This is a genomic window from Halorubrum salsamenti, from assembly GCF_007671685.1.
Lineage (GTDB): Archaea > Halobacteriota > Halobacteria > Halobacteriales > Haloferacaceae > Halorubrum > Halorubrum salsamenti.
Map to the genome: position 1 here is coordinate 217,225 of NZ_VCNL01000002.1, position 55,847 is coordinate 273,071.

The window sequence follows — 55,847 nt, forward strand, 5'->3', positions numbered from 1 at the left end:
GATCCCGACGAGGTCCGGTACGAGGACCGCCGAAACGTGTACAGCACGCTCCAGCGCACACACCTGCCGAAGCTGGAGGAGAAGAACGTGGTGACGGTCGACGGGGAGGCGAACCTCGTCGAGCCGACGCCTGAGCTGGAGAGCCTGGATATCTACGTCGAGGTCCTCCGCAGCAGGGAGATCCCGTGGAGCCTCTACTACCTCGGGCTCGTGGGCGTCACCGTGTCCCTCCTGCTCGCCGTTGCCACGGGAACACCGGGGTTCGCGGGACTCGAAGCGCTCGACGTGGGAATGTTCACCACGACCGCCTTTGGCATCTCGGCCGCCGCTCACCACGTCATCGGGCGCCGGGCACGCCTCGGAAACACCGAGAAGCCGCCCGAACTCCGCAAGCAAGAATGAGCGCCACAACCCGGACGCCGCCGGCCCGTGTGAGCGCCCTCCGCACGCTGAGCCTCGTGCTCGCGTTCGCGGCGGGAATTGGACTGATATTCGGCACCGCCGGGTTCACGGCGATGGAGGCCGACCGCGGGGTGGCCGTCAACGTCACCGACGACCGGAGCGCGTACCTCGGCTACGAGCCGCTCACCGACGAAGTCCACGACGGCGAGTCCACGGCGGTCGTCGAGTATCGCAACCGGTTCGACGGCGACCTCGACGAGTTCGACGTCTCCGTCACGGCCCCGGAGGCGACCGGCGTGACCGTCACCGACGTGGACGCCCCCGACAGCCTCTCGATGGGGAACGCGAGCCGGGTCGCTGTCACGCTGGACTGCGCGCGCGAACGGGAGGTCGACCTCCTGTTCGAGGCCGACGGGAGCGGCGACGGCGTCAGCGTCTCGCTGGACCGTACCCACACCGTGACCTGCGTGCCGGAGGGACCGACGGTGACGGGCGTCGAATTCGACGGCGCGGCGAACGGCAACGTCACCGTTCGGGGGACAGACGGAGGGGTCGAAGCGAACGTGTGGATCGCCGAGAACCCCCCGGCCGAGTCGGTCGACGGCCTCACCGAAGTGAAATTCGACGGAGCGGAGACGTTCGACACCGCCGAGAGGATTCGCCCGCAGGTCGACGCCACGCCGCGGAACTGGAAGATCGTCGCCGTCGAGTTCCCCGGACAGAGCGTCACATACCTCCATCCCGGCTGGAACGCCGGCGTCTACGAGACGCCCTCGGCGGGCGACGGGGTCGCCTACAACGGGGCGGTCGACGAGGAGTTCCTGTTGGACGCCTCGGTCGAGAACGGGGAGGTCGTCACCGGCGAGAGCGAGGACGGCGACTGACCCCTCCCGCAGTCGACCCGTTTTATAATCCGATCCGCTCGCCGAGTTTCGGCGCGCTCGCCGCAACCCCGTCCTCGCGCAAGTCCGACGCGAACGCCTCGCAGCGGTCGCCGTGGTTCACGAGCACCCGCGCCCCCCGGTAGTCGTCGAGGAACGACTCCAGCCCCCCGCGGTCGGCGTGCGCGGAGAAGTCGAACGACTCGACACGGGCGCTCACCGGACGCACCGTCCCGTTTATCGCCAGCCGGCCGTGGTCCTGTAGCTCGCGGCCGGGCGTCCCCTCGACCTGGTACCCCGTCAGCGTCACCATATTGGTCGGGCTGCCGCGGATCTCCGGGAGGTACGAGTGAACCGGCCCTCCGGCGAGCATCCCCGAGGTAGTGATGATCAGTTCGTTGTCGCCGGCGATCCGCTCGCGCTGGCCGTCGCGGCCGGTGACGAAGCGCGAGGCCCCCGCCGCCCGACGGAGCGCCTCCGGATCGCGCAGGAACTCGGGATGCCGGCGCACCAGCCGCGTCACCTCGACGCCCATGCCGTCGACGTAGGGGGTCAGGTCGTTGGCGTGGGCGACGAGCATGAGCTCCTGGGTCCGCCCGATCGCGAACGCGGGCGCGACGACGGTGCCGCCCTCCCAGATCGCCGTCTTCGCGCGCTCCGCCCAGCGGTCCTCGACGATCCGGCGGTCCTCGTGGGTCACGTCCGCGTACGTCGACTCGCAGATGACGGCGTCGGCGTCGGGCCGCGCGGTCGTGCCGGAGACCAGCCGCTGGTCGTCGGTGTGGAAGTCGCCGGTGTAGAGGAGGCGGGTTTCTCCGTCATCAACCACCACGTGCGCCGACCCCGGGATGTGGCCGGCGTTGTAAAGCGTCACCTCGTAGGCGGTCCCGCCCGCCTCGACGACGAACGGCTCCCGGTAGGCGTGGCGCTCCTCGACCTCGCCGAGCCGCGCGACGTGCTCCTCCGAGAAGGGACAGAGCGGGCTGTTGCCGTGGAGTTTCAGGGTGTCTCGCGCCAGCGTCCGCGCGAGTTCCGCGGTCGGCGGCGTCCAGTGGATCGCCGGCCGACGGGTCCCTTTTAAGAGAGCCGGCACCGCGCCGACGTGGTCGAGGTGGCCGTGCGAGACCACGACCGCGTCGGGCTCGGGGTCTCGGAGGGGGTACTGCGGCGGGTCTGCGGTCAACAGGCCGTAGTCTAAGAGCAGCGCGTCGTCGACGAGGACCGCGCTCCGTCCCACCTCGCGGGCGCCGCCGAGGAACTCGACCTCCATGCCGGGACCCACTCGCCCGCCGCGTTAGTGCTCGTCGGTCCGGGTATCTCCGGATCGCGGCCCGATCGAGTCGAAAGTCGGCCCGAGGACCGGCAGCGGACCGAAGACCCACACCCACGCCGCGAGCATGAGCGCCCCCGGCAGCTCCGGGAGCGCGAGCCCGGACACCGGCCACCAGCCCGCGGCGAACGTCGCCCAGACGGCGACGTGAACCGGGACGAACGCGAGGGCGACGCGCCCGGTCGCCGTCCCGCGTCGAGCGAGGCCGTCGACGGCGAACGCGACCGTGACGAGGGCGTAAAACCCGATCGCGGCCGGGCCGTGAAGCGGCTCCGTGAGGTCGAAGCCCCCGACGCCGGCCATCGCGACCATCGCGAGCACGAGGACCGCCGTCCGGACCGCGGCGACCGCCCCGCGACCCGCCGACGACCTCCAGAGGCCGAGGGCGTAACCGACGCCCGCGACGCCCCCGAGAACGAGCCCCCCGTTGAATACGGGGGCGCTCCGGCCGCGAACCCCCAGATCGGAGAGCGCGTCGCTCGTCCACGAGAACGTCGGGTCGAGGAGGACCGCGACGGCGATTCCGCCGAGCGCGAGCAGGGTGGCCGCGGCGCCGAGGAATCGCGTGGCGGCGACGCGGTCGGCGTCGACAGTGTCGGCGGCGGCCATCGAGAAGCGGTCTCAGTCGAGTCGCTCCGCGGCGTCTCGCTGGACCAACGGGTCCGCGTTCTCGGCGGGGAGGGTGACGACGTCTTCGCTCGCGAGGTCGTACTCCCGCTCGTCGACCCCGAATATCGACCCCACGTCGCGGGTGATCCTGACGGTGGCGCGGTCGGCGGGGGCGTCGTCGGTTTGCGTGTCATCCGCTAACGCGTCATCTGCGGCGTCAGCGGTGGAGCGTTCGTTCCCGGAAGCGCCGTCGCTCGCGGCCGAATCGTCGCTCGCGGACGGATCGGGATCCCCGTCCACGCCCGGCGCCCCGGGCGGGGCGGGCTCCGGCGGGACCGAGGTCGGAGCGTCGGCCGCGGTCGGGTCGCCGTCCGCGGTCGGCCCGTCGGCCGCCCGCGACCCGCCGTCGGTCGTGACATCGGTCGTCGCGTTGATGGCGTCGGCCACTTCCTCGTCCGAACCGCCCATGGCGCCCGCGAGCGCGTCGGCGCTCCCCTCCGTCTCCGCGGGCTCCGCGGTCTCGTCCGTTCCGTCATCCCCCCGTGGCGGCGTTTCGGCCGGGGGATCGGGCTCCGGCGCGGGCGACGTCGGATCCGAGTCCGCGGCGGGGCTCTCGTCCGTTGACGGGGGGGCCTCCGGCGACGGTGTCGCCACCTCCGGTGGCTCCGCGTCGGCCGATGCCACGTCGGTCGGCGCTTCGCCGGTCGACGCCGGGGGCGCCTCGCCGGCGAGCACGTCGAGCACGCGCGACTTGTTATCGGTGATCCGGTCGACGAGGTCGTCGAACAGCTGTCGCTCCTCCGTGGTCATGCCGTCGGCGTCGACCGGCATGTCCGCCGCCGCGAACGACGCGAGCTTGACGACCTTGCCGACGCGGCGCTCGTACAGCGCCTCGGCGACCTCCTCGGCTGTCTCGACCTCGTCCGACATCCGCCGCACGTCGTCGTCGGAGAACGGCTTGTCGACCTGCTCGGCGCGGCGGTCGCGGGCCGCGCGCAGGTCGGCGACGTAGGCGGCGACGTCGTCGTAAAAGGAGTCCCGCAGGTGCTGGAGGCTGTCCTTGCGGCGTTCCTTCGCTTGGGCCGATCTGAGCTCGTCGAGGTTCATCGTTCGGGGGCTTTCCGCGCCTCGCCGCGGGCCATCAGGAAGACCCCCGCGAACTCGGGCACGGCGTTTCTACCGGGTTCAACTCTAACGCGCTCGCCGTTTAATTCTACCGTCCGATCGGCGTCGGTCTCGATCCGGATCTCGCGCCCGGCGAACCGGTCCGGGACCGCGTCCCGGAGCGGGTCGAAGTCGGCGAGTGCGTCGCGCTCGATCGGCGTGACGACGAGCCCCGACCCACCGTGGAGCGTGCCCGGCAGGCGGATGAGTCGCCGCGTGTCGGTGGTGACCGGCTCGTCGATCGGCGCGGTGTCGGTCGCGGTCACGCGCGCGGCAAGCGCGGAGACGAGCCGGCGGACGCCCGGCCCCCCGGCCTCCACGTTGCCCTCGCGGACCGCGGTGGGGTTGCGCTCGAAGGCGCCGCGGATCGTCTCCGCGCGGCCCTCGCCGATCCCGTCGAGCTCCATCAGGCGCTCGCGAGCCTCCTCGTCGTCCATGTCGCGGAGGTCGTCGGCGTACTCGACCAGGGCCTCGTGGACGCGCGCGCCCCAACCGCCCTCGGTCCGGAGGACGCGCTTGGTCGTGCCGCGCTCGGAGACCGTCCGGATCAGTCCCTCCGCGTCGAGGTCGATCGCGCGGACGTAGTCGACGATCTCTCGGCGCGCGTCGCTGTTCAGCTCTCGGACGCTCTCGTCGCGGACGTGGACGTGGTAGCCGCGCCCGCCGGAGAAGACGACGGTGAGGTCGTCGAACGCGAAGTCGTCGTCGAGGAAGTCGAGGAGCCGCAGGAGCGCCGCCTTACACTCGGCGAGCATCTCGGGGTACGAGGTGGTCTCCGGGTCCACCCCGGGGAGGTGGTCGGCGTCGAGGTCGAAGACGAGGTCGGCGGAGCGCCACCCCTTCCCCGACATCGTCGACGCGCCGGGGTCGTCGTAGCGGGCCGCCGAGAAGTACGCGTGCCGGGGCGCGTTGTCCGCGAAGAAGGTGTCCACGTCGCCCAGGTCGTACAGGGACTGGTGCCGGAGCATCGTCGTGCCAGACCCCGGGGTCCACGGAATGTGGCCCCACTCGCGGAGGTTCGCGTCCGGCGGGAGCGCCGGCGAGGCCCGGCGGTAGTAGTCGCCGAACCGGCCCTTGAGGTACTCGCGCGTCCGGTCGTCCATCGTCTCATCGGGTACCGGGGGTCGACGTATCAACGTATCGTTCGCGGGGCGACCAACGACGACCATTTATAAACGGAACCGCAGCAGTGCTGAAGGCGCGTGCCTCCGAGCGGCCGCCACCGGCGGCCGCGAAGGAGCGCGTGCGAGGTCGTCGGGCGAAGCCCGACTGCCAGAGGCGCGGAGCGCCTCGCTGTCGCCGGCGCGTAGCGCCGGCTGCCAGAGGGACCTTCGGTCCCTCGCTGGAGTCGCTGGCTCCCGAAGCGAAGCGGAGGGTGCCAGCGACGAGGCTGGGGAGGCGTGAGGTGCTGTGCGGTTGCGTTGCGGGTGGGACTCAAAGGGGCAGCCGGCGAGGGCGAAGCCCGACGACGCAAGCACCGCAAGGAAGGAGCGTCAGCGACTGACTGAGGCGCGCAGCGAGTCGCGCGAGTCCTCGCCGGCTGGGGCTTTGGCGGTGTCCGCCGTCGCTCCGCGAGCAACCACTTCGTCGCCCGCGGCCACAACACTATCCCGGCACGAGCCGTATTCGTGCCCATGCGCTCCGAAGACGAGGTTCGCGAGCAGTACGAGTTCCTCCGCGAGCAGCTGGACGACGAGGAGATGAACCACCGCGGCGTCGAGGAGCTGTTCACCCACTACAAGCGCGCGCTCGGGTGGGTGTTAGAAGAAGAACACATGTAGCGCGCGCTCGTTAGGTTTATCAGTCGGTACGCTGTACGGTCAGGTGACGCTTCGTCTGGAGGGCCGAAGCGTCAGCGGGGACCAATGGCAGGCCTGACGCGGCTTTTTTCCGCGTCGGGCGTGCCTCTTTCCGACGACCACTACACCGAAGAGCGCTAGTGCCGCGCAGAGACAGTCGATCGACGCTATCCGTCGATCTCCAGGTACACCGAAACATCAAGTGTCGGAAACGAACTCGACGCGGCTCAACGACGAGCGAATCGGGATGTCAGTTGATCCGCTGACAGAACGGATCCCGTGAAATACGCGTATTACGCGGGGTGACGGAGAGATGGGCGTTTCTTATAACGGTATATTTATTTATTCACGATGGGTATGTACGGACTGTTGCATGTACGACCTCACAGGTTTCCAGCGTGACCTGCTCTACGTGATCGCCGGCTTGGACGAGCCCCACGGACTCGCAATCAAGGAGGAGCTCGAGGACTACTACGAGAAGGAGATCCACCACGGCCGGCTCTATCCCAACCTCGACACGCTCGTGGAGAAGGGGCTCGTGGAGAAGGGCCAACGCGACCGGCGCACGAACTACTACACGCTGACCCGTCGCGGGCGGCGCGAGATCGACGCGCGGACCGAGTGGGAGGCGCAGTACGTCGACCACTGATCGACCGATTCCCACGACGAGAGGGTGGCCCGTAGCGGTTAGTCTCCCGTCCCCGTCGTCCTTCCTCTCCCCGTTCTCTCCGCCGCCCCGTTCTCTCCCTCTCCGCCCCCGTCCCGTTTCTCCCGAAGCCTCGGCTCAGTCCCGCGTCGGCCTCGTACTCCGCCCACACGTTCCCGTTTCGGCCGCCTTCCGTCCGCATGCGAACGATCTTCCGCCGAGAGTTGGACGTTTCTCCAACTTCGGACGGATCGCCTTGATTTTATTCTCTCCGGGAGTCACTCGCCGGCATGGATCGCGACACCGCCGCGCCCGACGTGACCGACCTCCCGGGCGACCGCGCGCGGGAGTGGGTGGAGTACCACCACGAGTCGGCCGCGCCGAGCACGTACGTCTACGAGTTCGTCTGGGACCGGACCGCGCCCGCAGAGGGGCCCTTCTGTACCGACGTCGACGGCAACGTCCTCATGGACTTCACCAGCCACGTCGCCGCCGCGCCGCTCGGGTACAACAACCCGCTCATTATGGAGCCGCTCTCCGAGTTCGATCTCGCCGACCCGCTGAAGATCGCGGGGCAGGACTTCTACGTCGCGGGGGGCGAGTCGCCCGGCGACGGGCTCCCCGGCTCCTCCGGGCTGATGGAGCGGCTCACGGAGGTCACCGCCCACTACGACATGGACACCGTCTTCCTCTCGAACTCCGGGGCGGAGGCGGTCGAGAACGCGATCAAGATCGCGTACGACGACTCCGGCGGCGCGAAACACGCGATCACCTTCGACGGCGCGTTCCACGGGCGGACGCTCGGCTCGCTCTCGCTCAACCGCTCGAAGTCCGTCTACCGCCGCGATTTCCCGGAGATCAGCGGGGTCCACGACGTCCCCTTCTGCGACGACCGGAGCTGCACCGCCGAGACCTGCTCGTGCGGCTTCTTCGCCGACGGCGTCTCGCGGCTCCGCCGGAAGCTCGACCCCGACCGGGGCCACGTCGACCCCGACGACGTGGCGTACCTCATCATGGAGCCGATACAGGGCGAGGGCGGCTACCGGTTCCCCTCGGAGGCGTTCGCCGACGAGATCGCCGCCCTCGTCGACGAACACGACATCACCCTGATCGCCGACGAGATCCAGTCGGGCGTCGGCCGGACCGGCGAGCTGTGGGGCTCGGACCACTACGCGCTCGAACCCGACGTGATCTCCAGCGCGAAGGGGCTCCGCGTCGGCGCGACGGTCTCGCGGGCGGACGTGTTCCCCGAGGAGAAGAGCCGGCTCTCCTCGACGTGGGGCGCTGGCGACATCGTCGCCTCCGCGCAGGGCGCGCTCACGCTCGACGCGATCCGCGAACACGACCTGATGGACAACGCCACGGTCAGGGGGCGACAGTTCACGGAGACGATGCGCGACGCCGACCTCCCCGGCGTCGACGACGTGCGCGGGAAGGGGCTGATGCTCGCGGTGGAGTTCGACTCGAAGGAGCGCCGCGACGCGGCCATGAAAGCGGCGTTCTCTCGGGGGCTACTCACCCTCTCGTGCGGTCACGACGTGCTCCGCGTCCTCCCGCCGCTCGACGTCACCGAACGCGAGATCGAACTCGGCTGCGACCTCCTCACTTCGGCGATCGAGGACGCGGCGTAGGCGGCGGGTCGGCCGTGCGAGACGGTCTATCGATCCGCGTACCACTCCGCGAACTTCTCCAACGCGCGGCCGCGATGCGACACCGCGTTCTTCCGGTCGGTGTCCATCTCGGCGAACGTCTCGCCGTCGTGTTCGAAGATCGGGTCGTAGCCGAATCCGCCCTCGCCGCGCGGCGCGACGATCCGGCCGGGAACGTACCCCTCGAACAGCTTGACCGGGAGGTCCGCGGCGCCTTCGTCGCCGCTGTCGTCGCCCTCGCCCCCGCCATCTCCGTCCGGTCCCGCCGCCGCGGCCGCGTCCCGGTCGCCGCGGTCGACCGGGTCCGGGCTCGCGGCGAATCCGTCTCCGTCGCAGTAGCCGAGCACGCACCGGAACGCGGCCCGGCGGTCGTCGAGGTCGGCGGCGATGTCGTGGACCCGCTCGATCCCCAGCGTCTCCTCGACGTACGAGGAGTACGGCCCGGGAAAGCCGTCGAGCCCCTCGACGAACAGCCCCGCGTCGTCGACGAGCACCGGCGCGCCGGCGTGGCGGTACGCCTCCCGGGCGCCCTGCGCCGCGATCGGGCCGAGCTCCGTCGCCTGAATCTCTGGGTAGTCGAAGTCGAGTCGCTCCACCGAGCCGTCCCGGAGGTAGCGCTCCGCCTCGCGCACCTTCCCGGGGTTCGTCGTCACGTATCTGAGCACGGATCCGGGTGGGGACGGCCGGAACGAATAGCCGTCGGTCGCGGTCGCTGCAGCCGCCGACTCGCTCGGCAGAGCGCCGGCAGTACGTTTTTGTCGGTTCGTCGAACTTATGCGACATGGCCCTCCCGACGTTCGAGAAGAAGCGGCTGATCGGGCTCGTCGCGATCCTGTCGTTCGGGTTCACCTCCCTGTTCGCCGTCCTCCTCCCGGAGGTGCTGGGGGCGCTGATCCCCGCTACGTTCATCCTCGGGTTCTTCGTGCTCATCCCGCTGGTGGCACTGCTCGGCGAGGACTTCCCGCTCGTCGAATCCGAAACGGCGGACGGGGAATCCGCGTCGGCCACCGAGGACGACCCGCTGGCGACGCTCCGCGAGCGGTACGCGACCGGCGAGATCGGCGAGGAGGAGTTCGAGCGGAAACTCGACCGGCTCTTGGAGACCGAACAGTTGGAAGACCGCGTCGACGGCCGCTCCGACCGTGAGCGCGAACGCGAGCGCGACGCGGAGTTCGAGTAGTCGGTGAGGGCTACACGGGACGCACGGCCTCCGGAACCCCGCCCCGAACGGACACCCTCTTAAGAGACGACCGTCAGGAACGGACGGACATGCTGATCGCCGGAACCGTCATCGCCGACCCCGAGACCGTGATCCCCGACGGCGCCGTCGTCGTCGAGGGGGAGACGATCGCCGCGGTCGGCGACGCCGAGACCCTCCGCGACGAGTACCCCGACCACGAGCGGCGCGACCTCGATCTCGTCGCGCCCGGACTGGTCGGCGGCCACGTGCACTCGGTGCAGTCGCTCGGCCGCGGTATCGCCGACGACGCGGCCCTCCTCGACTGGCTGTTCGACGCCGTGCTCCCGATGGAGGCGGCGATGGACGCCGACGCGACCCGCGCCGCCGCCGAGCTCGGCTACCTCGAGTGCCTCGAGTCGGGGACGACCACCGTCGTCGACCACCTCTCGGTCAACCACGCCGGTGAGGCGTTCGAGGCGGCAGTCGAGACGGGGATCCGCGCGCGGCTCGGGAAGGTGCTGATGGACCGCGACTCCCCCGAGGGGCTGCTGGAGGACGCCGACGCCGCGCTCGCGGAGAGCGAGGATCTGATCCGCGAGTACCACGGCGCCGCCGACGGCCGGGTCCGCTACGCGGTGACGCCGCGGTTCGCCGTCACCTGCTCGGAGGCGTGTCTGCGGGGCTGTCGCGACCTCGCGGACCGCCACGACGGCGTGACGATCCACACCCACGCCAGCGAGAACGAGGACGAGATCGAGGCGGTGGAGGCCGACACCGGGAAGCGGAACGTCCTCTGGCTCGACGAGGTCGGCCTGACCGGCCCGGACGTGACGCTCGCGCACTGCGTCCACACCGACGAGCGCGAGCGCGAGGTCCTCGCCGAGACCGACACGGTCGTCACCCACTGCCCCTCCTCGAACATGAAGCTCGCGTCCGGGATCGCCCCCGTACAGGACTACCTCGATCGAGGGATCACGGTCGCGCTCGGCAACGACGGGCCGCCCTGCAACAACACGCTCGACCCGTTCACCGAGATGCGGCAGGCGAGCCTGCTCGGGAAGGTCGACGCCCGCGACCCGACCCGACTCCCCGCTTCGACCGTGCTTGAGATGGCGACGACGAACGGCGCGCGCGCCGCCGGCTTCGACCGCCTCGGCACCCTCCGGGAGGATCAGCGCGCGGACGTGATCGGGATCACCACCGACCGCACCCGTGCCACGCCCCTCCACGACCCGCTCTCGCACCTGGTGTACGCCGCCCACGGCGACGACGTGGTGTTCACCATGGTCGGCGGCCGGGTCCGGTACGACGACGGCGAACACGTCGGGATCGACGCCGACGCGGTCCGCGAGCGCGCCACGCGCCACGCGAAGCGGGTCGTCGAGGAGGCCGGCATCGAGACGGCCGAGCTGTGACTCCCGTCGGGGCGATCGGTGGCGGCACCGCGATCCCTCGCCGTCCCCCGAAAAATCGCCTTGATCCGAACAAACTCGGACTGAGCATCTCCCCGTTATACCCGCTTGGGGGCCGTTCGGTGAATCACCATGACGGAACGATCGCGGACGACAGACGACCGCTCTCAGGACACCACCGCCGACGGCTTCCGGCGACGGGAGTTCGTGGCGCTCGGCGCGGGCGCGACCGCGACGATGCTCGCGGGCTGTGCCGGCGACGGGGGGGTCACGCCGTCCGACGGCTCGGGTAGTTCCGACGGTTCGGACGGGTCGGACGGATCCGAGACGCTCACCGGCGACTTCCGACTTCTCATCAGCGACGCGCCGGCCGACATCGCCGACTTCGACCGGCTCGACGTCACCCTCGACGAGGCCCGCGTCTTCGAGGCTCGGGATGAGGACGAGGAGGAGGAGGACGGCGAGGACGAAACGAGCGACGAAGAGGAAGACGACGGGTCCGATCAGACCGGCAACGAGACCGAAGCGGACGACCCCGTGAACGGAACCGCGGACGAGGAGGACGACGCGGATGAGGATCCGGACGACGGGGAGGAAGACGAAACCGACGACGGGGAGGGAGACGACGAGTCCGACCGCGGCTTCACCGTCGTCGACCTCGACGACGCGACGGTCGACCTCACGCAGGTGATCGAGGACGACGCGATCGCCGTGTTCGACGGCGAGATCCCGGCCGGGAGCTACGAGAAGATCGAGCTCTCCGTCACCGAGGTCGAGGGGATCGTCGACGGCGAGGAGGTCGACGTGAAGCTGCCGAGCGAGAAGCTGCAGATCACGAACGGCTTCGAGGTCACCCCCGACGAACCGGTCAGCTTCGTCTTCGACATCAACGTCGTCAAACGGGGGAAGAACAACGGCTACATCCTCAAACCCGTTATCTCCGGGAGCGGGGTCGCCGGCCGTGACGTCGAGGTGAACGAGATCGACGAGGGCGAGGACGGAGAGGACGACGCAGCGGACGGCGACAGGAGCGACGACGGCGATGAGAGCGATGGTGACGACGCCGACGGCGAGGAGAGCGACGACGCCGACGACGGGTCGACGACCGGCGGAAACGAGACCGACGGCGGGTCGAGCGACACCGAGAACGGAACGGCCCCGAACGAGACCGATAGCTGATCGAGTCCCGCTCCGGAACCGGCGCCGGGAACGCGGGCAAACCGGGAACGGGGTCGGGAGACGAGCGCGGCGCCGCGCATCGACCATGCGGTCGCTTTTTGTCGAGGCGGACCCGACAACGCGTATGACCATCGACCCGGCGGAGATCGCCGATCTCATCGAGGACGGGATTCCGGACGCCGTCGCCCGAGTGACGACCCCGCGCGTCCACGACGACGAGGACGAGGACGCCCACTTCGCGGCGTGGGTCGTCTCGCCCGCCTTCGAAGGGGAGTCGCTCGTCGACCAGCACCAGCGCGTGTACGACGCCGTCGGCGACCACATGACCCGGTCGGTCCACGCCTTAGAGATCAAGACGTACACGCCCGAGGACTACGCGGAACACGGGGACGGGACCCTCGACGACGAGCTCCGCGAGGCTGGGCTGTTCCCGGTCGACGAGGCGTAACGGCCCGGCGCGAACCGCTCTCGCCAACCTCAGTACCCCCGCCCACCATGCGATCCGCCCTCCGACGCGCCCTCCGCGGGATCCTCTCGGGAATCTCCGCGTTGGCGTTCGTCGCGCTGGGGGGCGCCCTCTACGCCCGCGCCGCGCCGCCGAGGGTCGTCGCCGGCCTCGCCGTCGTCGCGGTCGGGACGCTGCTGGCCGCCGGCGGTCGATCGGCGGTGCTCCGACTGCTCGGACGCGGGCCGACCCCGGACGGCGACGGGACCGCCGACGCTTCCGCGGACGACTCCGACTGGTGGCTCGCCCGCGTCGAGCCCGCGCTCGACGACTCCTGGAACCGCTGGTCCGAGGTCGTCCTGACGGTCGGGCTCGCGGCAGTCGGGGTCGGATCGTTCGCGCTGCTCGCAACCCACTCCGGCGAAGACCCGCCGCTCGGACTGCTCGTGACCGGGACGCTCGGGATCAACGGCGCGCTGATGACGCTCGCGTTCGTGTTCGAGTGAGGATCGCGCGTGAGCAAAATCGGCTTCCCGCGGGGCGGGAACCGTGACCGCTTCCAGTAGCTTTTACCCGGCCTCGCGGGAACGCGCACGTATGAGTGAAGACTACCGCACGGAGGAGGACAGCCTCGGAGAGATGCAGGTGCCGACCGACGCTTACTGGGGCGCGCAGACCCAGCGCGCCGTCGAGAACTTCCCCATCTCGGGGATCCCGATGAGTCGCCGGTTCATCCGCGCGCTCGGCGTCGTCAAGAAGGCCGCCGCGCAGGCGAACCGCGACCTGGGCCTCATCGACGACGACACCGCCGACGCGATCGTCGCCGCCGCCGACGAGGTCATCGCCGGCGACCACGACGACCAGTTCCCGGTCGACGTGTTCCAGACCGGCTCCGGCACCTCCTCGAACATGAACGCCAACGAGGTCATCGCCAACCGCGCCGCCGAGATCGCCGGCGCGGAGATCGGCGACCGCGTCGTCCACCCGAACGACCACGTCAACTACGGCCAGTCGTCCAACGACGTGATCCCGACCGCGATGCACGTCGCCGCCCTCGAAGCGGTGGAGAAGGACCTCGTGCCCGCGCTCGAGACCCTCCACGCCGAACTCGAAGCCAAGGAGACCGAGTTCGACGGCGTCGTCAAGACCGGCCGGACGCACCTGCAGGACGCCACCCCGATCCGGCTCGGACAGGAGTTCAGCGGCTACCGGACGCAGGTCGCGAAGGGCATCGAACGCGCCGAGAGCGTCCAGTCGAACCTCCGCGAGCTCGCGCTGGGCGGCACCGCGGTCGGCACGGGGCTCAACACCCACCCCGACTTCCCGGAGCTCGCCGCCGAGTACATCTCCGACGAGACGAACACCACGTTCCGCGAGGCAGACAACCACTTCGAGGCGCAGGCCGCCCACGACGCGATGGCCGAGGCGCACGGCGCGCTCCGCACGATCGCTGGGAGCATGAACAAGATGGCCAACGACCTACGCCTGCTCGCCTCCGGCCCGCGCAACGGGCTCGGCGAGGTCGAGCAGCCCGAGAACCAGCCCGGCTCGTCGATCATGCCCGGCAAGATCAACCCGGTCGTCGCCGAGTCGGTGAACCAGGTCCACAAGCAGGTCGTCGGCAACGACGCCGCGATCTCCGCCGGCGCCGCACGCGGCGAGATCGACCTGAATCTTTATAAACCCGTCATCGCGCACAACTTCCTCGAGTCCGCCGAGCTGCTCTCGAACGCCGCGGCGACGTTCGGCGAGCGCTTCGTCGCGAAGCTGGAGGCCAACGAGGAGCACTGCGAGACGCGCGTCGAGCAGTCGATGGCGCTGGCGACCGCGCTGAACCCCGCGATCGGCTACGACAAGGCGTCGAAGGTCGCGAAGACGGCTCTCAAAGAGGACAAGAGCGTCCGCGAGGCCGCCGTCGAGGCCGGCTACCTCACCGAGGAGGAGGCCGACGACGTGCTCGACCCCGAGGCGATGACCCACCGCGTCATCCTCGGCGACGACGACTGACCGCCGGCGAGGGGGAGACGGCGAGAGGGGACCAGCGACCGAGGTCGGCAGAACACTTTTTGTGAGAGCGAGTGAGTGCCACACATGGCTGAGAGTGACTTGCAAGCCGATCAGGAACCGCTGAAGAGAGAGTACGAGGAGAACCCCGAGGCGGCCCAGATCACGCTGTCGGCGACCGGGGAAGAGCAGGGCGACGCTCGGTCGTGTAGCGTGGACATCGGTCGGGCGATCTACGAGGCGGAGTTACACGAGGGCGCCGGCGGCCCCGGCGGGGGCGCCTGCTCGGGCGACCTCCTGTTGGGCGCGCTGGCCGCCTGCTCCCAGTTGACCGCGCAGGCCGTCGCCGAGAGCTTCGGCGTCGACGCCGACATCAGCGTCGACGCCAGCGGCGACCTCGATCTCCGCGGGACGATGGGCGTCGACGACGAGGCTCCGGTCGGGTTCGAGGACCTCCGACTCGACGTCACCGTCGACGGCGACGTCGACGAGGACACCCGATCGGCGCTTCGGAAGTACACCGAGAAGTACTGCGTCGTCTACCAGACGCTGGCGGATCCCCCGGAGGTCGAGACGAACTGGACGTTCGAGTGAGTGGACGTGCCCCGCGATCGGCGGCGTCCGGCGCGCGACGCCAGTCAGCCGCGCGAGCCGAATCGGCACAATTTAAGCCGGAGTCTCCCGGCCTTTGAAACGGATGAAACTACACGAACATCAAGCGAAGACTATCTTCGCCGACGCCGGGATCCCCGTACCGGACTCCCGGCTCGCGACGACCGTCGACGAGGCGCTCGACGCGGTCGACGAGATCGGCTACCCGGCCGCGATCAAAGCGCAGGTCCACGTGGGGGGGCGCGGCAAGGCCGGCGGGATCAAGATCGCGACCGACCGCGAGGAGGCCGAGCAGTACGCCGAGGAGATCCTCGGAATGGATCTCAAGGGATATACCGTCGACTCGGTCCTCGTCGAGGCCGGCGTCGACTTCGTCGACGAGCTGTACGTCGGCGTCACGATGGACCGCGGCGAGGGCAAACCGGTCCTGATGGTCTCGACCGAGGGCGGCGTGGACATCGAGGAGGTCGCCGAGGAGAACCCAGACGCGATCGCGCGCGAGCACGTCGACCCCGCGTTCGGGCTCCACCCGTATCAGGCCCGTAAGGTCGTCTACGAGGCCGGGGTCGACGCCGACGTGGCGCTCGACGTGGCCTCGATCCTCTCGACGCTGTACGACCTGTACGAGGACAGCGACGCCTCGGAGATCGAGGTCAACCCCGTCATGATCACGGGCGACCGCGACGTGATCGCCGCGGACGCCGTGATGAACATCGACGAGGACGCGCTGTTCCGCCAGCCCGACCTCGCGGACCTCGCGGAGGAGTCCTACGAGGACGACCTCGAACGGAAGGCCGGCGAGTACGGCTTCGACTACGTCCGCCTGTCGGGCAACGTCGGTATCATCGGCAACGGCGCCGGGCTCGTGATGACGACGCTCGATCTGGTCGACTACTACGGCGGCGCGCCCGCCAACTTCCTCGACATCGGCGGCGGCGCGAAGGCCGAGCGCGTCACGCAGGCGCTCGACATGGTCTTCTCCGACGAGAACGTCGACGCGGTCGTGTTCAACATCTTCGGCGGGATCACCCGCGGCGACGAGGTCGCCAAGGGGATCAACGAGGCCTTAGAGCAGTTCGACGAGATCCCCAAGAAGGTGGTCGTCCGGCTCGCCGGCACGAACGCCGAGGAGGGGATGGAGATCCTGAACACGGACCTCGTTGAAGTCGAGAAGACGCTGGAGGACGCGGTCCAGCGCGCGGTGAAGAACGCCGAGGAGGTGACCCAATGAGCATTTTCGTCGACGACGACACCAGAGTGGTTGTGCAGGGTATCACCGGCGGGGAAGGGAAGTTCCACGCCGGCCAGATGATCGAGTACGGCACCAACGTCGTCGCCGGCGCGGTGCCCGGCAAGGGCGGTCAGGAGGTCGACGGCGTCCCGGTCTACGACACCGTCGACGAGGCCGTCGAGGAGGAGAACGCGGACGCCTCCGTCATCTTCGTGCCGCCGGCGTTCGCCGCCGACGCGGTCTTCGAGTCGCTCGACACGGACCTCGATCTGGCGGTCGCGATCACCGAGGGGATCCCGACCCAGGACATGGCGAAGGTGAACAAGCGCCTGAGCGAGACCGACACCCGCCTCATCGGCCCGAACTGCCCGGGCATCATCACCCCCGGCGAGGCGAAGCTCGGCATCCTCCCCGGAAACATCTTCTCCGACGGGAACGTCGGGCTCGTCTCCCGCTCCGGGACCCTGACGTACCAGGTCGTCGACAACCTCACCGAGCGCGGGCTCGGCCAGTCGACCGCCATCGGCATCGGCGGCGACCCGATCATCGGCACCTCCTTCATCGACGCCCTCGAGGCGTTCGAGGCCGACCCCGACACCGACGCGGTCGTGATGTGCGGCGAGATCGGCGGCGAGGACGAGGAGCAGGCCGCCCGGTTCATCGGCGAGCACATGGACACGCCGGTCGCCGGCTTCATCGCCGGCCGCACCGCGCCGCCGGGCAAGCGCATGGGCCACGCCGGCGCCATCGTCTCCGGCTCCGGCACGGGCACCGCGCAGTCGAAGATCGACGCGCTCAACGACGCGGGCGTCCCCGTCGGCGACACCCCCGAGGAGGTCGCCGACCACGTCGAGGAGTTCCTGTAGGTCGGTTGCGAGGGGCGCAGTAACGGGCAACCGCTCCGTCGCGCCCGTTTTCGCTCCATTTTCGCACCGTTCTCAGATTCGGTTATCGGAGCGAAAGCTAAAATTACCCGTAGGGTGAGGTGTGCCCATGGATACCGATCCCACGGACGGCCGGAGCCGATCGGAGGCCGACGCCTTCCGGGGATCTGAGCCGGCCGGCGGCGGGCCGCGGCGGGTGCTCCTCGTCGACGACGAGCCGGGCGCCGCCGACCTCGCGGCCACGCACGTCGAACGGCTGGTCGACGGGGTGGAGACGGTGACGCGAACCTCGCCGGCTGACGCGACCGCGGTCGTCCGCGAACAGCGGGTTGACTGCGTCGTCAGCGACTACAACATGCCCGGCACCGACGGGCTCGAACTCCTCGAAGCGGTCCGGTCGATCGACCCGGGGCTCCCGTTCGTGCTGTTCACCGGGCGGGGGAGCGAGGAGATCGCGAGCGAGGCGATCTCGGCGGGCGTCACCGACTACCTCCAGAAGGGGATCGGCCGCGACCGGTACGAGATGCTCGCGAACAGCGTCGAGAACGCCCTCGATCGCCGGCGAGCCGAGCGCGACCTCCGGGAGGTGAACGCGAAGGTCACCGCGATCCACGAGTTCGCGACCGAGGTGTCCGGGGCCGAGAGCGCGGGCGAGGTGTTCGAGCGCGTCGTCGACGCCGCCGAGGAGATTCTGTCGTTCGACCGCTGCGTCACCGCGCGCCGCCGGGGCGACCGGCTCGTTCCCGAGGCGCGGTCGGAGAACGTCAGCGAGGACGAGGTGCGGACGTTCGACCTCGGCGAGGGCGTCGTCGGGACCACCGTCGCCGACGAGCGGACCATCGTCGTCGACAATCTCAGCGTCGACCCGGCGGACCCGAACGAGCTAGAGGACCCGAAGAGTCCGGGGCGGTCGAAACCGGAGACGGCCGACCGCAGCGCGGGCTCCGACGCCGAAATCGGGGGCGACGGGGGCGGCTCGGCCGACGCGGAGGAGCTGGCCGATCCGGTGGCCGACGACATCCGCTCGGCGATCAGCGTCCCGATCGGCCCGTACGGATCGTTTCAGGCGGTCTCCGACGGGTACGCGGCGTTCGACGACGGCGACGTGGAGTTCGCCGAACTGCTGGCCGCCCACGCCGCCGACGCGCTCGAACAGCTCGAGACGGAGAACGCGCTCAGGGCCGAGCGCGACAGGCTCTCCGCGCTGTTCGAGGACCTCCCGCTACCCGTCGTCAGAACCGCGTCCGCGGAGGGGGGAGAGCGGCGGCTCGACGCCACGAACGAGGCGTTCGAGGAGACGTTCGGGTTCTCCGAGGCGGAGCACGGCTACCGAGAGATCCACGACGAGATCACCGTCGAGGGCAGCGACCTCGTCGACGCGGACACGGTCCTCGAAGACGGCGAACCGGTCCGACAGGAGGTTCGCCGGCAGACCACGGACGGGATCCGCGATTTCATCCTCAACGTGATCCCGGTCGAGCGGCCGGACGAGACGATCGTCTACAACGTCTACGCCGACATCGGCGAACAGAAGCGGGTCGAGCGCACCCTCCGACGGCTCCACGAGACGACTCGCGAGATGTTCCGCGGCGGGGACCGCAAGGAGATCGCGGCGCTGGCGGCGCGGGCCGCGGTCGACATCCTGGAGTTCCCGAGCAGCGGCGTCCGGCTGTACGACCCCGACGCGGAGGCGCTGCTGCCGACGGCGATCAGCGAGGAAGCGACGGACGCGCTCGGAGAGCGGCCCGCGTTCGGCCCTGGCGACGGTCGCCTCTGGGAGGCGTTCGAGACCGGCGAGCCGATCGTCGTCGACGACCTCGGCGCGGTCGCCACCGCCATCGGCTACGGCGACCTCCGGAGCCTGCTCGTCGTCCCGCTCGGCGACCACGGCGTGATGCCGCTCGGCTCTCAGGAGCCGGACTTTTTCGACGACACCGCGATTCAGTTGGCGCGGGTGCTCGGCGCGAACGTCACCGTCGCGCTCGATCACGCCCAGCGCACGGCCCAGCTCCGCGACCGCGACGCGGAGTTACAGCGGGAGATCGACCGCTTGGAGAAGTTCGCCGGCCTCGTCTCTCACGACCTCCGGAATCCGCTCAACGTCGCGGCCGGCCGGCTCGAACTCGCACGGGCGAGCGTCGACGACGGCGACGCCCTCGACGAGCTCGATCGGATCGCGGACGCCCACGACCGAATGGAGGAGCTCATCGACGACCTGCTCGCGTTAGCGCGTCAGGGACGGACGGTCGACGAGCTGGAGTCCGTCTCTCTCGCCGACGCGGCCGCGCGGGCGTGGCGGACCGTCGACACCGAGGACGTGACGCTGGATCTCCCCGAGAGGTCGCTCGCGGTCGACGCCGACCCGGAACGGCTGCGCACCCTGCTTGAAAACCTGTTCATCAATAGCGTGGAACACGCGACCGACTCGGCCCCCGACGCCGACGACACCACGGTCACCGTCGGCGCGCTCCCGGACGGCTTCCGCGTCGCGGACGACGGCGTCGGCTTCGATATCGACCCCGACGAGGCGATCGAGTACGGGACGTCGAGCGACCCGCGCGGGACGGGTTTCGGGCTCGCGATCGTCCGCGAGATCGCGGCTGCCCACGGCTGGGCGTTCGACGCGGTCGACGCGGACGGTGCGCGGTTCGAGTTCCGAACCGACGGCTGAGAGGGCGCGGGCGCTGTGGCGCCGAAAGGATATATAAAACGGTCGTGGACGTGCGGGGTCGGCGCACACCCGGGCCACGGTTATGCCCGACTCGACCGTTCGTATTGGGTATGGACGAAAGCACCCGCGAGCTTCTCGAGCCGCTCCCGCCGAGCGCCAAACTGGTCTACTACGTCCTCGACGAGGAGGGCCGGTTCGACCAGACCGGGCTCGCCGAGGAGACGCGCCTCTCGACCCGAACCGTCAGGTTCGCGGTCGAGAAGCTCACCGAGGTCGGACTCGTCGAGGAGGGGCTCTGCCCCAAGGACGCTCGTCGATCCGTCTACGCGCCCGTCCCCGAGTCGGAGCGGTCGACCGGGTCCGAGCCCGAGGCCGCCTCCGATCCCGACGCGGAGGCGCCGACGGCGACCGCGGTCGCCGAGGACTGAAGCGCGCGGGCGATAGCAAACCGGAGCGCGATGAAGCCGCCGTCGAGGGGCGGTTCGATCCGATCGACTCTCGCTCGGGCGCCGAGTAACGCCCCGCGCCCCCGTGCGAGTCCGTCACCCCCCGGGGAGCGACGACGTGCCGGGAGGTTTCGAGCGGCGGACATATTTATCCTCTCGAACACCATGGGAAGATATGTCATTGGAGGAGACACTCCGAGACGACCCCGAGCGGGTCGCGTCGATAATCGACCACACGAACGTCGACCCCACCGCGACCGAAGCGGCGATCCGGACCCTCTGCGAAGAGGTCCGCGAATACGGCTTCTGCTCGGCCGTCGTCGTTCCGTACCACGCGGCGCTCGCGAGCGAACTACTCGACGGGGAAGCGAACGTCGTCGCGGTGATCGGGTTTCCCTACGGAATACAGAACTCGGCGGCTAAACGGAGCGAAGTCGAAGCGCTCCGCGAGCACGTCGACGAGTTCGACATGGTGATGAACAGAACCGCGTTCGCGAACGGCGATCGCGACGCCGTCGTCGACGACGTCAAAGCGGTCAGAGACGCGGTCGGAGAGAAGACGCTGAAATGCATCATCGAGTCGCCCGCCCTGACGCCCCCGGAGATACGGCGGGCCGCCGAACTCGTCGAAGAGGGCGGTGCCGACTTCGTCAAGACCGCCGTCGGATACGACGGGCCGACGGACACCGAGGAGATTACGGCGATCCGAGACGCGATCGGTTCGGACACCCAAATCAAGGCGTCGGGCGGGATCTCCACATTCGGCGAGGCGCTCGAGATGGTGACTGCGGGGGCGACCCGGATCGGCGCCTCTTCGGGAGTGGAGATCTACGAAACGACATCGTAACACCGCGGTCGCCGGTTCGGCGGCCTCACCGGGGCCGGCCGCGGTCGGACACCAAACGGCGAACGCGGGCCGTGGTTCGTTTCCAGCCGATGAGAACGTTCAGTGCTATTGACATCCCCTCGGTGAGTACCCTCACTCATGAACTTCGACGAATTCACCGGCGAAGTACAGCATCGACTCGAAATGCCCGGGACGGGAGAGACGGTGCGGGCGATCCGAGCGACGCTCATGACGCTCGGGCAACGGATTCCCGAGGGAAACGCGGAGGACCTCGCCGCCTCGCTCCCCCTCGAGATCAAGTGGTACCTGACGGGCGCAGTCCACAACCACGGCCAGCGTTTCGACTGGCAGGAGTTCGTCGAGCGGGTGAGCGAGATCGAGCACGCGGACCCGGCCGACGCGGCATATCACGCCCGGGTCATCATGGACGTCGTTGAGTCACAAGTCCCCGAATCGGACTTCTCTCAGCTCCGGGATATGCTTCCCGAAAGCCAAGACGCCGAAAACTGGGGGAGCCTCTTCGAGGTCGTCGACGAGGAGAACTGAGCCGAGCCGGCGCCCTTTTCGTCGACCCGCGGAGCACCGGGACGCGTTCGCGCCCCGCTCTCGCTGATCGGGAGCGTTCGCGCGGTGGGATGACGGAGCGGACGAACGTGCCTGCCTGGAAAGCAGGTGGCCGGGAGGCCTCGTGGGTTCGAATCCCACTCCCACCGTACGCACGCGGCCGCTCGGATCCGATCCGTCGCGTTTTTGCCCGCGCGACCGGTAGTGAACCCACTCGATGGCGACGTATCACATCGAAACGTACGGCTGTAGTTCCAACCGGGGCGAGAGCCGGGAGATCGAGCGGGCGCTGCGCGACGGCGGCCACCGCCCGGCCGACGGTCCCGAAGACGCGGATGTCGCCATCCTCAACACCTGTACGGTCGTCGAGAAGACGGAGCGGAACATGCTCCGGCGCGCCGAGGAGCTGGAAGACGTGACCGCCGAGCTCGTCGTCACCGGCTGCATGGCGCTCGCACAGGGCGAGATGTTCGAGGAGGCCGATATCGACGCCGAGATCCTCCACTGGGACGAGGTCCCCTCGTACGTGCTCAACGGCGAGTGCCCGACGGTCACCCCCGACGCCGAGCCCGTCTTGGACGGCGTCGTCGGCATCCTCCCCATCGCGCGCGGCTGTATGAGCAACTGCTCGTACTGTATCACGAAGTTCGCGACCGGGCGGGTCGACTCCCCCTCGGTCGAGGAGAACGTCGAGAAGGCCCGCGCGCTGGTCCACGCCGGCGCCAAGGAGATCCGGGTGACCGGACAGGACACGGGCGTCTACGGCTGGGATAACGGCGACCGGAAGCTCCCGGAGCTGCTCGACCGGATCTGCGACATCGACGGCGACTTTCGGGTGCGGCTCGGGATGGCCAACCCAGGCGGGATCCACGGGATCCACGAGGAGCTGGCGGACGTGTTCGCGGACAACGAGGAGCTGTACGACTTCATCCACGCGCCCGTCCAGTCCGGCTCCGACGAGGTCCTCGAGGAGATGCGCCGCCAGCACCGCGTCGAGAAGTTCCGGGCGGTCGTCGAGACCTTCGACGACCGGCTCGACCACTGGACGCTCTCGACCGACTTCATCGTCGGCTTCCCGACCGAGACCGAGGCCGACCACGAGCGATCGATGGACCTGCTCGCCGAGGTCCGCCCGGAGAAGATCAACGTCACGCGCTTCTCGAAGCGCCCCGGCACCGACGCCGCAGAGATGAAGGGGCTCGGCGGGACCGTCAAGAAGGAGCGCTCGAAGGCGATGTCCGAGCTGAAGATGGAGGTCGTCGGCGAGGCGTACGAGTCGATGGTCGGCGAGACCTTCGAGGTGCTCGTCGTCGAGGAGGGGACCGGCGACTCCGTGAAGTGCCGCGACGGCGCCTACCGACAGATCATCGTCCAGAAGGCGACCGAGTGCGGCGTCGACGTGGGCGACTTCTTAGAGGTCGAAGTGACCGGCCACAACACCGTCTACGCGTTCGGCGACCCGGTCGACGGGGGCGGTGACGGTGAGGGCGACCCCGTCGAGGGCGACGACCCCGCGGAGTCGGTCACCTCGTCGGCGTAGGGGTCGCGGTCGGCCGTCGTCGGCTGGCACCTACTCGTACTGTTCCTCCAGGTACTCGACGATGTCGTCGCTCTCGTACATCGTCACGCCGCGGTCGGTGTCGACGAGATACGGGATCTGATCGTCCCCGGCGGTGGTAAGCTCCTCGTGGGTGACCTCGTTGGTCACGTCGCCGCCCTCGTCGCCCGGCAGACGAGGGTTGTGTGCGACGTAGGAGACGCCGAGCTCCGAGAGCGTCTCCCGGACCTTCGCGGAGTGCGGACAGCCTTCCGACTGGTAGAGTTCGAGCATGGCAACGGTCGATCGTAGACGACGACCCGTCTAAAGCGCTCCCGTCGCTCCCGGTCGCTGACGATCCGGCGTCCCGCTCCCTAGGGCTCCTCGTAGATCAGCTCGACCTCGTCGGCGAAGCGGTCCAAGATGTTGCGCCGCTTCTTCTTCATCGTCGGCGTGAGGAGGTCGTTCTCCTCGGTGAACTCCTCCTCGACGAGCCGGAACTGCTTGATCCGCTCGTACGACTCGAACTCCTCGTTGACGCGATCGACTTCCGCCTGAAACCGCTCGCGGACCCGGTCGTCCCGGCAGATCCCCCCGTGATCGTCGGGGAGGTCGATGCCGCGCGTGTCGGCCCACGCCGCCACCTTCTCGAAGTTCGGGACGATCAGCGCGGAGACGAACTTCCGGCCGTCGCCGAGCACGACGCACTGCTCGACGAACTCGTTGGCGGCGAACCGGTCTTCGATCGGGCCCGGCGCGACGTTCTTCCCGGTCGAGAGCACGAGCAGCTGCTTCGCGCGCTCGCGGAAGGCGATGTACCCGTCCGGCCGGAGTTGGACGATGTCGCCGGTTCGGAACCAGGGCTCGTCCGGGTCGCCGTCGCGCGCTTCGGGGGGCGTGCCGGCGACGACGGCCTCGTCCGGGAGCCGGTCCGGCTCGGTAAAGGCCTCCGCGGTCGCGTCCGGACGGTTCCAGTAGCCGGCGGTCACCTGCGGGCCGCGCACGAGCAGTTCGCCGGCGTCGCCCGCGAGGTCCGCGACCTCCTCGCCGACGACCTCGCCGTCGATCGCGACCTCGGTGTCGACGACCGGGGGACCGATGGTACCGACCTTCGGCTCCTCCGGGGGGTTGACGCTGATAACCGGGGAGGTCTCCGTGAGCCCGTACCCCTCCAGGATGGGGAGGTCCATCGCGTGGTACAGCGCGCACAGCTCCGCCGACAGCGACCCGCCGCCCGAGATGAAGAAGTCGACGTTGCCGCCGATCGCCTCCCGGACCGACGAGAACACCAGCTTGTCGGCGACCGCGCGCTTGGCGTCGAGTACGGCGCCCGGGTCGTCGGCCTCGTGGTGGGCCTGCCCCACGCCGACCGCCCACTCGAAGATGCGCTCTTTCACCGGCGACTCGCTCGCCTGCTCGCGGATCGCGTCGTACAGCTTCTCGTAGACGCGCGGGACGCTCGTGATCGTCGTCGGCCGTACGAGATCGAAGTCCTCGCGCAGGGTGTCGGGACTCTCGGCGTAGCCGACCGTCGCGCCCGCCGCGAACATCATGTAGTGGCCGGCGAGCCGCTCGAAGACGTGTGCGAGGGGGAGGAAAGAGAGCGTCGTCGACTCGGCGCTGATCCCGGGCACGTCGCCGTCGCGGTCCGGGCGGTCCGCGAACCGCCGGTAACACTGATTGACGTTCGCTCGGAAGTTCGCGTGCGTGAGCCGGACGCCCTTCGGTTGGCCCGTCGTCCCGGAGGTGTAGATGAGGCTCGCGAGGTCCCCCACGTCGACCGCGTCGATCCACGACTGGTACGTGCCCTCGTCGAACGCCTCGTCGCCGAGCGCGTGGACCTCGCCGAGGGCGTACACGTCGTCGGTGGAGAGCCCGGCGTCGTCGCCGTCACCTCCCGAGTCCGCGCCGAGTTCCGCGTCGAGGTCGGCCGTGTCCACGTCGTCGAACGTCACGACCGCGTCGAGCCCGTGTTCGAGGTCGGCGGCGACCCCAAGCACCTCGTCGAGCAGCTCGCGGTTCTCCGCGACCACGACGGTCGCGCCCGGGTCCTCGATCAGGTACCGGACCTGGTTCGGCGAAGAGGAGGCGTACACGGTCGTGACCGTCGCGCCCGCGGCCAGCGCCGCGAAGTCGGTCTGGGCCCACTCCACCCGGGTCTGCGCGTAGAGAGCCACGCGGGTGTCGCCGTCGACGCCGAGTTCGCGGAACCCGGCCGCGAGCCGCCGGACGATCGCCCGCATCTCGGCGTAGGTCACGTCGGCGTACTCGCCCTCGGAGGCGGGAGGAAGCACTCCGCTCGAAACCAACGAGCGGTCGTATATCCCGCCCTTGTACCGCTGGGCGAGCCGGTCCGCGTTGCGCTCGGCGGACCGCTCGAACATGCGCGGGAGCGTCTCTCGGGCGACGACGTCGTCCGCGAACTCCCGCTCCGCGTCTCGCCAGTTCATACCACGAACTGCCGCCCGAACAGTATAAACGATCGGGTAGTTTTGAGTTCAATCGGGGACGCCGCCAAGCGAGGGTTTAATTCCGGGAGCGCGCCAGTGGCAGTCGTGGACCCCGATCGGATCCCCGCCGAGTTCCCCGCCCCGAGCTTCCGGGGGGCACAAGAGCGGGCGCTCGCGGACATCCGCGACGCGTTCGCCGCCGGCAAGGACGTGGTGTTGGTGCGCGCGCCGACCGGCAGCGGCAAGTCCCTCCTCGCGCGGGCGATCATGGGCGCGTCCGCCACCGTCGAGGAGACGGCCCCGAGCGAGGCGACCGGCGCCTACTACACGACCCCGCAGGTGTCGCAGATCGACGACGTGGAGGCCGACGGCCTGCTCGACGACCTGGCGGTCATCCGGGGCAAATCGAACTACGACTGTATCCTCCCCGGCGAGCACGACACGCCGGTCAACCGCGCGCCATGCGTCCGCCAGCAGGGGTTCGACTGCTCCGTGAAACACCGGTGTCCGTACTTCTCCGACCGCGCCATCGCCTCCGGGAACCGCTACGCCGCATTGACGTTAGCGTACTTCATGCGGACCGCCGGCTCCGAGGTCTTCCGGAAGCGCGACGTCGTCGTGATCGACGAGGCCCACGGGCTCGCGGAGTGGGCGGAGATGTACGCGACCATCGAGCTCTCGCCCGACCGCGTCCCGGTGTGGGACGAGGTCGGCGTCCCCGACGTGGCTGGCGACGCCGGCCCCGAGGAGGACGCGCTCGACCGCACCGCGCGGTTCGCCGCGTCGCTCCGCGACACCGCCAAACGGGCGAAAGACGAGCTGACCGGCCGACCCGAGCTCGACCGCGAGGAGGTCGCGCGCCGGGACCGCCTGCAGGAGCTCATCTCCGAGCTCGGCTGGTTCTTAGAGGACTACCGCGACCCGGAGTCGCCGACGACGTGGGTCGTCGATCAGCCCGACGGCGAGGGGTCGTCGCTCGCGATCAAACCCCTGGATCCGGCCCGCTACCTCCGACACACCGTGTGGGACCGCGGGAACAAGTTCGCGCTGCTGTCCGCCACCATCCTCTCGAAGGAGGCGTTCTGTCGGGGGGTCGGTCTCGACCCCGCGAACGTCGCCCTCGTCGACGTCGAGCACACGTTCCCGCTCTCGAACCGGTCCCTCTACGACGTGACGCAGGGATCGATGACCTACGAACACCGCGACGAGACGGTGCCGAAGATCGCCCGCCTGATCGTTCGGCTGATGGCCGAACACCCCGACGAGAAGGGGCTGATCCACGCGCACTCGTACGACATCGCCGGGAGACTCACCGAGAAGCTCGGGGAGTTCGGCGTCGCCGCGCGGGTCCGGCGACACGACCGCGCGAACCGGGACGCGGAGCTGGCGGCGTGGAAGGCGAGCGACGACCCGGAGGTGTTCGTCTCGGTGAAGATGGAGGAGGCGCTCGACCTGAAGGGCGATCTCTGTCGGTGGCAGGTGGTGTGTAAGGCGCCGTACCGCAACACCAACGACTCCCGGGTCGCTCGCCGGCTCGCCGACGACCAGTGGGCGTGGTACCACCGGACCGCGCTCCGGACCGTGATTCAGGCGTGCGGGCGGGTCGTCCGCGCGCCCGACGACTACGGCGCGACGTACCTCGCCGACGACTCGCTTCTGGACCTCTTCGACCGCGCGAAGGCCGACACGCCGCCCTGGTTTCGCGATCAGATCGACGCGATGACGACGCCGACGTTACCCGACTTCGATCCCACGGCGGCGCTCGCCGGGATCGACGCCGAGCCGACCGGTCCGTCGCGGGCGGCCCGTCGCGGAGGGACGACTCTCGGTGGGGGCTCGGGCGGGACTGAGAGATCCGGCGCTCGCGGAGGCGGCGGCTCGCGAGCGGGCGGGTCAAGCGAGTCCAGCGGGACCGATGCGTCTGGCGAGTCGAACGGCGGAGACGAGACGACGCGAACGCGCTCGGAGGCGGACGCGGACCGCCGGGATGACCACCCGCTCTCCGACGTCTGGGGCGACGGCTAGGAGTTACCGACCGAGGGGGAGTGCCGACGCGACCCCGCCCGTCTGACGGTCCCACTCAGGATTTATAGGAACGAGACGCCCCACGCCACCATGGAACTGACCATGAGGAACGCGAAGAACAGCGCGAACAGCTGTTGTCTGTCCATACGTCGGCTACGGCCGTAGAACGTGATAACTCCTGCGGGCGCGAGTCGACGGTCGGTCGACGCCGATCGGCCGCCGCTCACCGATCGAGCTCCCATCCGGAACACATTATACGCCCCCGGGCTGATCAACTGTCAATATATATCGTATAAGGTGTATCAAGAACCTCAATCAATTAGTAACCTTCATAAACCATCACGCTGCTAGGATAAGTATGGCAACGAAGGGGCTGTCGACCGCGCTGACGCTGTACGGTGCGCGAACGCTGACACTCTCTCAGGCCGCCGCGCAGGCCGGCCTCAGCGAGGCGGAGTTCGTCGAGCAGTTGGAGCGACGGGGCATCGAGGTGACCGACTCGGAGCGCGCCGCCGCGCTCGGAGAGGAGCGGACCGCCCGCGCCGACTGATCGGAAGCGACCGAACGACGGCGACACGCGAGGCCGCGAATTTCGGTCTATCGGGCCGTTGAGATCCCCTTCTACAGATGTCTTCTCGTCCGGAACGGCAGATCGCTGAAACGGTGCTTCTCGATCGATGGCGGGAATGCGTTGATCAAGACGATCGTTCGGTTGTGTATAGGTGATCGGCAGTGATCCGATCCGGCGGTGACAACTCCAAAGCCCCGGTCGCGAGGGCTCACGGCACCGCAGTCAGTTTATAAATAGTCGGCGCTGTCGCTCACACCTATTTAAATCGGTGAGCGACGCCGACGAACTACTCCTCGGGAACGAGGTGGACCTCGCCGCCGTGCTCGAAGGCGAGGACCGAGTCGGCGTCGCCGTCGACGAAGTCGGGGTTCGGTACCGTCTTCGCCTCGTAGGTGACCGGGTCGAGCACCTGGATCGCGTTCTCGTCTTCCACCGTCACCACCGTCGTCTCCGCGGCGTCGTCCCGGGTCCCGAGCCGGGCCGCGTCCGGGGCCGCCGCCTCCTCGAACTCGGAGGTGTACTCCGCGCCCGTGGCGAGGCGGACGCCGCGGAGCCGGCCGGCGACGCTCGTGACGAGCACGGGGCCGTCGCCGTCCTCGGGGTCGATTACCTCTCCCTCCGCGTAGCGCGGGAGGCGGACCGCGAACGTCACCCGGTACACCTCGTTGCCGTCGCCGTCCTCGGTGACGAGCGTCGGGTACGACTCGAAGCTCCCGCCGAGCGACTCCGTGATCCGCGTCGCGACGTTCTGCGCGAGCCGGTTCGAGGAGAGCTTGATGTCCGGGCCGTCGTCGGTCTCTTTGACCTCCGTGATGAACGCCTCGCGGTCGCCGTCTGCCTCCTGGTCGGCGACGTACGTCTCGGCGATGTCGAGCGCCTCGGCGCGCTCCGCGGGCGTCAACTCGCGCTCGTCCGCGCGCACCTGCACGATCCCGGCGTAGTATCCGCCGGCGATCCGGCCGCAGCGGTCGCAGGTCCCCCGCGAGATTTTGACCGGGACCGTGACCTCCGCGGAGCGGAGGGTCCCGCGGACGACCCCGGAGAAGCGGCAGTGCATCCGGACGTTGTTCTCGTCGACCTGCTCGGGCTCGACGCCCCACTCGACCTCCTCGGCGTCGACGTGGACGCCGAGCGCCTCCGCGACCTCGTCGACGGCGACGTCGGTGTAGTCGCGCGCGCCCACGTCCCGCCACGACTCGCCGCGGCGGACCGCGCCGCAGCCGGAACAGACCAACACCTCGATTCGGTCGGGCGCGTCGACCAGCTCGAAGTCCTCGAAGTAGCAGTCGTCACACAGCAGCGCGTCCCGCCCCCCGGGGTCGCCGGGAAGCGGCTCGCGCCGCTCCGGGACGGCGTCGCCACACCGGGGACAGAACTCCCGCGACTCGCTCATTACCGGTGGCTACGCCGAGGAGGCGTTTAAGCGGCGCGGACCGGCCTCGATCGGGGCCACCGGAGTCACTTCGGGACCCGATCCCTCCGAAATCGTTTTTCGCGCGGACCGAGAACGGGTGCGTATGAGCGAGAATCCCGACGACGAACGGATCGAAGAGCTGCGAGAGAAGAAGATGGAAGAGCTCCGCGAGCGCAAACAGGGCGGCGGCACCGACGCCGAGGCCCAACAGCAGGCGCAGGAACGCGCCGAGGCCCAGCAGGAGGCCGTGCTCAAGCAGTACCTCACGGACGGCGCGCGCCAGCGGCTCAACGCGGTCGCGATGTCGAAACCGGAGTTCGGCGAGAAGGTGAAACAGCAGGTCGCGGCGCTCGCGCAGAGCGGGCGGATCCAGGGGCAGATCGACGAAGACCAGATGCGCGACCTCCTGAAGGAACTCCAGCCCGACCAGCAGAGCTTCGACATCCAGCGGCGATAGATGGAGCTCGCGCTGCTGTACAGCGGGGGGAAGGACTCCTCGCTCGCGGCCCACCTGCTCGACCGGTTCTACGACGTGCGCTGCGTCACCGGCAGCTTCGGCCTCACCGACGACTGGAAACACGCCGAGCGCGCGGCCGCGGAGCTGGGCTTCCCCTTCGAGCGCGTCGAACTCGACCGCGAGGTCGCCGAGGAGGCGGCCCGGACGATGATAGACGACGGGTACCCGCGAAACGGGATCCAGCGCGTCCACGAACACGCGTTAGAGACGATCGCGAGCCGCGAGGTCGACGCGATCGCCGACGGCACGCGCCGCGACGACCGCGTCCCCACGGTGTCGCGCGCGCAGGCGCAGAGCCTGGAGGACCGCCACGGCATCGACTACATCTCCCCGCTCTCCGGGTTCGGCCGCCACGCCGTCGACCGGCTCGTCGAAGAGACGTTCGACGTCCAGCAGGGACCGAGCGAGGAGGTCCCCAAGGCCGACTACGAGGACGAACTCCGAACGCTCATCGGCGACGAACACGGCGAGGAGACCGTCGGCGAGGTGTTCCCGGACCACGACCAGACGTACGTGCACGGTCGGAACGACTGAGCGATCCGCACGCCGCCCACGGGACCGCCGAGTTCTCGTCGGCCCGGGATCGCCGGAACCGCTTTCCTCCCCGCGCTCGTAGCCTCGAGTATGTCAAGTGAACGAGTCGTCGAGCTGCTCCGAGAGGCCTACGCCGACGAGATCGAGACCGTGATGAACTACCAGACGAACGCCATCGTCCTCGACGGCGTCCGCGCCGAGGAGATCAAAGAGAGCCTCAAACAGGACGTGCAAGAGGAGCTCGGACACGCCGAACAGCTGGGACAGCGGCTCAAACAGCTCGACGCACGGCCGCCGGGATCGGCCGAGTTCACGGCCACGCAAGACTCCCTGCAGCCGCCCGAGGACTCGACCGACGTACTGGCGGTCATCAACGGCGTGCTCGACGCCGAGGAGGGCGCGATCGCGACGTACCGGGATCTGATCGACGCCGCCGAGGACGCGGACGACCCGGTCACCGAAGATCTCGCCGTGACGCTCCTCTCCGACGAGGAGGCCCACCGGACCGAGTTCCGCGGGTTCCAGAAGGAGTACCAGCGCGACTAGACGAGGCGAGCCGCATCTCGTCGGGCAGGTCGCCAGGCGTCGGCGACCGCGCCCCCGCCCCGAAAGGATGCTTTCAAGCGGGCGCTCGCCGAACCGACGTGCATGTACGACGGCCTCAAGGGATTCCGCGACTTCTACCCCGGCGAGCAGTCGGCCCGCCGCGAGGTGACCGACGCGATCGAGGACGCCGCGAGCCGCTACGGCTTCCGCGAGATCGCCACCCCCGCGTTGGAGCGGACGGAGATGTACGTCGACAAGTCGGGCGAGGAGATCGTCGAGGAGCTGTACGCCTTCGACGACAAGGGCGGCCGCGGCGTTTCGATGACGCCGGAGCTCACGCCGACCGTCGCTCGGATGGTCGTCGCGAAGGGGCAGGAGCTCTCGAAGCCGATCAAGTGGGTCTCAACCCGCCCGTTCTGGCGCTACGAGCAGGTCCAACAGGGTCGGTTCCGCGAGTTCTACCAGACGAACATCGACGTGTTCGGCTCCTCGGCGCCCGAGGCCGACGCCGAGGTGCTGGCGGTCGCCGCCGACGCGCTCACGGGCCTGGGGCTCACCGGCGACGACTTCGAGTTCCGCGTCTCCCACCGCGACATCCTCGGCGGCCTCGTCCGGGCGCTCGCCGACGACCCCGACGCGGTCGACGCGAAGGCCGCGATCCGCGCGGTCGACAAGCGCGCGAAGGTCGACGACGGCGAGTACCTCGGGCTCCTCTCGGACGCGGGGCTCGACCGCGCGACCGCCCGCGAGTTCGACGACCTCATCACGGGCGTCGACGCCCCCGAGGACCTCGACGCGGTCGCCGAGGCCGGCGGCGGGGACGTCGAGGCCGCCGTCGAGAACCTCCGGAACGTGCTCGCCGCGGCCGACGACTTCGGCGCGGGCGACTTCTGTGAGGTGTCGCTGACGACCGCCCGCGGGCTCGACTACTACACCGGCGTCGTCTTCGAGTGCTTCGACTCCACCGGCGAGGTGTCCCGCTCCGTCTTCGGCGGCGGGCGCTACGACGACCTCATCGAGAGCTTCGGCGGCCAGCCCACCCCCGCGGTCGGGGTCGCGCCCGGCCACGCCACGCTCAAGCTCCTCTGTCAGCGCGCCGGCGTCTGGCCCGACGAGGAGTTGACGACCGACTACTACGTGCTCAGCGTGGGCGACACGCGGAGCGAGGCGGCCGACCTCGCCCGCGATCTCCGCGCGCTCGGCGACGACGTGGTCGTCGAGGGGGACGTCTCCGACCGGTCGTTCGGCGCGCAGCTCGGCTACGCCGACTCGATCAACGCCGAGACGGTCGTCGTCGTCGGCGAGCGCGACCTAGAGAACGGCGAGTACACGGTGAAAGACATGGAGAGCGGCGACGAGACGACCGTGCCGGTCGAGGAGTTCCCGCCCGAGGAGGGGCTGCCGACGTACGAGGACTACGAGTAGCGCTCCGGCGCGCCCGTCACCGATCGCCGCTTCGCGGCTCGGTCCCTCAACGCTTTTTAAGCATGCGCCTGGACCGTGGAAACGATGATCCCGCTCGCGACAGCGATGCCCCCCGGAGAGATCGGTCTTCGCGTGGCGGCCGGCGTCGCCCTCATCCTGATCAACGCGTACTTCGTGGCGATCGAGTTCGGCCTGACCCGCCTGCGTCAGTACCCCGAATCGGAGATTGACACCCCCGGACTGCGGCGCGCGTGGGAGATGACGGACGACCTGGAGTTCTACCTCACGACCTGTCAGGTGTGGATCTCCGGGACGAGCATCGCGCTCGGCATCGTCGCGGAGCCGGGACTCGCCGCGCTGTTCGCGCCGGTCTTCGAGAACACGGCGTTCGCGTCGGCGGGCGCGGGCTCGCTTTTGGGCTTTTTCATCATCAACATGGTCCACCTCACCCACGGCGAGCAGACCCCGACGTACCTCGGCGTCGAGCGCTCGAAGCAGGTCGCCGAGTACGGCGCCCGGCCGCTGTACTGGTTCGCGTGGCTCATCTCGCCGCTGATCAAGGTCGGCGACTGGGTCGCGAAGGGCACCCTCAGGCTGTTCGGCGTCGAGATGACCGGGTCGTGGACGGAGACCGAGAGCGAGGTCTTGGAGACGCGCGCGGAGCTCCGCAACCGCCTCGGGTCGATGATGGAGGAGGTCGAGCTCCCCGAGGAGCGGCGCGAGGAGGTGCTCAACGCGCTCGCCATCGACGAGGTCGACGTGACCGAGATCATGACGCCCGTCGACGAGATCGTCTCGCTGTCGACGACCGCGTCGGTGGCCGAGAACCTCGACCGCATCCGCGACACGCCGCACAGCCGCTTCCCGCTCGTGGGCGAGGACCCGACCAGCTTCGAGGGGATCGTGTACGGCCCCTCGATCGTCTCCAACTTCGAGGCCCTGCAGCGAGGCGACGTGAGCTTCGCGGAGATCGCGGCCCCGCCGATGACGATCTCGGCCGACGCCAACGCGAGCGACGCGTACGACCGGTTCCAAGCGGAGAATCAGGAGCTCGCGCTCGTGCTCCGGGACGGCGAAGTCGTGGGGCTCCTCACCGCGACCGACGCGCTGGAGGCGGTGATGGGACAGCTCGAGGACCCGCTCGACGAGGGGGATGTATAAGCAGGGGGAACTGACCGACGCGAGGGCGTTACGTGTATCGGTTCCAGTAGTCGATCGACCGATACAGGAGGAACAGGACGGCGTTGAGCAGCCCCGCCAGTGCGACGAGCGCTCCGATTTGCGGACCGAGCGTGTTAAAGAGGCTCCCTGGACCGCCGATCTCGCTCACGCCGTAGGTGAAAAGCGCCGCGATAACGCCCCAAACGAGCAGTATCGCGGCGATACGAGCGCCGTCGGCGATGTATTCCGATATCGGGTGTGTCGATGGGATGGAGGGCGGTGTAGGCACGGTCCCCCGTTTTCCCAACCGTTTATTAAAATCCTCGATATGTGACCTATTCGTCTCGACTGCTTCGATCTGATCGAACGTGGAGAGAATCCCGTGTGACACCCACTCCCGTATTCACCACGTCCGCTGACACATAGCAGTACGACGGGGTATCAACGGGGCGATCATCGACGGGAGCGGGACGTGCCCACTCAGTTAAACGCCTCCCGCAGGAACACGATCGCCCCGCCGAGCATCGCGAGGTTCCCGAAGAACGCGAGCCGCTCGCCGCTTCTGTCCTCCTCGTCGGCGTTCCAGAAGTCGTGCATCGTCGCCGTCACGACCGTCAGGAAGGCGACGGCGGCGCCGGTCGCGACCCGCGGGAGCCGCCAGAGCGCGATGCCGATCCCGGCGGTGGCCATCATCCCGGACGCGAACGGGGCCGCGAGCTCGGGCGCGGGCACCCCCGCCGACTCCGCGTACTCGATCGTGTCCTCCATGTCGCGGAAGTCCTCGGAGGCCTGCGCCGCGAGGCCGATTCCGAGCAGGACGCGGCCGATCCGCGACGGGGCTCCCCGGTTCCGTTCCGTCTCCTCCGTGGCTTCGTCGTTGCTCATGGGTCGGACAACGATAGCATCCCTCATAAAGAACCGTGCGACCGGCTGTGACGGACAAACGCCGCCGGAGAACCGGTCAGTCCGCGGTCGCTTCGGGCGCGCCGTGGTCGATCTCCGTGCCGAGTAGGTCGAGGAACTGCGCGATCCACTCGGGGTGATCCGGCCACGCCTGTCCCGTGACGAGGTTCCCGTCGGTGGTGACGCCGTCGACCCACGAGCAGCCCGCGGCCTCGACCTCGGGCCTGACCGCGGGGTACGCCGTCATCTCGTAGCCGTCGAGCACGCCCGCCGCCGCGAGGATCTGCGGGCCGTGACAGATCGACGCGACCGGCTTGTCGGCCTCGAAGAAGTGCCGGACCGCGTCCAACACCTCGTCGTAGCCGCGGAGATACTCGGGAGCGCGCCCGCCGGGGACGACCAGCGCGTCGTAGTCGGCCGGGTCGACCTCGTCGAACCCGTGGGTGAGCTCGAAGTCGTGGCCGCGGGTCTCCAGGTACGTCTGGTCGCCCCGGAAGTCGTGGATCGCGGTTTTGATCGCCTCTCCGTCCTCCTTCTCCGGGCAGACCGCGTGGACCTCGTGGCCGACCGCCCGTAACGCTTGGAACGGCACCATGATCTCGTAGTCCTCGCCGAAATCGCCGACGATCATCAGTATTTGTTTTCCTGTCATATTCACAACACCACCGCAACGTACGCTCCGCGAACGCATAATTGTACTGTCGCCTGGTACCGTGCCGCGCGGTAGCGGCGGGGTCGTTGGCAAGACGACGATGAGGGGATTCGCGCGCGGTCTTCCGTCACCGGGACTGGTCCCGGTTCACTCGTCGGTACCGGGGTCGTACACGTCCGGGTTCGGCTCGCCGTCGACGTCGACGACGGCGAGCGCGCCGCGGCGTCCGGCCCGCGAGAGCGCGTGGTCGACGACCTTGATCGGTCCCGGCACCACGAGGTCCATCTCGCCGACCGTCGCCGTCCCGGGCGCGACCGGCGTCGTCTCGACGTACCGCCCGGGCGGCGACACGAGATCGCCGTCGCGGTACAGCCGCGACCAGACGTTCCCGATCGGGTGCCAGGAGCTGGACTGGTTCGGCCCGCCGTTCACGAAGAACGCGCGGACGGTCTCGCCGACCGAGGCGCCGATCGCGCCGAGGCGGTCCCCCGTGAATCCGTGGTGTTCGCCGTTGAAAACGACGTACGTCGGGTCCTCGGCGAGCATCGCCCCGTGATCGAAGGCGTGGTGGCCCTTCTCGCCGAGGTCGCCCTTGGTGTACAGCTCGTGTTGACCGAGGTACAGCTCGCGGTCCACGGCCGGGAGCCCCGCCTCGGGCTCGACGAGTATCGCGCCGAACATCCCCGAGCTGACGTGGTGGTCCATCGCCGGCACCGCGCAGTGGTAGGTGAACAGGCCGGGGAACTCGGCGCGGAAGCTCAGTTCCGCCGCGTCGTCGCCGGGCACGAGCGTCGTGTCGACGGCCCCGCCGCCGGGGCCGTACACGGCGTGGAAGTCCACGTTGTGGATGTCGCTGTTGTCGTCGGCCGGCACCTCGAACCGGAGGTTCACGGTGTCGCCGCGCCGGACGCGGATCATCGGTCCGGGGACCTGGCCCTCGAAGGTCATGTACTTGAACGTGACTCCGGGCTCGATCTCCGCGACGAGCTCCTTCGTGCGAAGGGTGACGTCGTGCTCGCGCGGCTCGTCCCAGTCCACCGGCGCCGGCACGTCGGTCGGGTCGGCGGCGATCCGGTCGACGTCGACGTCGCGTGCGGGGTCCAGTTCGGCGGCGACGCCCTCGTTCGCGCCCTCCGGTGGCGGGGTCTCCGCGTTCACCGGCGCGCCGATACAGCCGGCAACGGCGCCGACCGCTCCGATCCCGAGTGCCGCAACCATCTTTCGCCTGCTGAGGTCTTGTGACATGATTCGTCCCTACTTCTTCCGAGGCCTCCAGGTGACATATATAATATATACTGTTCCCCAATACCGGGGCAAGATCGCCTATCTACCCACATATAGGGGATGTTAAATACAGTACATATTCGACACGACAGATCGGATAGCCGCCGACGCAGTGGGCCGTCGGTGTAGAGTCAACGCTACAGAAGTACCAAATTTATAGATATACTATATTTTTAATATATTAGAATATTTAGTTCTATTTTGTGCTATAATTAAGTTCTTAACTTCAGTATTATTGCCTTATAAGGCCTAAAAGACTATTAGACAGATCAGTGGGCCAAAGATGATTTTTATAATATTTCCGTCTTTTTCTCAGAAAGATATAATAATATATGTGATATGATAGGTGAGTTTTTAATACAAAATAATTCTAATTAATTAATTTTATTATAATCTATTTAGGAGTGTATGACCATATACCAGTTACTATATCGGTTTTTATTGGAATTTTGTAAATTTTTGAAGATCAGATCGGCTGCGCCGTGGATCGCGTCACGTCGCCCCTGCTCGCTCACTCGGTACCGAGTTTCGCTCGCGTGTACGGTTCGAGCCCGCCGCGGTCGACGAGCGTCTGCAGGAACTCGGGTAGCGGGTCCGCGTCGTACCGCTCGTCCGCGGTGTGGTTGATAACGGCTCCCTCGGCGAGTCGGAGACTGATCGCGTCGCCGTCTTCGATCCGATCGGCGTCCGGACAGATCAACACGGGGAGCCCGAGGTTGATCCCGTTTCGGAAGAAGATCCGGGCGAACGACTGCGCGACGACCCCGTCGATCCCCGCGCCCAAAAGCGAGAGGGGGGCGTGCTCGCGGGAGGAGCCGCTCCCGAAGTTGTGCCCGCCCACGACGAAGTCGCCGTCCGAAACGTTCGGAGCGAACTCCGGGCGGAGGTCGTTGAACGCGTGCTCGCCGAGCTCCGCCGGGTCGCTGGAGACGAGGAACCGCGACGGGATGATCTGGTCGGTGTCGATGTCGTCGCCGAACGTCCACGCCCGGCCGGGCTCGGTCGTGTCGATGTCGCGGCCCGCGTCGGCGTCGGTCACGCGCCCACCCCCTCGAGGACGTAGTCGTCGTAGCGGTTCAGCTCGACCTCCCGCGGGTCCGTGATCTCGCCGTACAGCGCCGACGCGCCCACCGTGGCGGGGCTGGCGAGGTACACCTCGCTCGTCATCGACCCCTCGCGGCCCGGGAAGTTGCGGTTCGCCGTGGCGAGGCAGACGTCGCCGTCGCCGAGCACGCCCTGGTGCGTCCCGAAGCAGGACCCGCAGCCGGCGCTCTGGACGATCGCGCCCGCGTCGACGAACGTCTCCATCACGCCGGTGTCCATCATCTGCTTGTACACCGACCGCGAGGCCGGGACGACGACCATCCGCGTGTCGGGGGCGAGCCGCTCGCCCTCGATGATGTCCGCGACGACCCGGATGTCCTCGTACCGCCCGTTGGTACACGTCCCGACGAACAGCTGGTCGATCTCCGTGCCGACGACCTCGTCGACGGGGACCGCGTTCTCCGGGTTCGACGGCGTCGACACCTGCGGCGAGAGCGACTCGGCCCGGTAGGAGTGGACCGCCTCGTACTCCGCGCCGTCGTCCGGCCGCGTGTACGCCGGTATCTCGGGCCGCTCCCCGGTCTGCGCCTCGAGGAAGTCGACGGTCCGCTCGTCGGGCGCGACGATCCCGGCCTTCCCGCCCATCTCGATCGCCATGTTCGAGAGGACGAGCCGCTCGTGGATCGGCAGCTCCTCGACCGCCGAGCCGCCGTACTCGGCGGTCTTGTACGTGCAGCCGTCGAACCCCACGTCGCCGATGAACTTCAGGATGAGGTCCTTCGCGTACACCCCGTCGGGGAGGTCGCCCTCGACCTCGAACCGGAGCGTCTCCGGCACCCGGAACCACAGCTCGCCGGTCGCGAGCGTCGTCCCGAGGTCGGTGGAGCCGACGCCGGTGCCGAAGCCGCCGACGCCCCCGAAGGTGGTCGAGTGCGAGTCCGCGCCGATAACCAGGTCGCCCGGGGAGACGAACCCCTCCTCGACGAGCAGCTGGTGACAGATCCCGTCGCCCACGTCGTACTGCTGGGCGCCGTACTCGTCGGCGAACTCCCGGACGATGTTGTGGTTGTTCGCGGCCTCGACGCCGTCGGCCGGCGCGTGGTGGTCGATCGTGATGACGGTGTTGTCCGGGTCGACGAGCTCCGGGTCGTCGCCCGTGACGTCCTCGAAGACCTCGAAGGTCAGCGGTCCCGTCACGTCGTGGGTCATCATCACGTCGACCTCGGCTTCGACGTAGTCGCCGGCCCGCACGTCGTCTCCCGATTTCTCCGACAGCAGCTTTTCCGATATGGTTTTTCCGGTCATGAGTCGTCCTCCGCGACGGTCGCTAACACGCGGTCGACGGTCCCGCCCATCAGGACGTGGCTCGTCGCCCCCAGGTCGAGTCGGTCGGCGACATCGTGCGCGACCGACTCGACGCGCTCGAAGTCCGCGTTCGTTTCGAGGTCCATTCTACTCAGCATCTGGACGAGGTCCTCGGTCGGCGTGTTGCCGACGCCGGAGAGCCCGTCCGGCAGGACGACGCCCCCGCCGAGCCCGCAGTGGGACGCGTCGAACCGGCCGACGCCGCACTGCATCGCGACGAGGGTGTTCGCGAGGCTCATCCCGTTCGTGTCGTGGAGATGTAGCCCCGCGTCCAGGTCGGGGTGCCGGTCGAACACCGCCGTGTACATCTCCTCGATCTCGACCGGGTCGGCGAGCCCCATCGTCGTCGCCAGCGTCACCTCGTCGACGCCGGCGTCGACGACGCGGTCGACGACCGACAGCGTGTCATCCGTGGGGATCTTCCCCTCGTACGGGCAGTAGAAGCTCGTCCCCATCCCGGCCTCGACCTCGATGCCCGTTCCGTCGGCCATCTCGACGATCTCCTCGACCCCGTCGAGGATCTCCTCGACCGTCATGTTCTGGTTGTGCTCGCTGTACGTCTCGCTCACGGTCACCAGGGCGTTCACCTTGTCGACGCCGGCGTCGATCGCGCGCTCCATCCCGACCGCGTTCGGCACCAGCGCGCGGTACGTCACGTCGTCGTGCCGCTCGATGCGCTGCGCGACCTCGTCGGCGTCCCGCAACGTCGGGACCGCCTTCGGGTGGGTGAAGGAGGTGATCTCGATCTCGTCGACCCCGGTCCCGGAGAGGGCGTCGATGATCTCGACCTTCTCGTCGGTCGGGACGAACCCGTCGAGGCGCTGGAACCCGTCGCGCGGGAGCATCTCGACGAGGGTCACGTCCGAGGGGTACTCGGTCATATCACGCCCTCCGAGTCGAGCTTGGCAAGCGTCTCGTCATCGTACGACAGGCGATCGCCGTACACCGCCTCGTTGTGCGCGCCGAGCCGCGGCCCGAGATGCGAGATTTCCCCCGGCGTCTCCGAGAAGCGCGGCACGGTGTTCTGGACCGCGCCGGCGCCGAGCTGGTCGTCCGGGACCTCTACGACCGCGTCTCGGGCCTTGTAATGCTCGTCGTCGAGGATGTCCGCGACGTTGTAGATCGGCGCGATCGTCGCCTCGTGCTCCTCGAAGCGGTCGATGACCTCCTCGCGGGTGTGGTCGTCCATCCAGTCTTGAATGATCGCGTCGAGCGCCTCGACGTTCTCCAGCCGCTTCTCGTTGTCCGCGAAGCGGGGGTCGTCTTTCAAATCCGGCCGCTCGATCGCGTCGAACACCCGCATCGCGATCGGCTGCGCGCTCGCCGAGATGGCGACCGCCCGCCCGTCCCCCGTCTCGTAGACGTTGCGCGGCGCGGACGACGTCGAGCGGTTCCCCGACCGCTCCTCGATCTCGTCGAGCTGCTGGTAGCGGAGCGGCTGTGGCCCGATGAGCGAGAAGATCGGCTCGATGAGGCTCGTGTCGATGTACTGGCCGGTCCCGCCGTTCGCGTCGCGGCTGTACAGCGCGAACGCGACCGCCATCGTGGAGAACATCGCCGCGATCCCGTCCGCCAGCCCGGTCGGCGGCAACAGCGGCTCGCGGTCGGGGTAGCCGTTGAGGTACGCGAATCCCGACATCGCCTCGGCGAGCGTCCCGAACCCGGGGCGGTCGCTGTACGGCCCCGTCTGTCCGAACCCGCTCAGCCGGAGCATCACGAGCCCGGGGTTGAGATCGGAGAGGTGGTCGTAGCCGAGGCCCCAGCGCTCTAAGGTGCCGGGACGGAAGTTCTCGATGAGCGCGTCGGCCTCGGCGACCAGGTCCTCGAAGACGACTTTCCCCTCTTCGGTGGAGATGTCGAGGGTCACCGACTGCTTGTTGCGACCGAGGTACTTCCACCAGAGCCCGACCCCGTCCTTCTGCGGGCCGAAGTGGCGCAGGTGATCGCCGGTCTCCGGGTGTTCGACCTTGATCACGTCCGCGCCGAAGTCCGCGAGCAGGCGGCCGACCGTCCCGATAGAGATCATCGATCCGGCCTCGATCACGGTCACGCCGTCGAGCGGGCCGGCGGGGGAGTCGGCGTCGGCCGATTTGTCGTCGGTGGTCGCGTCGCGGCTCATACGGGTCGCCCCGGTGTCTCGACACCGCCGTGGGCGGTGCGTGCCGTTCGTTCCGTCGTCGTTCGGGTGCTGTGTCCTGTCATGTTCGGGTCTCCGTCGTGGTCGTCTTCGTATCGCCGTGTTCGCCGCGTGGTTCGTGCGGTCGCCGCGGTCAGATCGGGCGATCGATGTGGGTCCCGTGCCCGGGTTCGCCGACGATCTCGCCGTCCTCGTAGGCGACCTGGCCACGGACAATCGTGTGCGTCGGCCAGCCGGTCACCTCGCGCCCCTCGTAGGGAGAGTAGTCCGCGCCGCCGCGGAGCAGTTCCGGGGTCACCGCCTTCGTCTCGTCGAGGTCGACGACCGCTAGGTCCGCGTCGGTTCCGACCTGAATGGAACCCTTCTTCGGGTATATATCGAACGCTTTCGCGGTGTTCGTCGAGGTCACCTCGACCGCGCGTTCGAGCGAGATGCGTCCCTCGTGAACTCCCTCCGAAAGGATCAGCGGGAGCATCGTCGCGGACGAGGGGAAGCCGGGGAGGCTATCGGGCACGTCCTCGCCGACCTTGTCGTCGCGCAGGTTCGCGCAGTGGTCCGTGCCGATACAGGAGATGGTGCCGTCGGCGACCCGCTTCCACAGCGTCTCCTGGTCCGCTTTCGACCGCACCGGCGGGTTGACGTTGTGGCGCTCGTCGCACTCCTCCGCGGTCAGCGTCAGGTAGTGGGTGCACGTCTCCCCGGTGATCTCCCACCCGGCGTCGTGGAGCATCGCCAGCTCGTCGGCGGTACGCCCGGCCGAGATGTGGACCGCGTAGAAGCCGTCGTCGTAGTCGTGTTGTCGGGCCAGCGATCCGCTCGCGGTCATGCTCTGCGTCTCCGCGTAGTCGGGGAACTGGTCGACCAACACGTCGTAATCGCGGTACTCCTGGTCCTCGTCGACCGCGGAGTCGAGGTACGGGTTGTCGCCGAGCGCGCTCGTGATCTCCATGTTCTCGGAGTGGTGACCGAGCGTCGTGGGCGCGTCCTGCGCGGCGAGCGCCTGAATGAACGCGTCCGCCCAGTCGTCGTGCATCTCCGAGTTGGTGCCGAACTTCTCGGGCGCGACGTCCTTGTAGTTCTTGTACCACTTGAACGACGTAATTCCCAGCTCCTCGACGATGTACGGGATCTCCTCGATGTGCTCGAACGAGAGCAGCCCCAGCGAGAAGAAGTAGTCGTGGTAGTAGTTCGGCTCCGCCTCGGCGAAGTAGCCGTCCATGATCTCCTCGTAGGAACCGCCTCTCCGGAAGTAGTTCCCGATGGTCGTGACGCCGCCGACGAGGTCGGAGCGCGACTCCGTCTCGGCGTCGGCCTCCAGCCCGCGGTAGATCCCGTGGTGGGTGTGCGGGTCGATCGCGCCGGGGAGGACGTGTTTCCCCTCGGCGTCGATCACACGGTCGCCGGAGAGGGTCCCCGGGCTCGCGATCGCGGCGATCTCGTCGCCGTCGGCGGCCACGTCGGCCTCGAAGGCACCGAGTTCGGGGGTGACGACGGTGCCGTTCGCAATGACGAGGTCGTGGGTGTGGTCGCCGTCTCCCGTCATTCGCCGGTCCCCTCCACCCACGACTCCACCTCGTCGCGCTCGAGCACCTCGGCGTACTTCATCCACAGGTCCATCAGGGCGACCTTGTGGCTCGCCTCGATGCGGTCGAACACGCACTCCTGTGGCAACACGACGTTGAAGCCGTTCTGCTGGGCGTCGATCGCGGTCGCGCGGACGCACCCGCTCGTGGAGTTGCCGACGATGATCACGGAGTCGTGGCCGCCGCGGACCAGCCGCGAGAGCAGGTCGGTCCCGTAGAAGGCCGAGGCGTACGACTTGTCGATCACCGTCTCGCCGTCCTCGGGCGCGACGGCGTCGACGATGTCGAGGTCCCCGTGGTCCGGGTCGTCGTAGCTCGACGGGACGACCCGCGTGTACGTGACGGGGACCTCGTGGTCCCGAGCGAAATCGAGGAAGGGCCCGATGTGGTCGATCGCGTCCCACGCGATCTCGCCCATCGCGGTGCGGTACTCCTCGACCGCGTCGAGAATGGGCTCGTCCTCGCCGACGACGAGCCGCTGCATGTCGATGACCAGGACCATCGGGTTCGTCCCCATCCCGCGGGACTCCCACGAGGACGCCCCCTCCTTGTCGTAACCGGCCGCCGAGATGACCCGCTCGTCGCGCTCGGTGAGCAGGTCCTCCCAGATACGCTTTGTCATGTTAACGAGTCCCAGTACGACGAGCAGTCGCATAATTCTGTGGGTCGGATCGAACTGTCCGGACGCCCCGCCACACCGCGACGGTGCGGCCGGCTCCACCGCGATACGACGCGACTCACCGCGACGGCGCGAACGCCTCCAGCGTCCGCTCCACCCACTCCCTGTCGCTCCCGGCGGGGGCGCGAACGATCGGGAGGTCGACGCCGATCCTCCGGAGGTGATCCAACTGGGCCCGTGCCTCCTCGGGAGTCCCGACGACCGCGAGGCGGTCGAGGAGCCCGTCGTCGACTCGCTCCGCGCCGGCGGCGGTCGAGGGTGCCGCACGGACCGCCTCGACCACGTCCTCGAACCCCGCCTCCACCGCGGCGCGGTCGTAGTACCCCGGGATGTCGCGCAGGTAGTAGGCCACGTGTTCGGCCGCGACACGACGCGCGCGCTCCGAGTCCTCGTCGACTGCGGTCAACACGTACATAGCCACGTCGATCGACGCCGGGTCCCTGTCGCCGCGGGCCGCGCCGTCGGCGAGCCACCCCCGCGCCTCCTCGAACCGCGAGTCGGGGTAGAGGTTCGGCACCCACCCGTCCGCGAACTGCCCGGTCAGCCGGACGTTGCCGGGCCCCAGCGCGCCGTTGTAGATCGGGATCGACGCGCGCTCGGGCTCGAACGCCTCCCAGAACGCGGTCCGCGACGGCGAGAAGAACTCCCCGTCGAACCCCTCCGGGTCGCCCCGGAGGTACCGCCGAACCAGTCGGATGTACTCGGCCATCCGCGGCAGGGGGCGCTCGAACTCGGCGCCGTGGAACCCCTCGACGACGCCCGGGTGGGCGACGCCGAGTCCGAGGATCGCGCGACCGCCCGAGTGCGAGTCGAGCGTCGCGGCCGCCTGCGCGATCGCGGCCGGCGTCCGCGAGAACACGTTGACGATGCCGGTCGCGAGCCCGATCCGATCGGTGTGAACCGCCCAGCGCTCGAGCTTGCCGAACGCCGACTTCCCCTGTCCCTCCGCGGCCCAGGCGCTCTCGTACCCCAACTGCTCCGCGCGGACGACGAGAGCCGGCTCGTCGCGCAGCGCGAAGAGGACGCCGACGCGGTCGGCGGTCTCTTCGTTGCACTCGTCGCTCACGGTTCGACGACCCCCTCGACCGCGAGGTCGTTGTACACGTCCAGCCGGCGGATCGCGCCCTCGCGGACCTCGTAGACGTCGACGTACCGCACGCCCTCGAAGCGCTCGCCGTCGTTGTCGACGCCGTGGAGGGTCCCCTGACTGACGACCCGGTCGCCGTCGACGGTCCACCGGCCGAACGCCTTGCCCGCGCGCTCGTAGCGGGGTTCGAGAAACGCGAGGAACGACGCCGCCGCGTCGGGGCCCTCGAACCGCGCACCCGGGACCGTGACGACGGCGTCGTCGGCGAACAGCTCGCCGACGGCCTCCCGTTCGTCCGGGTCACCCATCCGCTCGAAGAACTCCTCTACCGTCTCGCGTGGCGTTCGAGCCATGATACCTGTACGCACCCGAAGAGATATAAATCGGGCTGCCGACGACCAGGATGCCGATCGGCGGTCGCACACAGGAGTCGCCAGCGGCGCGGACTCGGGGAGATCGATATTGGCACACGAACGGCGACACCTCGCCGACCGGTAGCTTTACGCGATGTGGTTCCTTCCACCGTGGTATGAGTTCGCTCGATACGGAGCCGCAGCGGCGGACGCTAGACGACGCGAGCGCGGAGGTCGTCTCCGCGGACGAGGTCGAGTTCGACGTGGAGACCGACGTGCTGATCGCGGGGGCCGGCGGGTGCGGGCTCACGGCGACGCTCGCGGCCTGCGAGAACGAGGACCTGACCGTCACTTTACTGGAGAAGAGCGGCGAGGTCGGCGGCAACGCGGCGCTGTCGACGGGGATGATCCCTGCGGCCGGCACCCGCTTCCAGCGCGAGGCGGGGATCGAGGAGGAGCCCGCGGACATGGCGCGAGACATCTTGGAGAAGAACGGCCACGAAGCGGACGAGGAACTGGTCCGGCACCTCTGTGAGAACAGCGTCGATCTGGTTCACTGGCTCGTCGACGACTGGGACCTCTCCCTGCACCTCGTGGACGATTTCAAATACCCCAAACACTCCGAGTACCGGATGCACGCGCCACCGGGACGGAACGGGGAGCACCTCGTCGCAGAGATGCGCGATCGGATCGAGACGCGGGAGAACGCGGAGCTGCTGACGAACACGCCGGTGACGAAGCTGGTCGCGAAGGACGGGGCCGTCGAGGGCGTCGTCGCCGGGTCGGTCCGAGAGGAGGCGATCCGCGCGGAGAAGGTGGTCCTCGCGACCGACGGCTTCGCGGGGAACCGGGAGATGGTCCGCGCCTACTGCGAGGCCGACATCGCCGACGCGCTCTACTACGGCTCGGACGGCAACACCGGTGACGGGATCCGCTGGGGCGCGGAGCTCGGCGGCGCGCTCGCGTCGATGGACGCGTTTCAGGGCCACGCGACCGTCGTCAGCGGGACCGGCGCGCTGTCGACGTACGCCGTCGTGATGAACGGCGGGATCCTCGTCAACGCCGACGGAGAGCGCTTCGGGAACGAGTCGAAGGGGTACTCCGAGTTCGCGGTCGACGTGGTCCGGCAGCCGGACGGCGTCGCCTACGAGGTGTTCGACGAGCGTATCTTCGAGCGTTTACGAGGCGAATTCGACGACTTCGACCGCGCGATCGACCTCGGCTCGTACACCGGCGCCGACACCGTCGAGGAACTCGCCGCGGAGCTCGGCTGCGACCCGGAGGCGACCCGAGACGCGGTCGAGTCGTACAACGCCGCCGTCGAGGCGGACGAACCGGACGAGGTCGGACGAGTCGACGGCCGAAACGTCCTCTCCCCGCCGTTCTACGGGACCGAGGTGACGGGATCGCTGTTCCACACGCAGGGCGGGCTCGTCGTCGACGAGCACGCGCGGGTGCTTCGCGAGGACGGGTCGACCGTCGACGACCTCTACGCCGGGGGCGGCACCGCGACGGGCATCAGCGGCCACGGGGCCGACGGCTACCTCTCCGGGAACGGGCTCACGACCGCCATGGGGTTCGGCCGGCTCGCCGGCCTGCACGCCGCCCGGTCGCTCGGTGAGTGACGATGGGATCGACCGACGAGGGGCCGACGCCGGACCCGTCGTTCGCCGGCGAGACCGCGCTGATCACCGGAACGGCCCGGGGGATCGGCCGCGCCTGCGCGGTTCGCTTCGCCGAGCGCGGCGCGACGGTGGTCGGCGGCGACCGACTCGACCAGTCGGAGACCGCCGCGACCTGTGCGGACCTCCCGGGGGCGTTCGAACCGGTGGCCGCCGACGTGACCGACCCGGCGGCGGTCGAAGCGCTGGTCGAGCGCGCGGCGGACACCGGGCGCGTCGACGCGGTCGTCAACGTCGCCGGAATCGTCGCGCGTGAACCCCTCGCGACCCACGACGGCGAGCCGTGGGAGCGCTCGGTGGCGGTCAACCTCACCGCGCCGTTCCGGATCGCCCGCGAGGCCGCGCCGCATCTCCGAGAGACCGGCGGCGCGGTCGTCAACGTCTCGTCGATTTACGGGCAGATCGGCGCGGCCGAGCGCGCCGGCTACGTGTCGACGAAAGCCGGACTAGAGGGGTTGACGCGCGCTCTCGCCGCCGAGCTGGGCGAGGACGGGGTACGGGCGAACGCCGTCGCGCCGGGATTCATCGAGACGCCGATGACCGAGCCGTACGCCGAGGACGGGGCGGCGCGCGAGCGGTTCCGGGAGCTCGCGGCCCTCGGACGGCTCGGGGAGCCGTCGGAGGTTGCGAGCGTCGTCACCTTCCTCGCGAGCGACGACGCCTCGTTCGTCACGGGAGAAACGGTCCTCGTCGACGGCGGCCGGGCCACGGTGGAGTGAATCGGTCGCCGGACGGCGGTGATCGGCCGGTGGCGGCGACTACGAACCAGTTTTGACAAAAACACACACGTGTGTCACTGACAGGCAGGAAAACGTTTATTCGCACGTGCGGTCACGTTCGGGTATGACTCGCCCGATTCTGGAGACCGAGGAGTTGACGAAACGGTTCGGCTCCCTCGTCGCAAACGACAAGCTCTCCGTGACCGTCGAGGAGGACACGATCCACGGCATCATGGGACCGAACGGCTCCGGAAAGTCGACGTTTTTCAACACCGTCACCGGCTTCTACCGCCCCGACGGCGGCACCGTCCGGTTCGACGGGGAGGACGTGACCGGGTGGAAGCCGGACGAGATCGCCCGGCGCGGGCTCGCTCGGACCTTCCAGATCCCGTCGCCCTTCGAGGACCTCACGGTCAGAGAGAACATGCTGGCGGTGTTCACCGGGGGGATCCGCTCCGGGATGCGGATCTCCGAGGAGAAGCGCGCCCGCGCCGACGAGCTGCTCGAACTGCTCGAGATCGACCACGTCGCCGACCAGGAGGCCGGCGGGATCTCGGGAGGGCAGGAGAAGCTGCTCGAACTCGGCCGGATTCTGATGCTCGAACCGGCCTGCGTGATGCTCGACGAACCCACTGCGGGGGTCAACCCCTCCCTCCGGAACCGGCTGCTCGACCACTTGGAGACGCTCAACGACCGCGGCACGACCTTCGTGATCATCGAACACGACATGCGCGTCATCGCGGACGTGTGCGACCGCGTCACCGTGTTCAATCAGGGACAGGTCCTCGTCGAGGGCGACTTCGAGTCGGTGACGACTGACGAGCGCGTCCGCGACGCCTACCTCGGCGGCGCCGCCGAGCACGACGCGTCGCTGGAGACGCTCATCGGCGAGGGGTCGAACGCGTCCGCCTCCGAGGAAGTCGAAGCCCCCGACGCTGGGGCGGCTACCGATGCCGGCGCCACGGCCGCCAACGCCGGGGCGGACCCCGCGTCGACCGGCGGCGCGGGCGTGGTTCCGGCGGGCGGCGCGAGCGAGGCCGCTTCGGCCGCGGCGAGTTCCACGTCCGCGCTCTCCGGGATCGGCGCGGAGTCCGACGGGGAGCCGTGGCTCGTCGGCGAGGACCTCGTCAGCGGCTACGGGAACCACCGAGTCGTCGACGGGGTCTCGATGGAGAGCCGGGACGGCGTGACCTGCGTCTTCGGGCCGAACGGGTCGGGGAAGTCGACGCTTTTGAAGACGCTCGCCGGCGTCGTCCCGGCGTGGGAGGGGCGGGTCACCCACCGCGGCGTCGACGTGACCGACAACGGGCCGGCCGAGAACGTCCACCGCGGCGTCACGATGCTCCCGCAGGACGGCGGGATATTCGGCGACCTCACCGTCCGCGAGAACCTCCTCCTCGGCGGCTACACCGTCAGTGACGGGGCGGTCCGCGAGGAACGGTTCGACGAGGTCCTGTCGTCGTTCCCGGAGCTCGAGGGCAAACTCGACGAGCGGGGCCGGTCGCTGTCGGGCGGCCAGCAGATGATGCTCAGCTACGGCCGCGCGATGATGACCGGCGCGGAGGTGTACCTCCTCGACGAGCCGTCGAGCGGGCTGGCCCCCTCCCTCATCGATCAGGTGTTCGAGATGACGCGGCGGCTCGTCGAGAGCGGCGCACAGGTGGTCCTCATCGAGCAGAACGTCCGTGAGGCGCTTCGAATCGCCGATTACGTCTACATCCTGGCACAGGGACAGCTCCAGTTCGAGGGGACCCCGGGTGACCTGACCGACGAGGACGATCTCGTCGAGCTGTATCTCGGACTCGACTGAACCGGCGAACCACGTCCCACGTCGATCGGCGCTCGCCCCGTCCCGCTTCTCCGACTGTCTGTCGATACCGCCGCTCAGTATCCGTCTCGACCGTCCGCTTCACGGTCCGTCCCGACCACCTGCTCCACCGCCCGCCCCGACCGCCTGCTCCACCGCCCGCCCCGACCGCCTGCTCCACCGCCCGCCCCGATCGCCTGCTCCACCGCCCGCCCCGACCGCCTGCTCCACCGCCCGCCCCGACCGCCTGTCACGGTCCGTAACTGAGATCACGATCTTCCGTAACAAACTATATGTGTACCCGTCACACACAGAAGGTATATGGGAGAGAATCCCGCGGATAGTGTCAGTAGACGGTCGTTTGTCAAGTACAGCGGTGCGGCCGGCGTCACCGGCGCCTTGGCCGGCTGTAGTAGTAACGGCGGTGACGGCGGTGACGGCGGCGACGGCTCTGACGGGTCCGACGGGAGCGACGGCTCTGACGGATCCGACGGGAGCGACGGCGGCGATGCCCCCGACGAGGTGATCATCGGTTCGAACCACCCGCTGAGCGGGGCGCTCAGCAACACCGGCGAGCGAATGGACGAGGCCGTCCGGCTGGCCGCGATGATGAAGAACGAGTCGGGCGGGATCGAGTCGCTCGACGGCGCGGAGCTCAGCGTCATCAGCGGGGACAACGAGGGCGCACAGGAGCTCGGCGGGGAGGTCGCACAGGAGCTCATCGACGACGGCGCGAGCGTGCTGACCGGCTGTTACTCCTCGCCGGTGACGAGCGCCGCGACCCGGACGTCGGAGAACGCGGGCGTGCCGTTCGTCATCTCGGTGTCCGTGGCCAACTCGATCCTCCGGGAGACGCAGCTCAACTACGCGTACCGACCCCAGCCGCCGGCGGATCAGATGGCGATCGACCACGCGCGGCTCCTCGCTGACACCATCCGGAACGCCGGCGAGGAGATCGAGACCGCGGGGCTGTTCTACATCGACATCAGTTTCGGTCAGTCGATCCGCGACGCGCTCCGGGAGGAGCTCCCGGCGAACGACATCGAGATCGTCGCCGAGACCGCCTACGAGCCGGGCGACACCGCCGACACGCAGGTCACGTCGCTCCGGGACGCGGACCCCGACGCCGTCATCGCGACCACCTACCGGTCGGGAACGATCGAGCTCGTGAACGCGATGGACAACCAGGACTACCGCCCGGACTACCTGACCGGCTGTTCGAACGCGGCGATGAACGACATCAGCGCGCTCGAGGAGATGGGCGACACCGTCGAAGGCGGGTTCGCGACCAACTTCGCGCTCGACCCGACCTCCGACCGCGCCGGAGAGGTCCGCTCGCGCTTCGAATCGGAGTTCGATTCCGGATTCGATGCCAACGTCGCGATGACGTACGCGGCCACCGAGGTCATCATCGCGGCGATCGAGGAGGCCGGCTCGGCCGACCCCGAGGACATCAACGACGCGCTCGGAGCGATCACCGTCGAAGACCACATCGCGGCGATGCCGCCGATCACCTTCGCCGACAACGGTGAGAACGAGAACGCGCTCGCGCCGCTGTTCCAGATTCAGGATCTCGAGGACCGCGTCGTCGCACCCGAGGAGTTCGCCGAGACCGACGTGCAGTTCTGACCCACATGCTCTCCTCGTTTCTTCCTGACGCCTGCTGTCGAGAAGCGGCTGCCGTCGCGCTCGCCAGTGCGCCCGACGTCCCCGCCAGTGCGCCCGACGTCCCCGCCAGCGCCGCCGACGCGCTCGGGGGGCTCGCCGCCCTCGCCGGCGCGTTCGACGCGCTCGGGACGCAGGCCGTGCTCGGCGTCTCGCTTCCGTCGCCGACGATCTTCGCCCAGTACTTCGTGTTCGCGGTGCTGCTCGGCGGGATATACGGGCTCGTCGCGCTCGGGCTGACGATGATCTTCGGCGTGATGGACGTCATCAACTTCGCGCACGGGGCGCTGATGGTGGTCGCGATGTACGCGGTGCTGGTCTTCTCGGACGCCACGGGACTCTCGCCGTTTTTCGCCATCCCGTTCGCCGTCCTGTTGCTGTTCGTCGTCGGCGTCCTCATCTACCGATCGACGATCGCGCCGATCATCGACGCGCCACAGGAGAACCAGCTCATCGTCACCTTCGGAGTCCTGTTGATCCTCATCAGCGCCGTCGAGATGGTCTTCGGCTCCGACCCGCAACAGCTCGGGCTCGACCTCGGCTCCCTCGAAATCTCCGGGGTCTTCGTTCCCCAGGGACAGCTGTACGCGCTCGTCATCGCGCTCGTCGCACTGGCGGGAACGTGGCTGTTCCTCCAGCGAACGATGCTCGGTCGGGCGATCCGCGGGACCGCCGACAACCGCGACGGCGCGCAGTACGTCGGGATCGACGTCCCTCGGATCGACGCGCTCACCTTCGGGATCGGCGCCGCACTGGCGGGACTCGCCGGCGGAGTCATCCCGCTGTTCCAGTCGTTCACCCCGGCGCTCGGCGACCAGTACCTGATAAACGCGTTCGTCGTGGTCGTGCTGGGCGGACTCGGCTCATTCCCCGGCGCGTTCGTCGGCGGGCTCATCATCGGCTTCATCCAAGTGTTCGGCTCGGCGTACCTAGGCGGCTCCACCTACCAAATCGTGATATTCCTCGCATTCATCCTCGTGTTGCTCGTGAAACCGGAGGGACTGCTCGGAGGGAGCGCCGATGAGTAACGCGCTCTCACGGGCCGTCGAGCGGTACGGCGCGTTCCGGGACGAGCGGTACGCGCTCCCCGTACTGGTCGCGGTGAGCCTCGTCGTGCTCGCGGCGATACCGTTCCTCCGACAGCTCGCGCTGTTCGGGTACGCCCCGCTGGGCTGGCTCAGCCTGAACATGCTCATCGTCACCCTCATCTGGGCGACGACCGCGCAGGCGTGGAACATCATGTCCGGGTACACCGGACAGTTCTCGTTCGGACACGCCGCGTTCTTCGGCCTCGGCGCGTACACGACGATCATCCTGACCGGAACGCTCGGGGTCTCTCCGTGGATCGGGATGCTGCTCGGCAGCGTCCTCTCGGGGATATACGGCCTGCTGATCGGCGCGCTGACCTTCCGCTACGATCTGGAGGGGCACTACTTCGCGCTGGCGACGCTGGCGTTCGCTGAGCTGTTGCGATACGTGTTCACGAACGTCCCGCAGCTCGGGGGCGCGAGCGGGTTCTTCAGGCCGCTGGCGCGCGAGTACGCCGACGGGCCGGGGCTGGCCGCGTTCCAGTTCACCGGCGACCTGCCGTACTACTACCTCATCCTCGGATTCCTGACGATCGTCACCGTCGTCTCGCTCGCGATCAACCGGTCGCAACTGGGCTACTACCTGTTCGCGATCCGCGAGCGGGAGCAGGCCGCGGCCGCGATCGGCGTCCCGACGTACCGGTACAAGCTGTTGGCCGTCGCCGTGAGCGCCTTCTTCACGGCGTGGCCCGGGGCGTTCTGGGCGATGTACTTCAACACGATCCGCCCGACGACGGTGTTCGAGCTGCTCGTCAACGTCGAGATACTCCTGCCGGCGATCGTCGGCGGGATCGGCACCGTCCTCGGCCCGATCGTGGGGTCGTTCGTCGTCATCCCCGTCGGCGAGTTCGTCCGGCAGTCCTTCTCCGTTCCCGGGCTGAACAACGCCGTCTACGGTGTCATCCTCATCGCGATCGTGTTGTACAGCCCGAAGGGCGTCGTCTCGTGGCCGTCCCGGTTCGTCGAACTACTCCGGTCGCGCACCGACCTGTTGGACGACGATGGCGCCTGAACACGAACGCGACCTCGCGACGTTCGCCGCGGAGCTAGAGACGGGAGCGATCCCCGATCGGGTCCGCGACCGGGCGGGGCTCACCGTTGCCGACACGCTCGGCGCGATCGTCGCGGGGTCGACCGACGACGCGGTCGGCGCGCTCGCGCGGCGCTGGACCGAGGGCGCCTCGGGCGGGGCGACGGTGCTCGGCGCCGACGGCGGCGAGACGGTCCCGCCGTTGGCGGCGCTGTGTAACGGCGCGGCGGGGACCGTACTCGAACTCGACGAGGGGCATCGGTTCGCGGCCGGCCATCCCGCGATCCACGTGCTGCCCGCGCTGTTGGCCGACGCCGAGATCGGATACGGCGACAGCGACGCGTTCGTGCGCTCGTTCGTCGCGGGCTACGAGGTGGCCGTCCGGACCGCCCGCGCGCTCGGGACGCTCCGATCGGGGTACCACCCGCACGGCGTGTGGGGCGCGGTCGGCGGGGCGGCCGCCGTGGCTCGCTCGCGCGGGCTCGACCCGGAAACGACGCGGTCAGCCATGGCCATCGCGGCGAACTACGCGCAACACACCCGGTTCGAGGCGGCGACCGAGGGCGCGACCGTGCGGAACGCCTACGCCGGCATGAGCAACCTCGCGGCGCTGGTCGCCGTCGATCAGGCGGAGGCCGGGTTCGGCGGCCTGGAGAACGGCGTCGCGCGACACCTCGAGCACGCCGCCGCCGATGGGGTCGACGAGGCGGCCCTCTCGACCGGGCTCAACGAGCGCTGGGAGCTGGAACACGGGTACTTCAAGATCCACGCCGCGTGTCGGTACACCCATCCGACGCTGGACGCCGTCGCGGCGCTCCCGGACGGGCTAGACCCGGCAACCGTGGAGTCGGTGCGCGTCGAGACGTACCCGGCGGCCGCGCGGTTGACGGAGCGGCGACCGCGGAACCAGCTGCAGGCGAAGTTCTCGATCCCCTTCGCGGTCGCGACGGCGCTGCTGCGCGGCGACACCGGCCCGACGGCGTTCGCGGACGAGGCGATCACGCCGGAAGCGATCGCGCTCGCCGAGCGCGTCACGGTCGCCGTCGACGACGAGATCGCCGCTCGGGCTCCCGAGCAGCGGGGCGCGCGGGTGACCGTCGAGACGGCGGACGAACGCTTCTCGCGGGAGGTCGCCGCGCCGCGGGGCGGCGAGCACGACCCGTTCGACGAGGCGCGGCTCGAATCGAAGTTCCGGGAGCTGGTCGCGCCCGTGATCGGCGAGGACCGGGCGGCCACGCTCTGGGAGGGCGCCAGGGCGCCGGAGCCGCCGCGCGTCCTCTGTACGCTCGCGCGGCGCTGAGCTCGCAGATTCCCTCCCGCGGCGCTGCCGCCGCCCCATACGCTTTTGCCCGCGACGCGCGTCACTCAACTATGGCAACACGACACACTCGAGAGTGGGAGCGAGCGGTCGCCGAGTTCCTCGCGTCGCCCGTCGACGACACGGCCCGCGAGCACGGGCGGGCGGTGGTCGCCGACGTGCTGGCGGCCGCCGTCGCCGGGTCGGCGGCGCCCGGGGTCGCCGGCGTCGCGAGGGACGCGGTGTTTTCCGGCGACGAGGCGTCGATACTCGGGACCGACCGGCGGGTCGCGCCGCCGCAGGCCGCTATGACCAACGCGGCGGCCGCCATCGCACAGGAGGTCGAGGAAGGGCACAACACGGGGGGCCACGTCGGCGCCGGGATCGTCGCCGGCGGGCTCGCCGCCGCGGAGGCGAACGACGTCGACGGCGAGACGTTCGTCGACGCCTGCACGCGGGCGTACGAGGTCTGCGTCCGACTGGAGCGGGCGATCTTCGCGATGAAAGACCGGATGAACGACGCGATCCCGTGGCTCGTCCGGAACCCGCACTCGACGTGGACGACCGTGGGACCGGCGGTGACGAGCGCCGTCTGTCTGGACGCGACCGCGGAGGAACTCGCGGAGACGTTCCGGATCGCCGCGAACCTCGCGGTGGTCTCGATGCACGACCCGTACGCCGAGGGCGCGCCCGCGCGGAACTTCACCGCCGGCTTCTCGGCGCAGGCCGGCGTGACCGCGGCGCTGACCGCGATCGCGGGGCTAGAGGGGTCCGGTGCAGCGATAGAGGAGGTGTACGACCCCTTCGAGGAACTGCTACCGGACGGGTTCGCCGGCCAGTTCGAGACGCTCGGCGAGGAGTGGGCGATCGCGGAGCACTACCTCAAACCCTACCCCTCTTGCCGGTACACTCACCCGCCGCTCGACGCGCTCCGCGAGGCGATCGACGGGCGGCCGATCGATCCGTCCGACGTCGAGGCGATCACGGTCAGAACGTTCGCCAACGCGACCGACATGTCCCACGCCGAGCCCGAGACGATGACCGCCGGGAAGTTCTCCGCGCCGTACGTGCTGGCGACGTACCTCTGTCGGGGGAGCGTCGACCTCGACGGCTTCACGGCCGAAGCGCTGGCGGACGAGACGGTCCGGTCCGTGGCCGAGCGGGTCGAGCTCCGCGAGGACGACGCGTACGAGGCGGCGTTCCCCGAGTCGTGGGGGGCGAGCGTCGCCGTCGAACTGCGCGACGGGACGACCCTGACCGGCGCGCGCGACTATCCCCGCGGCGACTACCGCGACCCCGTCCCCGACGCGGAGTACCGCGCGCGGAACCGCGCGCTG

The 55,847-nt window shown here is 68.9% G+C and carries 54 protein-coding genes and 1 tRNA gene (2 of these 55 only partly in view); 35 read left to right on the forward strand and 20 right to left on the reverse strand.

The window, feature by feature from the left end:
• Together FGL94_RS05730 and FGL94_RS18190 are read left to right on the forward strand one after the other, a co-directional pair.
• On the forward strand, positions 1 to 402 hold the 3' portion of the coding sequence (locus FGL94_RS05730) for a DUF7344 domain-containing protein (protein WP_144922001.1). The gene continues 186 nt to the left of window position 1, outside the view; only the last 402 of its 588 coding nucleotides appear in the window; its start codon lies off the left edge, out of view; the stop codon is at positions 400 to 402.
• Complete coding sequence (locus FGL94_RS18190) at positions 399 to 1,286, forward strand: hypothetical protein (protein ID WP_241659135.1); 888 nt, start codon at positions 399 to 401, stop codon at positions 1,284 to 1,286. The genes FGL94_RS05730 and FGL94_RS18190 overlap by 4 nt, the downstream gene beginning before the upstream one ends.
• A 22-nt stretch (positions 1,287 to 1,308) precedes the next feature.
• Here FGL94_RS18190 and FGL94_RS05735 read toward each other — a convergent pair whose 3' ends face one another.
• From FGL94_RS05735 to priS, 4 genes are read right to left on the reverse strand one after another with little or no spacing between them, the layout of a single operon-like run.
• The gene (locus tag FGL94_RS05735) at positions 1,309 to 2,553 is read right to left on the reverse strand and encodes an MBL fold metallo-hydrolase (protein ID WP_144922004.1); all 1,245 of its coding nucleotides are present in this window, start codon (positions 2,551 to 2,553) and stop codon (positions 1,309 to 1,311) included.
• Positions 2,554 to 2,577: 24 nt separating this feature from the next.
• Positions 2,578 to 3,222 carry a DUF998 domain-containing protein gene (locus FGL94_RS05740; RefSeq protein ID WP_144922006.1) on the reverse strand — a complete coding sequence of 215 codons (645 nt, stop codon included), beginning with the start codon at positions 3,220 to 3,222 and terminating at the stop codon, positions 2,578 to 2,580.
• Positions 3,223 to 3,234: 12 nt separating this feature from the next.
• Complete coding sequence (locus tag FGL94_RS05745) at positions 3,235 to 4,329, reverse strand: DNA replication complex subunit Gins51 (protein WP_144922008.1); 1,095 nt, start codon at positions 4,327 to 4,329, stop codon at positions 3,235 to 3,237.
• Positions 4,326 to 5,489, reverse strand: coding sequence for a DNA primase small subunit PriS (gene priS, locus FGL94_RS05750; protein ID WP_144922010.1), 1,164 nt, complete (start codon positions 5,487 to 5,489; stop codon positions 4,326 to 4,328). Before priS ends, FGL94_RS05745 begins: the two co-directional genes overlap by 4 nt.
• A gap of 531 nt (positions 5,490 to 6,020) precedes the next feature.
• Between priS and FGL94_RS18195 the strand changes: the two genes are divergently transcribed.
• From FGL94_RS18195 to FGL94_RS05760, 3 genes are all read left to right on the forward strand, one after another.
• A complete protein-coding gene (locus FGL94_RS18195) occupies positions 6,021 to 6,167 on the forward strand; it encodes a hypothetical protein (protein ID WP_008007581.1) in 147 nt (48 codons plus the stop codon).
• Positions 6,168 to 6,558: 391 nt separating this feature from the next.
• Positions 6,559 to 6,834: a PadR family transcriptional regulator gene (locus tag FGL94_RS05755; protein ID WP_004046948.1), complete on the forward strand. Its 276-nt coding sequence runs from the start codon at positions 6,559 to 6,561 to the stop codon at positions 6,832 to 6,834.
• 287 nt (positions 6,835 to 7,121) lie between these two features.
• A complete protein-coding gene (locus FGL94_RS05760; protein ID WP_144922014.1) occupies positions 7,122 to 8,462 on the forward strand; it encodes an aminotransferase class III-fold pyridoxal phosphate-dependent enzyme in 1,341 nt (446 codons plus the stop codon).
• Positions 8,463 to 8,488: 26 nt separating this feature from the next.
• Here the strand turns inward: FGL94_RS05760 and FGL94_RS05765 are convergent, their stop codons facing one another.
• Positions 8,489 to 9,145, reverse strand: coding sequence for a non-canonical purine NTP pyrophosphatase (locus FGL94_RS05765; protein ID WP_144922016.1), 657 nt, complete (start codon positions 9,143 to 9,145; stop codon positions 8,489 to 8,491).
• A 116-nt stretch (positions 9,146 to 9,261) separates the two neighbouring features.
• Between FGL94_RS05765 and FGL94_RS05770 the strand changes: the two genes are divergently transcribed.
• The 15 genes from FGL94_RS05770 (at position 9,262) to FGL94_RS05840 (ending at position 23,495) form a co-directional block, all read left to right on the forward strand.
• Positions 9,262 to 9,660 carry an SHOCT domain-containing protein gene (locus FGL94_RS05770; protein ID WP_144922020.1) on the forward strand — a complete coding sequence of 133 codons (399 nt, stop codon included), beginning with the start codon at positions 9,262 to 9,264 and terminating at the stop codon, positions 9,658 to 9,660.
• 89 nt (positions 9,661 to 9,749) lie between these two features.
• On the forward strand, positions 9,750 to 11,075 hold the full coding sequence (locus tag FGL94_RS05775; RefSeq protein ID WP_144922022.1) for a 5'-deoxyadenosine deaminase: 1,326 nt from the start codon (positions 9,750 to 9,752) through the stop codon (positions 11,073 to 11,075).
• Positions 11,076 to 11,204: 129 nt separating this feature from the next.
• Entirely contained in the window at positions 11,205 to 12,251 is a 1,047-nt protein-coding gene (locus FGL94_RS05780) for a DUF4382 domain-containing protein (RefSeq protein ID WP_144922024.1), read from the forward strand.
• 124 nt (positions 12,252 to 12,375) lie between these two features.
• The gene (locus tag FGL94_RS05785; RefSeq protein WP_144922027.1) at positions 12,376 to 12,699 is read left to right on the forward strand and encodes a BolA family protein; all 324 of its coding nucleotides are present in this window, start codon (positions 12,376 to 12,378) and stop codon (positions 12,697 to 12,699) included.
• A gap of 47 nt (positions 12,700 to 12,746) precedes the next feature.
• Positions 12,747 to 13,202 carry a hypothetical protein gene (locus FGL94_RS05790; protein WP_144922029.1) on the forward strand — a complete coding sequence of 152 codons (456 nt, stop codon included), beginning with the start codon at positions 12,747 to 12,749 and terminating at the stop codon, positions 13,200 to 13,202.
• Positions 13,203 to 13,293: 91 nt separating this feature from the next.
• Positions 13,294 to 14,703, forward strand: a complete 1,410-nt coding sequence (locus tag FGL94_RS05795; RefSeq protein ID WP_144922033.1) for a class II fumarate hydratase — start codon at positions 13,294 to 13,296, stop codon at positions 14,701 to 14,703.
• 84 nt (positions 14,704 to 14,787) lie between these two features.
• Positions 14,788 to 15,294 (forward strand): OsmC family protein, encoded by a 507-nt coding sequence (locus FGL94_RS05800; RefSeq protein WP_144922035.1) that lies wholly within the window; start codon positions 14,788 to 14,790, stop codon positions 15,292 to 15,294.
• A 103-nt stretch (positions 15,295 to 15,397) separates the two neighbouring features.
• On the forward strand, positions 15,398 to 16,543 hold the full coding sequence (gene sucC / locus FGL94_RS05805; protein WP_144922038.1) for an ADP-forming succinate--CoA ligase subunit beta: 1,146 nt from the start codon (positions 15,398 to 15,400) through the stop codon (positions 16,541 to 16,543).
• A complete protein-coding gene (sucD, locus tag FGL94_RS05810) occupies positions 16,540 to 17,409 on the forward strand; it encodes a succinate--CoA ligase subunit alpha (protein WP_144922040.1) in 870 nt (289 codons plus the stop codon). Before sucC ends, sucD begins: the two co-directional genes overlap by 4 nt.
• Positions 17,410 to 17,536: 127 nt before the next feature.
• The gene (locus FGL94_RS05815; RefSeq protein ID WP_144922042.1) at positions 17,537 to 20,098 is read left to right on the forward strand and encodes a hybrid sensor histidine kinase/response regulator; all 2,562 of its coding nucleotides are present in this window, start codon (positions 17,537 to 17,539) and stop codon (positions 20,096 to 20,098) included.
• 110 nt (positions 20,099 to 20,208) lie between these two features.
• Positions 20,209 to 20,526, forward strand: coding sequence for a helix-turn-helix domain-containing protein (locus FGL94_RS05820; RefSeq protein WP_144922045.1), 318 nt, complete (start codon positions 20,209 to 20,211; stop codon positions 20,524 to 20,526).
• Between the two features lie 193 nt (positions 20,527 to 20,719).
• Positions 20,720 to 21,391 (forward strand): deoxyribose-phosphate aldolase, encoded by a 672-nt coding sequence (gene deoC / locus FGL94_RS05825; RefSeq protein ID WP_144922047.1) that lies wholly within the window; start codon positions 20,720 to 20,722, stop codon positions 21,389 to 21,391.
• Between the two features lie 138 nt (positions 21,392 to 21,529).
• Entirely contained in the window at positions 21,530 to 21,937 is a 408-nt protein-coding gene (locus FGL94_RS05830) for a DUF2267 domain-containing protein (protein WP_144922050.1), read from the forward strand.
• Between the two features lie 83 nt (positions 21,938 to 22,020).
• Positions 22,021 to 22,104, forward strand: a tRNA-Ser gene (locus tag FGL94_RS05835).
• Positions 22,105 to 22,172: 68 nt separating this feature from the next.
• Complete coding sequence (locus tag FGL94_RS05840) at positions 22,173 to 23,495, forward strand: tRNA (N(6)-L-threonylcarbamoyladenosine(37)-C(2))-methylthiotransferase (protein ID WP_144922053.1); 1,323 nt, start codon at positions 22,173 to 22,175, stop codon at positions 23,493 to 23,495.
• Positions 23,496 to 23,525: 30 nt separating this feature from the next.
• Here FGL94_RS05840 and FGL94_RS05845 read toward each other — a convergent pair whose 3' ends face one another.
• Positions 23,526 to 23,786, reverse strand: a complete 261-nt coding sequence (locus FGL94_RS05845; RefSeq protein ID WP_144922055.1) for a glutathione S-transferase N-terminal domain-containing protein — start codon at positions 23,784 to 23,786, stop codon at positions 23,526 to 23,528.
• Positions 23,787 to 23,866: 80 nt separating this feature from the next.
• On the reverse strand, positions 23,867 to 25,942 hold the full coding sequence (locus FGL94_RS05850) for an AMP-dependent synthetase/ligase (RefSeq protein WP_144922058.1): 2,076 nt from the start codon (positions 25,940 to 25,942) through the stop codon (positions 23,867 to 23,869).
• A gap of 105 nt (positions 25,943 to 26,047) precedes the next feature.
• On the opposite strand from FGL94_RS05850, the gene FGL94_RS05855 reads away from it, so the two are divergent.
• Both FGL94_RS05855 and FGL94_RS05865 read left to right on the forward strand, forming a co-directional pair.
• On the forward strand, positions 26,048 to 27,967 hold the full coding sequence (locus FGL94_RS05855; RefSeq protein ID WP_144922060.1) for a helicase C-terminal domain-containing protein: 1,920 nt from the start codon (positions 26,048 to 26,050) through the stop codon (positions 27,965 to 27,967).
• A 358-nt stretch (positions 27,968 to 28,325) separates the two neighbouring features.
• Positions 28,326 to 28,517: a UPF0175 family protein gene (locus FGL94_RS05865; protein ID WP_144922064.1), complete on the forward strand. Its 192-nt coding sequence runs from the start codon at positions 28,326 to 28,328 to the stop codon at positions 28,515 to 28,517.
• Between the two features lie 307 nt (positions 28,518 to 28,824).
• On the opposite strand, the gene FGL94_RS05870 is transcribed toward FGL94_RS05865, so the two are convergent.
• Positions 28,825 to 29,931, reverse strand: coding sequence for a 60S ribosomal export protein NMD3 (locus FGL94_RS05870; protein WP_144922067.1), 1,107 nt, complete (start codon positions 29,929 to 29,931; stop codon positions 28,825 to 28,827).
• A gap of 124 nt (positions 29,932 to 30,055) precedes the next feature.
• Between FGL94_RS05870 and FGL94_RS05875 the strand changes: the two genes are divergently transcribed.
• The 5 genes from FGL94_RS05875 (at position 30,056) to FGL94_RS05895 (ending at position 34,135) form a co-directional block, all read left to right on the forward strand.
• Complete coding sequence (locus FGL94_RS05875) at positions 30,056 to 30,409, forward strand: DNA-binding protein (RefSeq protein WP_144922069.1); 354 nt, start codon at positions 30,056 to 30,058, stop codon at positions 30,407 to 30,409.
• Positions 30,410 to 31,003 (forward strand): DUF7411 family protein, encoded by a 594-nt coding sequence (locus FGL94_RS05880; RefSeq protein ID WP_144922072.1) that lies wholly within the window; start codon positions 30,410 to 30,412, stop codon positions 31,001 to 31,003.
• 90 nt (positions 31,004 to 31,093) lie between these two features.
• A complete protein-coding gene (locus FGL94_RS05885) occupies positions 31,094 to 31,549 on the forward strand; it encodes a DUF892 family protein (RefSeq protein WP_144922074.1) in 456 nt (151 codons plus the stop codon).
• Between the two features lie 102 nt (positions 31,550 to 31,651).
• Positions 31,652 to 32,974: a histidine--tRNA ligase gene (hisS, locus tag FGL94_RS05890; protein WP_144922076.1), complete on the forward strand. Its 1,323-nt coding sequence runs from the start codon at positions 31,652 to 31,654 to the stop codon at positions 32,972 to 32,974.
• An 84-nt stretch (positions 32,975 to 33,058) separates the two neighbouring features.
• Positions 33,059 to 34,135 (forward strand): CNNM domain-containing protein, encoded by a 1,077-nt coding sequence (locus FGL94_RS05895; protein ID WP_144922079.1) that lies wholly within the window; start codon positions 33,059 to 33,061, stop codon positions 34,133 to 34,135.
• A gap of 28 nt (positions 34,136 to 34,163) precedes the next feature.
• Here the strand turns inward: FGL94_RS05895 and FGL94_RS05900 are convergent, their stop codons facing one another.
• The 12 genes from FGL94_RS05900 to FGL94_RS05955 all read right to left on the reverse strand — a co-directional run bounded on the left by FGL94_RS05900 (position 34,164) and on the right by FGL94_RS05955 (position 45,222).
• Entirely contained in the window at positions 34,164 to 34,424 is a 261-nt protein-coding gene (locus tag FGL94_RS05900) for a hypothetical protein (protein ID WP_144922081.1), read from the reverse strand.
• Positions 34,425 to 34,615: 191 nt separating this feature from the next.
• Positions 34,616 to 35,020: a DoxX family protein gene (locus FGL94_RS05905; RefSeq protein ID WP_144922084.1), complete on the reverse strand. Its 405-nt coding sequence runs from the start codon at positions 35,018 to 35,020 to the stop codon at positions 34,616 to 34,618.
• 76 nt (positions 35,021 to 35,096) lie between these two features.
• On the reverse strand, positions 35,097 to 35,690 hold the full coding sequence (locus tag FGL94_RS05910; RefSeq protein WP_144922087.1) for a DJ-1/PfpI family protein: 594 nt from the start codon (positions 35,688 to 35,690) through the stop codon (positions 35,097 to 35,099).
• A gap of 147 nt (positions 35,691 to 35,837) precedes the next feature.
• Positions 35,838 to 36,935 carry a copper-containing nitrite reductase gene (gene nirK / locus FGL94_RS05915; protein WP_144922090.1) on the reverse strand — a complete coding sequence of 366 codons (1,098 nt, stop codon included), beginning with the start codon at positions 36,933 to 36,935 and terminating at the stop codon, positions 35,838 to 35,840.
• A gap of 550 nt (positions 36,936 to 37,485) precedes the next feature.
• A complete protein-coding gene (locus FGL94_RS05920; protein ID WP_144922093.1) occupies positions 37,486 to 38,013 on the reverse strand; it encodes a 3-isopropylmalate dehydratase small subunit in 528 nt (175 codons plus the stop codon).
• Entirely contained in the window at positions 38,010 to 39,323 is a 1,314-nt protein-coding gene (locus FGL94_RS05925) for a 3-isopropylmalate dehydratase large subunit (RefSeq protein WP_144922095.1), read from the reverse strand. Before FGL94_RS05925 ends, FGL94_RS05920 begins: the two co-directional genes overlap by 4 nt.
• Positions 39,320 to 40,264, reverse strand: coding sequence for a hydroxymethylglutaryl-CoA lyase (locus tag FGL94_RS05930; protein WP_144922098.1), 945 nt, complete (start codon positions 40,262 to 40,264; stop codon positions 39,320 to 39,322). Before FGL94_RS05930 ends, FGL94_RS05925 begins: the two co-directional genes overlap by 4 nt.
• Positions 40,261 to 41,502, reverse strand: a complete 1,242-nt coding sequence (locus FGL94_RS05935) for a CaiB/BaiF CoA transferase family protein (RefSeq protein WP_144922100.1) — start codon at positions 41,500 to 41,502, stop codon at positions 40,261 to 40,263. Before FGL94_RS05935 ends, FGL94_RS05930 begins: the two co-directional genes overlap by 4 nt.
• A 151-nt stretch (positions 41,503 to 41,653) precedes the next feature.
• Positions 41,654 to 43,063 carry a dihydroorotase gene (locus FGL94_RS05940; protein ID WP_144922103.1) on the reverse strand — a complete coding sequence of 470 codons (1,410 nt, stop codon included), beginning with the start codon at positions 43,061 to 43,063 and terminating at the stop codon, positions 41,654 to 41,656.
• Complete coding sequence (locus FGL94_RS05945) at positions 43,060 to 43,725, reverse strand: isochorismatase family protein (RefSeq protein WP_144922105.1); 666 nt, start codon at positions 43,723 to 43,725, stop codon at positions 43,060 to 43,062. The genes FGL94_RS05940 and FGL94_RS05945 overlap by 4 nt, the downstream gene beginning before the upstream one ends.
• Positions 43,726 to 43,840: 115 nt before the next feature.
• Positions 43,841 to 44,848, reverse strand: coding sequence for an LLM class flavin-dependent oxidoreductase (locus FGL94_RS05950; protein WP_144922109.1), 1,008 nt, complete (start codon positions 44,846 to 44,848; stop codon positions 43,841 to 43,843).
• Positions 44,845 to 45,222 carry a nuclear transport factor 2 family protein gene (locus tag FGL94_RS05955; RefSeq protein WP_144922112.1) on the reverse strand — a complete coding sequence of 126 codons (378 nt, stop codon included), beginning with the start codon at positions 45,220 to 45,222 and terminating at the stop codon, positions 44,845 to 44,847. Before FGL94_RS05955 ends, FGL94_RS05950 begins: the two co-directional genes overlap by 4 nt.
• Before the next feature lie 176 nt (positions 45,223 to 45,398).
• Here FGL94_RS05955 and FGL94_RS05960 point away from each other — a divergent pair, with 176 nt between their 5' ends.
• The 8 genes from FGL94_RS05960 to FGL94_RS05995 all read left to right on the forward strand — a co-directional run.
• Entirely contained in the window at positions 45,399 to 46,847 is a 1,449-nt protein-coding gene (locus FGL94_RS05960; protein WP_144922115.1) for an FAD-dependent oxidoreductase, read from the forward strand.
• A 2-nt stretch (positions 46,848 to 46,849) separates the two neighbouring features.
• Positions 46,850 to 47,623 carry an SDR family NAD(P)-dependent oxidoreductase gene (locus FGL94_RS05965; protein WP_144922118.1) on the forward strand — a complete coding sequence of 258 codons (774 nt, stop codon included), beginning with the start codon at positions 46,850 to 46,852 and terminating at the stop codon, positions 47,621 to 47,623.
• 124 nt (positions 47,624 to 47,747) lie between these two features.
• Entirely contained in the window at positions 47,748 to 49,433 is a 1,686-nt protein-coding gene (locus FGL94_RS05970) for an ATP-binding cassette domain-containing protein (RefSeq protein WP_144922121.1), read from the forward strand.
• A gap of 318 nt (positions 49,434 to 49,751) precedes the next feature.
• Positions 49,752 to 51,059 carry a substrate-binding domain-containing protein gene (locus FGL94_RS05975; RefSeq protein ID WP_144922124.1) on the forward strand — a complete coding sequence of 436 codons (1,308 nt, stop codon included), beginning with the start codon at positions 49,752 to 49,754 and terminating at the stop codon, positions 51,057 to 51,059.
• 5 nt (positions 51,060 to 51,064) lie between these two features.
• Positions 51,065 to 52,123 carry a branched-chain amino acid ABC transporter permease gene (locus FGL94_RS05980; protein ID WP_144922127.1) on the forward strand — a complete coding sequence of 353 codons (1,059 nt, stop codon included), beginning with the start codon at positions 51,065 to 51,067 and terminating at the stop codon, positions 52,121 to 52,123.
• A complete protein-coding gene (locus FGL94_RS05985) occupies positions 52,116 to 53,195 on the forward strand; it encodes a branched-chain amino acid ABC transporter permease (RefSeq protein WP_144922130.1) in 1,080 nt (359 codons plus the stop codon). The genes FGL94_RS05980 and FGL94_RS05985 overlap by 8 nt, the downstream gene beginning before the upstream one ends.
• Positions 53,185 to 54,513: an MmgE/PrpD family protein gene (locus FGL94_RS05990; protein ID WP_144922133.1), complete on the forward strand. Its 1,329-nt coding sequence runs from the start codon at positions 53,185 to 53,187 to the stop codon at positions 54,511 to 54,513. Before FGL94_RS05985 ends, FGL94_RS05990 begins: the two co-directional genes overlap by 11 nt.
• Positions 54,514 to 54,584: 71 nt before the next feature.
• Positions 54,585 to 55,847, forward strand: partial view of an MmgE/PrpD family protein gene (locus FGL94_RS05995; RefSeq protein ID WP_144922135.1) — the 5' portion only. The gene runs 120 nt beyond the window's last position; 1,263 of the gene's 1,383 nt are visible here — the first part of the coding sequence; its start codon is at positions 54,585 to 54,587; its stop codon lies off the right edge, out of view.

Excerpts from the sequence above, each read along its gene's own strand:
- FGL94_RS18190 (WP_241659135.1), top strand. The coding sequence starts at position 399 with ATGAGCGCCACAACCCGGACGCCGCCGGCCCGTGTGAGCGCCCTCCGC.
- FGL94_RS05735 (WP_144922004.1), bottom strand. The coding sequence starts at position 2,553 with ATGGAGGTCGAGTTCCTCGGCGGCGCCCGCGAGGTGGGACGGAGCGCG.
- FGL94_RS05740 (WP_144922006.1), bottom strand. The coding sequence starts at position 3,222 with ATGGCCGCCGCCGACACTGTCGACGCCGACCGCGTCGCCGCCACGCGA.
- FGL94_RS05745 (WP_144922008.1), bottom strand. The coding sequence starts at position 4,329 with ATGAACCTCGACGAGCTCAGATCGGCCCAAGCGAAGGAACGCCGCAAG.
- priS (WP_144922010.1), bottom strand. The coding sequence starts at position 5,489 with ATGGACGACCGGACGCGCGAGTACCTCAAGGGCCGGTTCGGCGACTAC.
- FGL94_RS18195 (WP_008007581.1), top strand. The coding sequence starts at position 6,021 with ATGCGCTCCGAAGACGAGGTTCGCGAGCAGTACGAGTTCCTCCGCGAG.
- FGL94_RS05755 (WP_004046948.1), top strand. The coding sequence starts at position 6,559 with ATGTACGACCTCACAGGTTTCCAGCGTGACCTGCTCTACGTGATCGCC.
- FGL94_RS05760 (WP_144922014.1), top strand. The coding sequence starts at position 7,122 with ATGGATCGCGACACCGCCGCGCCCGACGTGACCGACCTCCCGGGCGAC.
- FGL94_RS05770 (WP_144922020.1), top strand. The coding sequence starts at position 9,262 with ATGGCCCTCCCGACGTTCGAGAAGAAGCGGCTGATCGGGCTCGTCGCG.
- FGL94_RS05775 (WP_144922022.1), top strand. The coding sequence starts at position 9,750 with ATGCTGATCGCCGGAACCGTCATCGCCGACCCCGAGACCGTGATCCCC.
- FGL94_RS05780 (WP_144922024.1), top strand. The coding sequence starts at position 11,205 with ATGACGGAACGATCGCGGACGACAGACGACCGCTCTCAGGACACCACC.
- FGL94_RS05785 (WP_144922027.1), top strand. The coding sequence starts at position 12,376 with ATGACCATCGACCCGGCGGAGATCGCCGATCTCATCGAGGACGGGATT.
- FGL94_RS05790 (WP_144922029.1), top strand. The coding sequence starts at position 12,747 with ATGCGATCCGCCCTCCGACGCGCCCTCCGCGGGATCCTCTCGGGAATC.
- FGL94_RS05795 (WP_144922033.1), top strand. The coding sequence starts at position 13,294 with ATGAGTGAAGACTACCGCACGGAGGAGGACAGCCTCGGAGAGATGCAG.
- FGL94_RS05800 (WP_144922035.1), top strand. The coding sequence starts at position 14,788 with ATGGCTGAGAGTGACTTGCAAGCCGATCAGGAACCGCTGAAGAGAGAG.
- sucC (WP_144922038.1), top strand. The coding sequence starts at position 15,398 with ATGAAACTACACGAACATCAAGCGAAGACTATCTTCGCCGACGCCGGG.
- sucD (WP_144922040.1), top strand. The coding sequence starts at position 16,540 with ATGAGCATTTTCGTCGACGACGACACCAGAGTGGTTGTGCAGGGTATC.
- FGL94_RS05815 (WP_144922042.1), top strand. The coding sequence starts at position 17,537 with ATGGATACCGATCCCACGGACGGCCGGAGCCGATCGGAGGCCGACGCC.
- FGL94_RS05820 (WP_144922045.1), top strand. The coding sequence starts at position 20,209 with ATGGACGAAAGCACCCGCGAGCTTCTCGAGCCGCTCCCGCCGAGCGCC.
- deoC (WP_144922047.1), top strand. The coding sequence starts at position 20,720 with ATGTCATTGGAGGAGACACTCCGAGACGACCCCGAGCGGGTCGCGTCG.
- FGL94_RS05830 (WP_144922050.1), top strand. The coding sequence starts at position 21,530 with ATGAACTTCGACGAATTCACCGGCGAAGTACAGCATCGACTCGAAATG.
- FGL94_RS05840 (WP_144922053.1), top strand. The coding sequence starts at position 22,173 with ATGGCGACGTATCACATCGAAACGTACGGCTGTAGTTCCAACCGGGGC.
- FGL94_RS05845 (WP_144922055.1), bottom strand. The coding sequence starts at position 23,786 with ATGCTCGAACTCTACCAGTCGGAAGGCTGTCCGCACTCCGCGAAGGTC.
- FGL94_RS05850 (WP_144922058.1), bottom strand. The coding sequence starts at position 25,942 with ATGAACTGGCGAGACGCGGAGCGGGAGTTCGCGGACGACGTCGTCGCC.
- FGL94_RS05865 (WP_144922064.1), top strand. The coding sequence starts at position 28,326 with ATGGCAACGAAGGGGCTGTCGACCGCGCTGACGCTGTACGGTGCGCGA.
- FGL94_RS05870 (WP_144922067.1), bottom strand. The coding sequence starts at position 29,931 with ATGAGCGAGTCGCGGGAGTTCTGTCCCCGGTGTGGCGACGCCGTCCCG.
- FGL94_RS05875 (WP_144922069.1), top strand. The coding sequence starts at position 30,056 with ATGAGCGAGAATCCCGACGACGAACGGATCGAAGAGCTGCGAGAGAAG.
- FGL94_RS05880 (WP_144922072.1), top strand. The coding sequence starts at position 30,410 with ATGGAGCTCGCGCTGCTGTACAGCGGGGGGAAGGACTCCTCGCTCGCG.
- FGL94_RS05885 (WP_144922074.1), top strand. The coding sequence starts at position 31,094 with ATGTCAAGTGAACGAGTCGTCGAGCTGCTCCGAGAGGCCTACGCCGAC.
- hisS (WP_144922076.1), top strand. The coding sequence starts at position 31,652 with ATGTACGACGGCCTCAAGGGATTCCGCGACTTCTACCCCGGCGAGCAG.
- FGL94_RS05895 (WP_144922079.1), top strand. The coding sequence starts at position 33,059 with ATGATCCCGCTCGCGACAGCGATGCCCCCCGGAGAGATCGGTCTTCGC.
- FGL94_RS05905 (WP_144922084.1), bottom strand. The coding sequence starts at position 35,020 with ATGAGCAACGACGAAGCCACGGAGGAGACGGAACGGAACCGGGGAGCC.
- FGL94_RS05910 (WP_144922087.1), bottom strand. The coding sequence starts at position 35,690 with ATGACAGGAAAACAAATACTGATGATCGTCGGCGATTTCGGCGAGGAC.
- nirK (WP_144922090.1), bottom strand. The coding sequence starts at position 36,935 with ATGTCACAAGACCTCAGCAGGCGAAAGATGGTTGCGGCACTCGGGATC.
- FGL94_RS05925 (WP_144922095.1), bottom strand. The coding sequence starts at position 39,323 with ATGACCGGAAAAACCATATCGGAAAAGCTGCTGTCGGAGAAATCGGGA.
- FGL94_RS05930 (WP_144922098.1), bottom strand. The coding sequence starts at position 40,264 with ATGACCGAGTACCCCTCGGACGTGACCCTCGTCGAGATGCTCCCGCGC.
- FGL94_RS05935 (WP_144922100.1), bottom strand. The coding sequence starts at position 41,502 with ATGAGCCGCGACGCGACCACCGACGACAAATCGGCCGACGCCGACTCC.
- FGL94_RS05940 (WP_144922103.1), bottom strand. The coding sequence starts at position 43,063 with ATGACGGGAGACGGCGACCACACCCACGACCTCGTCATTGCGAACGGC.
- FGL94_RS05945 (WP_144922105.1), bottom strand. The coding sequence starts at position 43,725 with ATGACAAAGCGTATCTGGGAGGACCTGCTCACCGAGCGCGACGAGCGG.
- FGL94_RS05955 (WP_144922112.1), bottom strand. The coding sequence starts at position 45,222 with ATGGCTCGAACGCCACGCGAGACGGTAGAGGAGTTCTTCGAGCGGATG.
- FGL94_RS05960 (WP_144922115.1), top strand. The coding sequence starts at position 45,399 with ATGAGTTCGCTCGATACGGAGCCGCAGCGGCGGACGCTAGACGACGCG.
- FGL94_RS05965 (WP_144922118.1), top strand. The coding sequence starts at position 46,850 with ATGGGATCGACCGACGAGGGGCCGACGCCGGACCCGTCGTTCGCCGGC.
- FGL94_RS05970 (WP_144922121.1), top strand. The coding sequence starts at position 47,748 with ATGACTCGCCCGATTCTGGAGACCGAGGAGTTGACGAAACGGTTCGGC.
- FGL94_RS05975 (WP_144922124.1), top strand. The coding sequence starts at position 49,752 with ATGGGAGAGAATCCCGCGGATAGTGTCAGTAGACGGTCGTTTGTCAAG.
- FGL94_RS05980 (WP_144922127.1), top strand. The coding sequence starts at position 51,065 with ATGCTCTCCTCGTTTCTTCCTGACGCCTGCTGTCGAGAAGCGGCTGCC.
- FGL94_RS05985 (WP_144922130.1), top strand. The coding sequence starts at position 52,116 with ATGAGTAACGCGCTCTCACGGGCCGTCGAGCGGTACGGCGCGTTCCGG.
- FGL94_RS05990 (WP_144922133.1), top strand. The coding sequence starts at position 53,185 with ATGGCGCCTGAACACGAACGCGACCTCGCGACGTTCGCCGCGGAGCTA.